We start from the raw sequence: 56,621 nt of genomic DNA on the forward strand, positions 1-56,621 counted from the left end.
TCCACCCCGGCCCCGGCCGCCCCAAAGGCACACCACGAGGCCCCGCACCACGACACCCCGTGATCAAAAAACCCCACACACGTTAAAACGCAAGTGAATATGACTCTGCGGTATACCGCTCACGACCGCGTCCGCCCCCACGAAGGTGACCGACGGTCACCGCCGCCTCCGGCTGCGCCCACCGCCCCCCAGCCAGGGCCAGGAATTGCCCTCAGTACGGATAGCCCGGGACGTTGAGCCGCACGCTGTAGAGGCCGGAGTCGCCCCACGGACCCGAGGTGATGTAGAGCGTCTGCCGGTCGGGCCCGCCGAAGGCCACGTTCGTCGTACCGGAGAAGCCGGGCCGGATCGTGCCGAGCTGGGTGCCCGTGGGGGAGTAGACGTGGACCAGGGAGTCCCCGCCCGCGGCCCAGTACACGTTGCCGGCGCAGTCGATCGTCACACCGTCCGGACCGCCGATGTAGTTCACGAAGACGCTGCGCGCGCCGATGCTGCCGTCGGGCTGGACGACGTACTTGTAGATCTTGTTCTCGGAGTAGGCGCCCACGTACAGCGTGGCGCCGTCCGGCGAGAGCGCGATGCCGTTGGGCTGGCGCAGCTGGTTGTCCACAACTGACACCTGACCGTTGACGACGCGGAAGACGCTGGTACGCCCGTTCATCTGGTCCGGTCGGTTGCCGCGCTGGAAGTTGGGGTCGGTGAAGTAGGTGACGCCATCGGAGCGGACCGCGACGTCGTTGGGCGAGTTGAACGCCCGGCCCTGGTAGTTCGCCGCGACGGTGCTGCGGCTGCGGTCGCTCAACCGGTACGCGGACACGCTCCGCTGGTCGTGGGTCGCCGCGATGATCTGCTGGCCGTCGGCGCTGAGCGCCAGACCGTTGCTGCCGGCGTTGGCGATGAACGTGTCGAAGGTCGACGGCGGAGTGAACCGGCGGATCGTGGACGGCTGGACGTTGTAGGGCCCGGTGCCGTTGGCCATGTCGGAGAAGAGCAGGTAGCCGCCGTCGGCGACCCAGACAGGCCCTTCGAGGAAGTTGAATCCACTCCGGATCTTCGTCGCGGTCAGGGAGCCCGACGGCAGCGGCGAGCCGTAAACGGCGCCCGTCGGGCAGGCGCCGGGCGGTGTGCCGGGCGGGCCGGCGAGCGCGGCGGCGGCCGTGGTGTGAGCGCTCACAGAACCGGCGGCGGCACCGGCGGGCAGCGGGGCGGCGGCGGTCGCGAGGCACAGACCGGCCAGTACGGCAATGGTGGGTCGCCAGGTCATCGGATGCTCCAATCGGCGTCGGCGGGTCGCGATGACCGGCGGCCGACGGTGTCGGGGTGGGGGACGGACCGACCACGTGCCGGTCCGCGATGGGCGGCTATTCCAGGTGGAAGGTGGCCGAGGCGCGCTCTGCGCTCGTACCGACCGCTTCCAGGTAGAGCAGGCCGTCGCGGTGGCGCACGTACCGGCCCGGGTAGTTCTGCGACTCCAGGGAGAGTCCGGCGCTGTCGGCCAGGCCCGTTCGGCGCTGGAAGCTCGCGTCGCTGGAGAAGACCGACGAGCCGTCGTTGCGCGCGATGGACAGGGCGAAGCCGTAGTGACGTAGGTAGTAGCCCGGGAAGTTGGTCGACTCCAGCGACACCGATCCTGCGCCGGCGAGGCCGCCGACGATGCGGAACTGGGAGTCGGCGAGGTTCGTGACGTTCGGCTCGACCCGGGCCCGGTAGTCGTAGTGCCGGACGTAGCTGGTGGTCAGGTCGTGCGACCGCAGCCGGACCGGGGTTGCCCCGTCGGGCACCGGGATGCCGAAGTTGGGCGTGCCGTCGGCGTTCCAGTACAGCTTCTGCACTCTGGTCCGGCGGTTCGGATCGTTGAGTGGATCACCGCTGATGTCGCGGTAGTTGCGGTCGTGGTAGACGAGGATGTCGCTCTGCCCGTCCTCGGAGACGGTGAACGAGTTGTGGCCGGGGCCGTACTGGCCGGTGGACGCGTTGCTGGTGAACACCGGGTTGGGGCTCTTGCTCCAGGCGGCGGCGTCGAGCAGGTTCGCGCTGGCGGAGGCGCTCAACATCCCGAGGCAGTAGTTGGCGTCCGTGGCGCTGGCCGAGTAGGTCAGGAAGAGACGGCCGTCGCGCTGGATGACGGCGGGCCCCTCGGCGACGCGGTAGCCGCGGGTCTCCCAGTCGTACGTCGGCACGACGAGCCGGGTCACCGTGCCCGTGATCTGCCACGGGTTGGCGCCCATCCGGGCGAGGTAGACGTTCGAGTTGGTGGAGATCCCCGGCTCCTGCTGCGCCCAGGTCAGGTAGCGCACCCCGTTGGCCACGAAGGTCGAGGCGTCCAGGCTGAAGGTGTCCCAGGGCGTCGTGATCCGGCCGCGTTCGGTCCAGCCACCGGTAAGCGGATTGGCGTTGGCGTTCTCCACCACGTACATCCGGATGCGCCACACGTCGTCGGTCCGGCCCGCCGCGAAGTAGACGTACCACCTGTTGTTTATGAAGTGGATCTCCGGCGCCCAGATGTGGGCGCCCATCTCTCCGCTGGTGTGCCTGCTCCAGATCGTCGTCTCCGACGCCGTCGCCAACCCCTGCAGGGTGGTCGCCCGACGCAGCACGATCCGGTCGTACTGCGGCACCGTCGCGGTCAGGTAGTAGTAGCCGTCGGTGTGCCGGAAGATGTGCGGGTCGGCCCGCTGGTTCGCCAGTGGATTGGTATAGGTGACGGCGGGCGCGGCGTGCGCAGGCCCGGCCATCGGCAGGCCCGCCGCCACGGCGAACACCATCAGCACCGCCGCCAGGGCCGCTCGTGGGCCTCGGGAGCCTCCGCGACCGGTACGCCAGGCGCCGGTGGGTAGGCGGGTGGCTGACTCGGTGCGGTGGAGTCGCAGCGGCATCTGTCCTCCGTGACGTCTGTGCGCGAGAGTCGACCGGCCGCGGAAGCGGCGATCGACCCGCGGCACCCGCTGGGAAGCAGCGCCCGCGGGTCGGGATTGTGACGAGGGCGTTGCGCCCAGGTAACGGCCCTAAGTGTTGGCGCTAACATCGACGGGTGTCAAGATGTTCCGGTCGTCGAGGGTCCCGTCGGCCGGTGCGGCACAGCGGAGGAGGAGGGCCGAGCTACCGCGTCCGAGTCGGTCGCCCGGTCGCGTCGAGGAGTACCTCGTACCGGTGGAGGTCGCCGCTGGTGCCGAGGCGGCGGAACCCGGCGCGTTCGAGCGTCCGCTGGGAGGCGACGTTGTCCGCGGTGGTGTCGGCGACCACGCGGGACAGCCCGTGACCGGCCGCGACGTCCAGCAGGGCCGCGAGTGCCTCCGCCGCGTAGCCGTGACCACGTGCGGACGGGGAGAGGCCGTAGCCGACCTCGGCGCATCCGTCGTCCGGCTGACCCTTGAAGCCGATGCCACCGACGGCCCTCCCGTCGGTGGCCCGGGTGATCCGGTAGTGCCCGAAGGGACGCTGGTCCCCGTGAGCTGCCGTGGCGTCGAGGAAGGCCCGGACCCCGTGGATGTCGCCGTCGAACGGATAGTCGTCGGCCCAGGCGTCGTCGGCCTCGGGACGCCGGGCGACGATGCGTTGGCCCTCCGCCGCGTCGATGGCGTGCAGGCGCAGTCGGGTCGTTCGAAGTTCGGTCACGGGCGACAGGGAAGCAGCCCTCGACACCGGGCACAAGCCGATTACGGCACACCAGAGGGCCCGCGCGGTGGGACCTGACGTTTCACGGCCGCGGAACGGGTAATCAGCCCCGTCGGCGCGGCCGGCGGATGAACACTGTCACGGAGCAAGGGAGTGCGTGTCATGCCCGATCCGGAGCCCACCATCGTCCTCGTGCACGGCGCGTTCGCCGACTCGTCGAGTTGGAACGGCGTGATCGAGCGGCTGGGCGCCGCGTACAACGTGGTGGCCGCCGCCAATCCGCTGCGCAGCGTCGCGGGCGACGCCGCGTACGTGCGGGATGTGGCACGCGGGACCGGCGGCCCCGTCGTCCTCGTCGGTCATTCCTACGGAGGCATGGTCATCACGCAGGCCGCGGCGGGCGAGACCTCGGTGCGGGCCCTCGTGTACGTCAACGCCTTCGCCCCGGACACCGGTGAGTCGGGGTTGTCGCTGTCCGGGAAGTTCCCCGGCAGCACGCTCGCCGACACCCTGGTGCAGTATCCGCTGTCGTCCGGCGGCAACGAGATGGCGATCGGCCAGGACGCCTATCACGCGCAGTTCGCCGCGGACTCGTCGGCCGACGTCGCCGCGCTGATGGCCCGGACCCAGCGGCCGATCACCGAGCAGGCCCTGAGCGACGGGCTCGCCGGCGATCCTGCCTGGCGATCCCTGCCGAGCTGGTTCGTCTTCGGCGACGCCGACAAGAACATCCCGGCCGCCGTGCACCGGTTCATGGCCGAGCGGGCTGCCCCGCGCGGCCAGCGCGAGGTCGTCGGCGGCTCGCACGCGATGACGGTGGCCCGGCCGGGCGAGGTCGCCGAGTCGATCATCGAGGCGGTCCGGGCCACCAGCTGACGCGACGCCGGCGGGCAGGCAGGCCCGGCGTAGCCTGGCGATCATGGGGGACTGGACGGTTCGGCAGGCGTCGGCGGCGGACGCCGAGGCCGTGGCCGAGCTGCGGGCCGTGGTGCTGCGGGCGGATCTGGAACGGCTCGGGCGCTACGACGAGCAGCGGGTGCGCCAACGGCTGCGGGACGGCTTCGCGCCCGCGCACACCTGGCTGATCGAGGTGGGCGGCGCGTTCGCCGGCTGCGTGTCGCTGCGGCCGGCCGACGACGCCCACTGGCTGGAGCACTTCTACCTGGCACCCCATGTGCAGGGCGGCGGGATCGGTGCGGCAGTGCTGCGCGGGCTGCTGGAGCGGTGCGACCGCGACGGCGCCCGGGTCCGGTTGAACGTGCTGCGGGGCAGTGCGGCCCGGCGGTTCTACGAGCGGCACGGCTTCACCGTCGAGACCGAGGACCCGATCGACGTGTTCATGGTGCGCGAGCCGACCCGGCCGGGCGCAACCACTGATCAACCGCCGCGGCCGGTCGTCTCCCGGTACGCCGCCGCGATCCCGCCCAGACCCCGGACCAGCTCGGGGCCGCGTACCCCGGAGTAGCCGACGACCAGCGCCGGCGGCCTGCCGTCCGCGCGCAGGGCGTAGAAGCGGCCACCGCGGACCAGCACCGACCGACGGCGGGCCGCCTGCACCAACGGCTCCTCGGCGCACCGCGCGGGCAGCACCAGGTACGCCTGGAGCCCGCCGTGCTGGCCGAGGACGCTGACGTCGGGCAGGTGGCGGGTGACGAACTGCTGCACCGCCTGACGACGTTTCTGCACGTCGGCGCCGAGTCGGCGCAGGTGCCTGTCGAAGGCGCCCGTGTCGATCAGCCGGGCGAAGGCGAGTTGCTCCAGACCGGAGCAGCCGATGTCCCAGCCGGCGCGGACCCGCTCCACGCCCGCGGTGAGGTCGGGTGGTGTGGCCAGCCAGCCGAGGCGCAGCGCCGGGGCGAGGACCTTGCTGGCGCTGCCGGCGTAGATGACCCGGTCCGGCGCGAGGCTCTGTAGCGCCGGCATCCGCTGCGCCGGGGCGACGAGGGCGGCGTCGAAGTCGTCCTCGACGAGGTAGCCGTCCACTTCCTCGGCCCAGGCGACGAGGTGCGCCCGGCGTTGCGCGCTGAGCGTGGCCCCGGTCGGGAACTGGCTCGCCGGGGTGACCAGCGCGGCGCGGACCCCGCTCGCGGCCAGCGCGTCGACCCGGATGCCGTCGCCGTCCACCGGGATGCCCACCGGACGCAGTCCGGCCTCGGCGATGAACTCCCACTCGCCAGGGTGCCCCGGGTCCTCCACCCCCACGGTGTCGTGGCCCCGGTCGCGTAGCTCTCGGCAGAGCAGCGCGAGCCCCTGCGCGAAGCCTGAAGTGATCATGAGGTGCTCGGGTCGGGTGCGTACGCCACGTACCCGGCCGAGGTAACCGGCGAGGGTGTGCCGGACGACCGGCAGGCCCGACGGTGGGGCGTACCCCAGCTCGCGGCGGCCGGCCGAGGTGACCACCGCGCTGACCGCGCGGATCCAGTCCTGGCGGGGAAAGGTGGAGTCGTGCAGGCCGCCGGTGCGCAGGTCGCAGACGGGTGCGGCGGGTGTGCGGTCGTCCGGGGTGAGTGCCGAGCCGACATCGGTACGCGCCGCCGCGGCCACGGACGTGCCCGAGCCGTGCTGGGAGACGAGGTAGCCCTCGGCGCAGAGCTGTTCGTACGCCTCGACGACCACACTGCGGGACACCCCGAGATCGGCGGCGAGCTGCCGGCTCGACGGCACGCGGGTGCCGGGACGCAGCGCCCCCTCCTCGATCTGCGTACGGAATGCGTTACGGAGCTGCACCGCCAGCGTTTCACGTGATTGAGCGTCAATTGACAGGCTTAGATTCAGGGACAAGTGGTCCGCTCCGAGATAGTCGAAGTGGTATGGACAGCATGATCTGTGCCTGTGGAAAGTGTTGGCCGGGCGCGCAACCACTCACTGACCGGCGAATCAGGGCGTACGTTCCGAGAATGTCCAATGCGGACGTCTCCACTGCCGGTGTCAGCGTGGTCGTGCGAGTCCTTCGTCTGGGGGGAAGGGTCCGACCTGCCGCGTCGTCGGCGGGGTCCGCGCCAACGATGGCGCCGAAATCGGGCTGTTCAGAGGGGGTTCCGCAAGTGTCCCTATTGTCAACCGAGCTCGTCACGTGGCCCGTCAGGTCGCATTCGGTGGCGGCCACCCGTACACCATTGGCCGACTCAATTCCCATCGAGGTGACATCTCTCACACTGCCGTCGATCGATCCATTGTCGCTCTATACGGCACTCGCGGAAAGTTGCGCCGACAACGATCTGTATCTCTTCGAAAGTCTGGACGGTCCCGCTCAGGACCGTTATGCCGCAGCCGTCGGCTGGGGCCTTCTCGCCGAGGTGCGGTTCATCGCCGACCGGCTGGAGGTGACCGCCGACGGCGCGCTCGGCGACGCCCTGGCCGCCGTCCTGACCGCCGTCCTGGGCGAGCCGGTCGGGCACCTCGGCACCCAGCGGGTCTGGCCGGTCGCCGGGCCGCCCGAGGTGTGGGCCGCCGTCCGGGCCGTGCAGCGGGCGTTCGCGGTACGCACCAGCGTCTCCGCCGACAGCTTCGCCTTCGGTTTCCTCACCACCCTCGCGTACGAGGCCGCGCGGGACATGGACGAGCTCTCCGTCGACCGGGTGGTCGACGACATCCCCCGCTGCACGCTCGCGCTGTTCCGGCACACCGTCTGGTGGGACCTGCGCAGCGGCACGGTCCGACAGCTCTCCGCCAGCGGCCCGCACCTGCCACGAAACGACGGTGCGCTCCGGCTGCCGGAGTCGCCGGTGAATGATTCGGAGATCCCGGCCGCCCCTGTGCCCAGCCTCGTCCGGGACACCGTCGACGAGGAGACGTTCGCCGCCCGGGTGAAGCAGTGCCTGCGCCACATCGAGGTCGGGGACAGCTACCAGATCCAGATCGGCCACCGGATCGACGTGGAGACCACGCTCACGCCGCTGGAGGTCTACCGGCGGCTGCGCCACCGCAACCCGTCGCCGTACATGTACCTGACCCCGTGGGCCGGCCGGACCGTCATCGGTGCGAGCCCGGAACTGTTCCTGCGCATCGAACAGGGCCGGCTGTCGATGCGGCCGATCGCCGGCACCGCGCCCCGGGCCACCGATCCGGAGACCGACCGCCGGCGGGTGGCCGAGCTGGCCGCCAGCGAGAAGGAACGCGCCGAGCACGTCATGCTCGTCGACCTGTGCCGCAACGACATCGGCCGGGTCTGCGTGCCAGGCACGCTCAGCGTCGACGCCATGTTCGACGTCGAGCCGTTCGCGTACGTGCACCACCTGGTCTCCACCGTCTCCGGCCAGCTCGCCGACGACGCCGACGTGTGGGCGGCGATCTGCGCCACCTTCCCGGCCGGCACCATGACCGGCGCGCCGAAGCTGCGGGCGATGGAGATCATCGACGGCCTGGAGGACGAGCCCCGGGGCGTCTACGCGGGCGCCGTCGGGCTGGTGGACGTCCGCGGGTACGCGGTCCTCGCGCTCTGCATCCGCACCGCCGTGCACGACGGCCGGCGCTACCGCACCCAGGCGTCCGCCGGTGTGGTGGCCGACTCCACACCCGGCGACGAGTGGCGGGAGACGCTGGCCAAGATGAGCGCCACCTACTGGGCCCTGACCGGTGCGGAGCTGCTGTCGTGAAGGTCCTGCTCGTCGACGCGTACGACAGTTTCACCCACATCATCGACCAGTACCTGCGGACGCTCGGCGCGCGGACCATTGTGGTCCGCTCCCGGACGCGGACCAGCGACGAGCTCGCGGCCCTGCGGCCGGACGCGGTGGTACTCGGCCCGGGGCCGGGTCATCCCGCCGAGTCCGGGCACGTGGAGCTGGTGCGCGCCTTCGCCGGCCACGTCCCGCTGCTCGGCGTCTGCCTCGGCCACCAGGCCATCGGTCTCGCCTACGGGGGGACGATCGCGGTAGCCAAGCACCTGATGCACGGCAAGACAAGCGTCGTCACGCACGACGGTCGGGGGGTCTTCGACGGAGCGCCCGCCCCGCTCACCGTGACCCGCTACCACTCGCTCATCGTCGCGGACCCGGCGCCGCTGGCCCTGCACGTCACCGCGCGGTCGTCCGACGACGGCTACGTGATGGGGGTACGACACCGGGCCCTCGCGGTCGAGGGGGTGCAGTTCCACCCGGAGAGTGTGCTCACCGAGGACGGGCTGCGGCTGTTCGACAACTTCCTGCGCGGCGCGTCGGCGGCGCTGACGGCGGGAGCGTCGTGACCGACGAATCGTCGCCCCTCGCCGTGGTCACCGGCGCGGCGGGCGGCATCGGTCGGGCCATCACGGCGGCCCTGACCGCGTCCGGGCACCGGGTGCTCGGCGTGGACGTCGACCCTGCCGGGGATCCGACGGCGTACGCCTCGCTGGTCGCCGACGTGGCCGTGCCGGAGCAGGTGGAGCAGCTCTTCGCGGGCATCCGCGAGCGGTACGGGCTGCCCACGGTGCTGGTGAACAACGCCGGCGTCTACCACGCCCGAGCGTTCCTCGACTACGACCCGAAGACGTACGCGCAGGTGTTCGACGTCAACGTGGGCGCGGCGTTCTTCTGCACACAGGCGTTCGCCCGCGCCCTGATCGGCGCCGACCGGCCGGGCACGGTGGTGAACGTCGCCTCGATCAGCGGGCAGTCCGGCAGCCCGGACGCGGCGTACGGGGCGTCGAAGGGCGCGTGCATCGCGCTCACCCACAGCCTCGGCCGGGCGCTCGCCGAGCACCGGATCCGGGTCAACGCGGTCGCTCCCGGCCTGGTCGAGACCCCGATGGCCGCTCGGATCCCGGCGCGGCGTCGAGACGACTACCGGGCCCGGATCCCCGTCGGCCGGTTCGGCACACCTGCCGAGATCGCCGCGGCCGTCGCCTGGCTCGCCGAGCCGGCCAGCAGCTACGTCACCGCCACGGTGCTGGACGTCAACGGCGGCCTGCACTGAGGTCGCGTCACCGCCCGCCCGCCGATTCGCACCGCGGCCGGCTCACCCTGGAGAGGATCCCGACCATGTGGCTTCCGACCACCGGACCGGCGGCTGACTTCGCCGTCGACTACCTGGCCCTGCACAAGTCCTTCTACGACCGCACCCTCGCTCCCGCCGACCTGGACGCGTGGCGGGAACGCCAACTGCGGACGGTGCTCGACCAGGTGACCACGGGCTCGCCGTTCTACGCCCGGCACCTGGCCGACGTCGACCTCACCACGATCACACCGGCGACCCTCGACCGGCTGCCCTTCACGACGAAGACGCACCTGCGCGAGGAGATGCTCGACGTGCTCAGCCGCCCGCTGGCCGACGGGGTCTTCTTCTACGAGACGACGGGCACGACGGGCCGTGCGACCCCGTGCCCGCGCGACGGCCGGGAGGTGGTGGCCAGCAACGCCCACGTCACCGAGTCCTGGGCGTCGATCTTCCGTCACCACTTCGGCGACCACGCGCCACGGATCGGGCTGATGGGGCCGACCGAGGTGCACTCGTTCGGCGACACCCTCGGTGACATCGCGCGCAACGTCGGCTCGCTCAACGCGAAGATCTGGCCGTACTCGCCGGTGATCGGCTTCGCCAAGGCGTTGCAGCTCATGAAGGACCTGGAGCTGGAGGTCGTCTGCTGCACGCCGGGCGTGGCCATGATGCTCGCCAAGGCGGCCGAGCACTACGGCTACCGGCTGCGCGAGGACTTCGCCGTCAAGCTGCTCTTCGTCACCGGCGAGATGTGCACCCCGGCGCTGGCTCGCAACCTGGAGTCCGTCTGGGGCGCGGACGTCTACAACATCCTGTACGGCTCGCAGGAGGCGTTCGTCATCGCCACCGCCTGCCGGAACAAGCGGATGCACCTCTCCCAGACCAACTACCTGATCGAGGTGGTGGACCCGGAGACGGGCGCGTCGCACGGTCCGCGCGGCAGCGGGGAACTCACCGTCACCATGCTTGTCGACGGGGTGAAGCCGCTCGTTCGCTACCGCACCGGCGACGCGGTGATCGTCGAGGCCTCCGACTGCGACTGCGAGATGGCCGGCGACCTCGTGCAGATCGTCGGTCGCACCCTGGACCGCATCGAGCTGGGCGGGCGGCGCTTCACCGCCGGCCAGATCGAGATGGCGGTCCTCTCCGGGGTCACCGGCTCGGGCGGCTACCAGGTGGTGATCGACCACGACCCGGCCGCCGGCGGTGACCGGCTGACCGTCCGCCTGGAACTGCTCAAGGAACTTGTCGACGACCCCGCCGGGGTGACCGACGGCGTCCGGGAGCGGGCCGCCGCCGCGCTCGGCGTGCCCGTCGAGGTGGAGCTGACCGACGGGCTCGACCCGATCGTCAGCACCGGCGCCTTCGTGAGCTGGAAGGCCGCCCGGATCGTCGACCGACGGGTCGAGGCCGACCACGAGACCCAGGTGGCGCAGCGGATGGCGGGCAACCGTGGCTACACCACCTGAGACCGTCGCCGACGAGCGGGTGCCGGCGCTGCCCGGGCCGCTCGCCGAGGCGTACGGGCGGCGCTGGCGCAGTGTGGTGGACGGCTGGGCGAGCCGGCCCGGCACCACGCTGGCCACGCTCGGCCCGCCCGGAACGTCCAGCCACCTGACCGCTGTGTTCCTCGCCGAGCGGCACGGGCTGCGCGTCGAGCTGTCCGACACCTTCGACGCGGTGCTCGCGGCGCTCGTGGACCGGCGGGTCGACCAGGCCCTCGTGCCGAGCGCCTATCAGGGGCTCACCCGCTTCCACTGGCACCGCGACCTGCGGTTGGAGGCCTACTTCGCGCAGGCCACCCCGGAGTACGGCATCGCGGCCCACCCGGACCGCGGGCCGGACCTGTCCGGTGGCCAGCTCGCCGTGGCCGCCCTCTGGGAGGTCCGGCGGATCTTCACCGACCTCGCGCCACCGGGCCTGCGGGACCGGGAGGTCCGGTGGGTCGACGCAGACTCCACCCAGCGCGCCGCCGAGATCCTCGCGGCCGGCGGCGCCGACCTCGCCGTGACCAACGCGCCCGGGGTCGACGGCCACGGCCTGCGCTGGGTGGCCCGCCGCCCGGGCGCCGAGATCGTGTGGACCCTGTTCGGCCGCCGCTGACACCAGACACCGAGAGAACCGGAGAGACACCTCGTGCCCCGACGAATGCTGCTGCACCGCGCCACGGTCCAGGAAGGACTGGGCGTGGCCTCCCGACCGCACCACAGCGTGCTGCTCGACGGCGAGCGCATCGTGGCCGTCCTGCCCGAGGCGCAGGCGCCCGTGCACGACCCGGACATCGACGTCCTGGACCTCGACGGCCGGACGGTCATGCCAGGAATGACGCTCGGCCACACCCACATCGCGTACCTGAACGTGCTCGACGGCCGGGAGATGCTCTTCAAGTACACGATCCCGGAGGTCACCCTCGGCGCCGCCGCCAACGCGGCGGCGATGCTGCGGCTGGGCTACACCGCGTTCGTCGGCGCCGGCTCGGTGTCCGGCATCGACATGGCGCTGCGCCGGGCGATCGACGCCGGGCAGCTGCCCGGTCCGCGCATCACCCCGTGCAGCCGGGACCTGATGGTGTCCGGTCCGCCGGAGCGCCGCAACCCGGCGGTCAAGCAACGCATCCCGAGCGATCTCATGCGGCTGGCCGACACCCCGGAAGAGCTGATCGAGTACGTCGACACCGAGGTCAAACAGGGCGCGGAGATCATCAAGGTCTTCTCCACGGGCGACGACACGTTCCCCAACGGGCGCTCGCACGAGCTGCTGTTCACGGCCGAGGAGCTGGTGATCGCGGCGCGGGCGGCACACGAGCGGGGAGTCCGGATCCGCGCCCACTCGCGCGGGCTGGGTGGCATCCGCAACGCCATCGCCGCCGGGGTCGACGTGATCGACCACGCCACGTACGCCGACGACGCGGCCCTGGAGGCGATCGCCGAGCGGGGCATCTTCGTGGTGCCGAGCCTGCACCAGCCGTACCGGCTGCTCACCACCGGCACGCAGCACGGCAAGACCCCGGAGTACCTGGAGACGCTCGAGTTCCAGGCCGAGGTGGAGAACACCCTGCGCATCCTGCCGCTGATGGTGGACATGGGCATCCCGATCGTGGCCGGTGACGACTTCGGGTTCGCGTGGACCCCGCACGGCCGGTACGCCGAGGAGCTGGAGACGTACGTGACGATGGCCGGTATCCCGGCGCCTGTGGTGCTGACCTGGGCCACGGCCAACGGCGCGCGGCTGGCCGGGCGCGGCGACGAGGCGGGCACGGTGCAGCCGGGCCGGCTGGCCGACCTGGTGGTCACCGACGGCGACCCGGCCGAGGACATCACGGTGCTGGGCCGGCCGGAGGCGATCGAGCTGGTGCTGCTGGGCGGCCAGGTCGTCGCCGGGGACGCCGTCCGCTACCGCGCCGGGCAGCCGGCGGGGGTGGCGTGATGCGGCGGTCCGTGCCTGTCGTTCCGCTGCTCGCCGTCGGGGCGTTCGCCATCGGCACCGACACCTTCGTCGTCGCGGGGGTGCTGCCCGAGGTGGCCCGTACGCTGCGGGTGAGCGTCGCCTCGGCCGGCTGGGTGAGCACCGTCTTCGCCCTCGCGTACGCCGTCGCCGCCCCGGTGCTCGGCGCGCTGACCGGCCGGGTGCCGCGACGTACCGTGCTGGTGGTCTCGCTTGTCGGGTTCACAGTGGGCAACGTCGCCTCCGCGCTCGCGCCGGACCTGCCGCTGCTGCTGCTGGCCCGCGTCCTCACGGCGGTCAGCGCGGCGCTCTACGTGCCGGCCGCCACCGCGTCGGCGGCCGCCTCGGCGCCACCCGAGCGGCGTGGCCGTGCCATGGCGGTGGTGCTCGGCGGCCTCTCCGCGGCCACCGTGGTCGGGGTGCCGTTCGGCACCTGGCTCGCCGCCGACCTCCAGTGGCGGGCCACCTTCTGGCTGCTCGCCGCCCTCGGCGCCGCCTGCGCGCTGGCGGTGCTTCTCGGCCTGCCGAGGCTGGCGCTGCCGCCCGGCCCGTCGCTTGCCGCCCGGCTCGCCCCGGCGCGCGAGAGCCGCGTCGGGTTGGCGGTACTCACCACCGCGCTGTTCATGACCGGCGGCTACCTCGCCCTGACGTACGTCGGGGCGCTGCTCGCGCCGGCCACCGACGGCGACGGAACCCTGCTCGCGGTGCTGCTGCTCGTCTTCGGTGTGCCGGCGGTCGCCGGGACGGTGCTCGGCGGGCGGGCCACCGACCGCTGGGGTGGCCTGCCGGTGCTCGTGGTCTCGATCACCGGGCTCGCCCTGGTGCTTGTCACACTGCCGCTGACCCGGCAGGCGCTGCTGCCGGCCGCGCTGGCCATGGCCGCGTGGGGCGTCACCGCGATGGCCACGCAGCCGGCCCAGCAGCACCGGCTCTTCAGTGTCGCGCCGACCTCCGGGCCGCTGCTGCTGTCCCTCAACTCCTCGGCCACGTTCGTGGGCATCGCCCTCGGCGGCTTCCTGGGCAACCGGCTGCTGCGCCACGGCGGCGCGGACGCCCTCGACCTGCTCGGGCCGGTCGGCGCCGCGCTCTGCGTGCTGGCGGTGGGCACCACGCTGCTCGGCGCGCGGGCCCGTGCCGACAGTCGCGACGACCCGCCGGCGACCGCCGGATTGGCCTCACCGGATCACCCCGGATTGGCCACACCCGGTGGTCGTCGCGCTGCGTACGGTCGGACCGACAATCGGACCCGAACCTCACGAGGATCACGATGACCCAGCTCAGCGACGGTGCGGACACCCTCACCGTCCGCATCGACGACCGGGTGCTGACCGCAGTGCCGGACTACGTGCTCGGCGTGCTCGCCGTGTCGGCGGTCGAGGTCGCTCCGGCGCCACCCACCGTGTCGGCGCTGCTGACCGCCGCGGAGGACACGCTGCACGCGGCCGGCCTGGACAGGGCGGGGGTGGCCGAGTTGCCGGGCATCGCCGCGTGGCGGGAGGCGTACCGGACGGTCGGGGTGAACCCGAACCGGTTCCCCTGCGCCGCCGAGTCGATCGCCCGACGGGTCGCCAAGGGTGACCGGCTGCCCCGGATCAACGCCCTGGTCGACCTCTGCAACGCCGTCTCGCTCGACGCGGCGCTGCCGGTGGCCTCGTGCGCGGTCGACGGCATCACCGACCTGGTCGTCCGCCCGGCCGACGGCACCGAGACGTTCCTGCCCCTCGGCGCGCCCGACGCGCCGGAGCGGCCCGAACCGGGCGAGGTCGTCTACGCCGACGCGGACGGGCGAGCCCACTCCCGGCGCTGGAACTGGCGGCAGGGGCACCTGGTCCGCACCGACGCGGGCCGGCACCGGCTGCTGCTCACCGTCGAGTCGGCCCACCCCGGCGGCCGCGCGGAGGTGGTCGACGCGCTGGCCCGGCTCGCCGCCGCCCTCGACGACCTGTCCGACGGCACACGGCAGGAGGCGGTGCTCGACGGCGCGACGACAAGCGCCGTCCTGCGCACCGCGGGCCCGGTCGGCAGCGACAGTGGGAGCCGGTCGTGAACCGCGCGATCCTGGTCATCTACCGACCTGCGGCCGGCCGGTACGCGGCCCAGTTCCGCAGCGTGGTGGCCGCCGCCGCCGAGCGGGGCGTGGCCACCGTGGCGCTGCTGCCGACCGGGCAGCCGGCCGCCGAGGCCGCCGACCTGCCCTGCTACCACGCCGACCTCGACGACACCGCTGCCGTCCGTTCGGTCGTCGCGACGATCGTCGCCACGCACCCGGTGCGGCGCATCTTCCCGCTCTTCGAGGGTGACGTGCTGACCGCGGCGCACTGCCGCCGCGACCACGGCATCGAAGGGCTCGACCCGGAGGAGGCCCTGACCTTCCGGGACAAGAACGTGATGCACCGCCGGGCCACCGAGCTGGGCGTGCCGGTGGCCCGCTCCTGTCGCCCCGAGACGGTCGGCGCGGTCGCCGAGTTCGCCGCCGAGGTGGGCTGGCCGGTGGTGATCAAGCCGTACGCCGGTTGGGCCTGCGGCGACACCCACCGGGTGGACTCCGCCGAGGACCTGGCCCGGGTGTGGCCGCTGATCGCCGACGACCGGCACGACTACCGGGTGGAGGAGTACGTCCGGGGGGCCGAGTACCACGTGGACTCGCTGCTGCGCGACGGCGAGGTCGTCTTCGAGCAGCTTTCCCGCTACACGTACTCCGTCCTGGAGTTCCGCGACGAGCCCGGCGGCACGGTCTCCCGCAAGCACGACCTGACCCCTGCGGAGCGGCGCATCCTGGCCGCCAGCGCCACGGTCCTGCGCGGCTTCGGGATGCGTACCGGCGTGGCGCACGTGGAGTTCTTCCTCCGCGACGACGGCGAGGTGGTCTTCGGCGAGGCGGCCGCACGGGCCGGCGGCGGCTCGATCGTCCCCGCCATCCAGGCCGGCCGGGGCATCAACCTGGCGGGGGAGTGGTGCCGCCTGGAACTGGACCCGCAGCACGTGCCGACGACCACCCTCGGCCCGGAGATCGGCACCGAATACCTGTGCTCGGACAGGTACGGCCGGATCACCGCGATCACCACTGCCGACGAGCTGCGGGCGCTCGACTCGGTGCGCGACGCGGACGTGTGGAAGGCCGTGGGCGACGTGCTCGCCGTGCCGACCGCCTCCAACGACGTGCTCGGCTGGTACGTCTGCGAGGGCCGGGACTTCGACGACGTCCGCGCCCGGTTCAAGGTCATCCGGGACTCCTTCGAGGTGCACACCGAGCCGGTGGGGGAGCCGTCATGTGGCTGACCCGGTTCCGGGCACTGCCGCGTCCGCTGCGGATGCTCGTCTACGCCTCGTTCATCAACCGGGCCGGCATGTTCGTGTTCCCGCTGCTCGCGGTCTACCTCGTGCAGAGCCGGCACCTCAGCACCGGCGAGGCGGGCGTGCTGATCTCCGTGGGCAGCACCGGCCTGCTCGCCGGCAGTCTGCTCAGCGGCCCGATCTGCGCCCGCGCCGGGCGACGCGCCGCGCTGGTGACGAGCCTGCTGCTCAACGCGGTCGGTTACCTGGGCCTCGCCCTGCTCGACGGCCCCACCTGGACGTACGCGGCGCTGCTCTTCGTCGCGCTGGTCGGGATGGGGATGTTCTCCCCGGCCGCGAACACGCTCATCGCCGACCTGACCGAGCCCGGTGAGCGGCCCTTCGCGTACACGGTCAGCTACCTCGCCAACAACCTCGGCATGGGGGTGGGCCCGCTGCTCGGCGGGTTCGCGGCGGCGTTCTCCTACCAGTTGATGTTCGCCGGGAACATCCTGCTCGGACTGCTCGCGGCGGCCACCATCTGGCTCTTCGTACCGGCGGACACCAGGCGTGCCCCGACGGCGTCGACGACCGCGAGCACCGGCCGTGCCGGACTGCTGCGCGACATCGACGTGGCGGTGCTGGTGCTCGTCTCGTTCTGCTACGTCGCGCCGCTGATCGGCCTGGAGTACACGCTGCCCCTCGCGGTCACCACGGTGCTGCACTCGTCGGTGGCGCTGGTCGGCGCGGTCTACACCATCAACAGCGTCGTCGTGGTCAGCGCCAGCCTGCTGATCGAGAAGCGGATCAAGGCGTACTCGACCCGGGTCCTGCTGATCGTGGCGGGTCTGCTCTGGTCGACCGGGATGGCCGTCCTGGTGTTCGCGTTCTCGCTGCCCGCCGTGCTGCTCTCCACAGTGGTCTGGACCCTCGGCGAGATCATCGCGTCGGTGGTGGTGCCCACCTACATCGCCGACCACGTGGCGGAGCACCGGGTCAGCGGCTTCATGGCCCTGAACGCCTTCGTGCTCAGCTCGGCCCGGCTCGTCGTGCCGATGGGTCTCGGCTTCGTCTGGCAGACCCAGGGACACCACCCCGTCCTCCTGCTGCTCCTGCTGACCCCGGTGGTCGGCATGGTCGCGTTCGCAGTGCTGCGGATCCGACCGGCCGTCCGGCCCGCGCCGGCACTCGCCGAACCGGCCACCGCAAGTCCCTGACACCCCACCCCGCATCGGAAGAGGCCATGACCGCGACGAAGTTCGTGCTGCCCGAGAGTGACATCCCGACGACCTGGTACAACGTGGTTCCCGACCTGCCCAAGGGGCTGCCCCCGATGCTGCACCCCGGCACCCGGGAACCCATCACCGCGGCGGACCTCGAACCCCTCTTCGCCACCGGCATGATCGAGCAGGAGTTCACCACCGAGCGGGACGTGGACATCCCCGGCCCGGTGCTCGACATCTACCGGCAGTGGCGGCCCAGTCCGCTCGTGCGCGCCCGTCGCCTGGAGCAGGCCCTCGACACGCCGGCCCGGATCTACTTCAAGTACGAGGGGGTCAGCCCCGCCGGCAGCCACAAGCCGAACACCGCCGTGCCGCAGGCGTACTACAGCAAGCTCGACGGCGTGCAGCGGCTCACCACCGAGACCGGCGCCGGCCAGTGGGGCAGCTCGCTCTCGATGGCCTGCGCTTACTTCGGCCTCGACTGCGAGGTCTTCATGGTGCGGATCAGCTACGACCAGAAGCCGTACCGCCGGGGGCTGATGGAGACGTTCGGCGCGTCGGTCACCGCGAGCCCGAGCGACCGTACCGAGGCGGGCCGGGCGGCCCTCGCCGCCGACCCGGACTCCACCGGCAGCCTCGGCCTGGCCATCTCCGAGGCGGTGGAGGCGGCGATGTCCAGCGGTGGCGCCGCCAAGTACGCCCTCGGCTCGGTGCTCAACCTGGTGCTGATGCACCAGACGATCATCGGGCAGGAGGCGCTGCTCCAGCTCGCGATGGCCGACGACTACCCGGACATCGTCGTCGGCGCGGCCGGCGGCGGCTCGAACTTCGCCGGACTGGCCCTGCCGTTCGTGCGACGCCAGTTGGGCGGTGGCCCGACGGTGCGGTTCATCGCGGCAGAGCCGGCCTCCTGCCCGTCGCTGACCCAGGGCAGCTACGACTACGACTTCGGCGACACCGCCGGGCTCACCCCGCTGGCCAAGATGCACACCCTGGGCCACGACTTCCACCCGCCGGCGATCCACGCCGGTGGGCTGCGCTACCACGGCATGGCCCCGATCGTCAGCGCGCTGCGGGACATCGACCTCATCGAGGCGCGGGCCGTGCCGCAGACCGCCTGCTTCGAGGCGGGCGTGCTGTTCGCCCGCAGCGAGGGGATCGTGCCGGCGCCCGAGTCCACCCACGCCGTCCGGGTGGCGGTGGACGAGGCGCTGCGCTGCCGGGAGACGGGCGAGTCGAAGGCGATCGTCTTCTCCCTCTCCGGGCACGGCCACTTCGACATGCAGGCCTACATCGACTACTTCGCCGGAAAACTGACTGACTGACCTCGCCGGGGGTGGGTGCCGCTCCGGCGTCCACCCCCTGCGGAGACGAGCACCGGGGGTGCCATTGCACAGCGAAGCAGCGACCATCCTCGCCATCAACGGATCGGAGCGGGCCGGTGGCAACACCGACCACGCCGTCGCGTACGCGGGCAAGCTGATCGCCGAGCGCGGCGCGATCCTGCGCACCATCGCCCTACGGGAGCACCGCATCTCGCCGTGCAGCCCGTGCGGCGACTGCAACAGCCGTACGCTGCCCTGCCAGGTGGACGACGACGTCCCCGCCCTGGTGGAGCAGATGGCCGGCGCCGACGGGCTGATCTACGCGGCCCCGGTGCACGGCTTCGGCCTCGCCCACCTCATGCAGGTATTCATCGAGCGGGCGGGCGTCGGCTACCTGCGTTTCACCCGGCCGCTGGCCGACAAGGTCGGCGGCATCATCGTGACCGGGCGTCGGTACAGCGACTCCTCGGTGCACAACCAGATCGTCAACAACCTGCTGCTCAACCGGATGATCCTGGTGGGCAGCGGGTTCCCCGTCCTGTTGCGCAACACCACGGGCGCTCCCGGCCTGACCGACGTCGAGGGCGTCGACGCGCTGGAGCGGATGGTGCACCGGATGCTCGACATGGTGCAGCTGCTCAAGCAGCACCAGCGGGTCGACGGTGGGCCGGTCCTCCCGCGCCGCGACCGCAACGAACGCGTTCCGCGGCCCCGCCGCGCCGAAACCGCCCACACCAGAGGAGATATCGAGAATGTCCACTGAGCAGGTCGCCGCGCCGGTCGGCATCGACTTCCCGGCCACCGAGTGGGAGAGGTGGGACAAGCCGGGCGCCGAGGGGCGCGTCAAGATCTCGTACGTCGGGGGTCAGCGCCTGCGCCTGCTGGAGTTGCCGCCGGGCTTCGACGAGCACCACTGGTGCCTGCGCGGGCACACCGGCTACGTCCTGCAGGGCGAGTTCACCATCCACTTCCGGGACCGGTCGGTGCCGTGCCGACCCGGCATGGGCTTCGTCATCCCCGACGACGAGGAGCACCGGTCCCAGGGCAGCGACGCCGAGCCCACTGTCGTCTTCGTCGTCGACGAGGTCCCGCAGCCGTGAGCGACGAGCACCTGATCGCGCCGCAGGCCGGCTCTCCGCCGGCCGGCGGCGTCGACGGCCCGGCCCGGATCGCCGAGCTGCGGGTCGCCATCGACGCGCTCGACAAGCGCATCGTCGCCCTGCTGGCCGAGCGGACCCGGGTGGTGCAGGAGTTGACCGCCCACAAGACGGACGAGGCGACCGTCCGGTCACCCGAGCGGGCACGGCAGGTGCTCGGCCGGGTGCACGACCTGGCGTCCCGGCAGGGCATTCCGCCCGAGGTCGCGGTCGGCACCTACCGTGCGCTCATCGACGAGCTGACCCGGATGCAGCTCGACATGCTGCGGGCCCGCCGCGCCGCCGGGCCAGTGGCGGAGAAGTGATGAGCCACCGCCCGCCCGTGGACCTGCGGCACGCCCTGGCCAGCCTCGACCCGCTACCGGGCGAGCTGGTCCGCGTCGCCACGGAGCTGCCCGCCCGCTACGGCGTCTCCGCGCACTACGCCCGCTGGGCGGGCGCGCCGGCCGCCCCGCCCACCGGCGCCGGCCCGGCGGTGCTGTTCGACCGGGTACGCCCCGTCCACGGCCCGACCCGGGCGGTGCTGATGGGCCTCTACGGCACCCGCCGACGCGCCGCCGGCCTGCTCGGCTGCACGCCGGCCGAGCTGCCGCACCGGCTGCTCGACGCGGTGGCCGCCCCCCGCCCGCCGGTGCCCGCCCCCGACGCGTCCCGCTGGCCGCGCGAGACGCTGCCGGTGGACCTGACGGCGCTGCCGGTGCCGGTGCTCACCGACGAGGACGCCGGGCCCTACCTGACCCTCGGCGCGGTGCTCGCCACCGACCCGGACACCGGGGTCCGCAACCTGTCCGTGCACCGGATGTGCGTGCAGGGGCCTGACACGCTGACCATCTGGATGGTGCCCGGACGGGACCTGGAGCTCGCGCACCAGGCCGCTCTGCGCCGGGGGCGCCCGCTGCCGATCGCGATCCACCTCGGGCTGAGCCCGGCGGTGCTGCTGTCCTCCTGCTGCCCCACCTCGCTGGTCCCGCCCGAGGTCGACGAGCTGGCGGTGGCCGGCGCGCTCGCCGGTCAGCCGGTGGAACTGCTGCCCTGCGCCACAGTGGACGCCGAGTTCATCGCGCACGCCGAGTACGTCATCGAGGGCGAGTTGCGGGCCGACCGGGTGCCGGAGAGCGCGCACGGCTCGGTGGCCACGCCGGAGTTCCTCGGCTACCAGGGTCGGGCGCACCCCTCGTTACCGCTGATCCGCATCACCGCGATCACCGCCCGGGAGAGCCCGATCCTGCAGGCCGTCTCCGGGCCCGGGCACGAACAGTCGGTGCTGCTCGGCTTCGGGATGGAGGCCGCGGTGCTGGACCTGCTGCGTCGTCGGGGGACGCCGGCCCTGGCCGCGCACTGCCACACCGCGGGCGGCGGCCAGCTCATGGTGGTGCTCCAGTGGCCGGCCAAGCGCGGCCCGGAGGACGACCTCGCGGTACGCGCCGCCGCCGAGGCGGTGCTGGAGCGGTTCCGGATGGCCAAGCTGGTGCTGTGCGTGGGCGAGGACGTCGACATCGAGTCCGACCAGGACCTGTGGTGGGCGATGGTCACCCGCTTCCAGGCCGACCAGGACCTGCTGGTGCTGCCGGACCGGGAGGGCTTCCCACTCGACCCGAGCCAGCACACCGGCTACTCCCCGTCGCTGTCGGCCGACGGGCGCACGGCGAAGGCGGTCTTCGACTGCACCGTCCCGTACGCCCAGCATGCCCGGTTCCACAGGCCTCGCTTCACCGAGCCGTCACGTCCCGCACCGCCGCGGCCAGCAGCGCCACTCCCTCGGTGATCCGGGCGGTGGGCAGCGCCGCGTACCCGATCAGGAACGTCGGCTCGGTCGGCGGGCGGGTGACGAAGTAGCCCGAGGCCGGATAGACCCGTACGCCCCGCGCGGCGGCGGCGCGCACGATCTCGGCCTCGCCGACGTCGGGCGCGCCGCCCAGGGTCACCAGCACGTGCAGCCCGGCCGCCGTGCCGGAGATCCGCACCCCCGCGCCGAAGTGCTCGTACAGCGCCTCCAGCAGCCGGGCACGCCGCTGCCGGTAGAGGCGGTCCATCCGGCCGATGTGCCGGGCGTACGCGCCGGAGGAGATGAACTCGGCCAGCGCCTCCTGGGTCAGCGTCGGGGTCAGCCGGTCGGTGATCCACTTGACGCCCAAGAACGACCGGACGAGGTGCGGCGGCAACACCGCGTACCCGATGCGCAGCGAGGGGAAGAGCGTCTTGCTGAAGCTGCCGACGTAGACCACGTCCGCGTCCTGCGGGTCGGCGGCCAGCGACGGCAACCGCTCCTGCGCGAAGGTGAACTCGTTGTGGTAGTCGTCCTCCAGCACCGTGGCGCCGTGTTCGCGGGCCCAGCGCAGCAGCGCTCGCCGCCGCCGCTCGGACATGATGAACCCGGTCGGGAACTGGTGCGACGGGGTGACGTAGACCAGGCGTACCCGGGCCGGGTCGAGGCCGTGCGCGCGGACCCGGCACTCGATCTCGTCGACCCGCAAACCCTCCTCGTCGACGCCGACCGGCACCACCGCGGCCCGCGAGTAGCCGAAGATCTGCCGCAGCACGGTGTGGCTCGGGTCCTCGATGACCACCACGTCGTCGGGGCCGACGAGCAGCCGGACCAGGATGTCCATGGCCTGGGTGGCACCGCTGGTCACCACCGTGTTCTCCCGGGTGGCGTCCAGCGCGCGACTGCGCCGCAGCAGCGCGGTGATCTGGGCACGCAACGCCGGCGCCCCCTCGGCCGGCCCGTAGCCCAGGGCCACCGCGTCGGCCCGGCTCACGGCGTCGGCGAGCGACTGCCGCCACCGGGCCACCGGGAAGCTGGCCAGCGCCGGGGTGCCGTGCCGGAAGTCGTACGTCCCGTCCGGCCGGTTCATCGGGGCCGGTTCCCACGGCTTCCACAGCGGACTGCCGGCGTCGGTGGGCAGCGGGGGTTCGGGCCGCAGGTGCGCGCGGGCGGCGCGCTGGGCCGGCGGCGGCGCGTCGGTGAGGGCGGCGCTGACCCGCGTGCCGGAGCCGCGTCGCGAGGTGAGCACCCCGTTGGCCCGCAGCAGCTCGTACGCCCGGGTGACCACCGTCCGGGAGACCCCGAGCTGGTGCGCCAGCTCGCGGCTGGGCGGCACCGTGTCGCCTGGGCGCAGCCGGCCGGCCCGCACGGACCCGCTGATCTGGTCGCAGAGCTGCTGCTGCAACGGCACCGAACTGTCCCGGTCCAGTGTGACGAGGAGCTGGTCCGAACTCACCTGGACATGCTCCCCCGCTCGACGCCACCTGCGAGTCTAGTCGCGCCGGCGGGCCGAGCCGGACGGTCGGCGCAGCGGGGGTCAGGCTGCCCGGGAGGACCGCCGACGGGCCGGACGGTCGGTCTGCACGAACGTCGACAGCCGGCCGTCGACGAGTCGGCCGAGCACGTCCAGGAAGATCCTCCGGTCGCGCGACGGGACCGCGTCGAGGATGTCGCCCTGCAGCCGCGCGACGATCCGCCGGGCCTCGGCGACCAGCCGCTCGCCGTCGGGCGTGACGGTGACGATGCGGGCACGTCTGTCGGTCGTCGAGGTGCGGCGTTCGACCAGGCCGGCACGTTCGAGCTCGTCGAGGGTGACGACCATCGTCGTCTTGTCGATGCCGCACATGTCGCCGAGCTGGCTCTGGGTGAACTCGCCGGTGCGGCCGCGATCGAGCACGCAGTAGGCCCGCGTCGAGATGCCCAGGTCGGAGAGGGCGGCGGCGTGCTCCTGCGCCAGCGCGTGGGTGGCCCAGGACATCAGGAACATCAGGTCGGGCGTCGCGTCATCGGGGCCGGAGGTGCCGGTCGTCATGACGGCAGCCTAGCAACTAGTCCGTGACTCGAACTATCTCGCAGCGGAGTATCTCTCCGCCTGTCAGGAAGTTAAGAACGAGATAGTAAAGATCAGAACCTTCTGATACGGTTCGATCTCGACGCCCCCCTCCACAAAGGAGTCCTCTCATGTCCACGGAAGCCTCCACCCCCCGCGCCGACGTCGGTGCGTCGCGGGTGCGCAACCGGTCCATCGCCCTCGTGGTCGCCGTGCTCGCCGCCGTGGTCGTGTGGCTGATCGCCACCGTCGCCGGCGCGCCGCTCACCGTCGACCAGGGCGCCGGCCCCCAGGACGTCACGGTGCTCGCCGTGATCGTGACGTCCGCGCTCGCCGCCCTGCTCGGTTGGGGCCTGCTCGCGGTGCTCGAGCGGGTCTCGGCACGCGCCACGACCATCTGGACCGGAATCGCCGTCGCCGTGCTCGCGCTGTCGCTCGTGCCGGCATCCCTGGTCGACGCGGCGGCCGGCACCACTGTCGCCCTCGTGCTGATGCACCTGGCGGTCGGTACGGTCGTGATCCTGGGCTTCCGCCGGGCGGGTGCGCGGCGCGGCTGACGACGAGCGGCTGCCGCAGGTCAGGGTTCATGGGCTCTGACCTGCGGCTTTGTCGGATTTCAGCAGGTGATTTCTCGCCCGGCGAATGGTACGACTAGGTGCACGGAGGCGACGGCGGAGACAAACCCGGGAGTCCGCCGAGTGGGAGCCGTGGCGCCGTCGACAGTGGGGGCAGGCGATCAGGTCGGCGTTGTCCTGTCCAGTAGGAGGTACCGACCGTGCATCGCAGAGGCAGCACGACTCCGTACCGGCCGACTCGGATTCCGGGCGTCCCACTACCGCTTGGGACGGGACGACCATGACCGAGAGCAGCGAGAGCGCGTCCGCCGCGTACGAACGCGGTGTGGGGGCGGGGCGGATCGAGCAGCGTCTGCAGGGCCACGACGAGCACCTACGCCACATCAACGGTTCGATCGACTCGATGACGCAGGCGTTGCAGGCTCTCACCGAGGAGCTTCGCGCCAACGCCGCCCTCCTGAGCGCCAACGTGGCCTCGGGGCGTCGGGACGCCGTGGAGCGGGACAGGATCGCGGCGGTCCGCATAGAGGAGGCGGGCATCTTCGATTCCCGCAGTACGGTCCGGTGGACGAGGTGGCAGCGCTGGGTCGCCGTCGTCGGTGCCATAGTCCTGGTCGTGAACTTCGGTCTGGGGCTCTACCTGGCGTTCGGCCGCTGACCCCGCCTCATCTGCGGGTGCGGCTCAGCCCCAGCCCTCCGAGGCCCAGGGCGGCCAACCCCACCACGAGGGCCACGTACGCCCCGCCGAGCCCGTTGCCGGTGCCGATGCCGCCGTCGGAGGTCGCCACCACCAGCGCGCCGAGGGCCACGCCGAGCAGCCCCGCCGCCAACGCCACGGTCGCACCGAACAGCCCGCGGCCGGTGCCGACGCGGCTGGCGGGGCGGGCCAGGGCCAGCGCGCCGACGATCACCCCGGCCAGGCCCAGCAGGGCAGCAACGCTCGCCCCGAGTCGCCCGGCGCTCATGGTGGTCACGCTTGCCGCCAACGGCGCGGACGAGGTGTACGCGGCGGCCGGCGCGGCGAGACCGAATCCTCCCAGCAGGGCGGACGCGGCAGCGGTGCACAGCAGACGGGCCGGCTTCAGGTTTCTCGACGCGAACATGTACTTCTCCTTCGTCGTACGTCTCGGTGGTTGTGCTCGATCCTGTCGCCGGTTCGACCGCCGGTCGTCCGGCGGATGGAGGCTTTTCCCGCTGCCGCCACCGGCGTAGCCGACTGCCACGCACGGCGCAGGCGCCGCCGGCCTACCGCGGACGCGGTAGGCGCCTGTCGTTCGTGTGCAGGAGTCGCCCGCACCGCGCATCGGGCTAGGGTGCGCGCATGAGCACAGGGCGTGCCGGTGTGCGGGACTGGGCGATCGCCGTCGGTGTGGCGGCGGTGCTGCTGGTCGCCGGGCTGTCCGCGGACCACTCCACGATCGACAGCGAGCTGCTGGGTTATCCGCTGCTGGCGGCCAGCGGTCTGGCGCTGGCGGCGCGTCGCCGGGCGCCCGTCGCCGTCCTGGCCGTCACCGGGCTGTGCGCGGTGGGCTACCAGGCGGTCGGGTTCGACATGCCGGCCGTCGCCTTCCTGTTCGCGGTGTACACAGGCGTGCGGGCGGGCCATCGCGTCGTCACCGTCGTCGCCGCCGTGCTGATGCTCGTCGCTCTTCCCCTCACCGCCCTCGCCCCGCCGCAGGACCTGCCCCCGGGGGAGGCGTTCGCCCGGGCCCGGGGCGCGCTCGAGGTGGCCTGGCTGATCGCCGCCGGCGCCGCGGGTGAGGCGTTGCGGCAGGCCGAGCGGCGGGCGGACGAGGCCGAGCGCACCCGGGAGGAGACCGCGCGACGCCGCGCCGACGAGGAGCGGCTGCACATCGCGCGGGAGCTGCACGACTCCCTCACCCACCAGATCTCGATCATCAAGGTGCAGGCCGAGGTGGCCGTCCACCTGGCCCGCCGGCGCGGCGAGGCGGTACCGGAGGCGCTGCTGGCGATCCGGGAGGCCGGCCGTGAGGCGAGCCGGGAGTTGCGCGCGACCCTGGAGGCCCTGCGCGACGACGGCAGGAACCCGCCGCGCGGCCTCGACCACCTGCCCGAGCTGGTGGAGCGGGCCCGGCTGGCCGGGCTGGACACGACGTTGACTGTCGAGGGCGAACGACAGGCCGTGCCCGTCGCCGTGGACCGGACTGCCTACCGGATCGTGCAGGAGTCCCTGACCAACGTGGCTCGGCACGCCGCCGCGGCCACGGCGTCGGTCCGCGTCGACTACCGGCCGGACGCCCTCGCGATCCGCGTCGACGACGACGGTACGGCCACGCTGGCCACCGCGCCGACGCCCGGAGTCGGGCTGCTCGGGATGCGCGAACGGGTCACCGCCCTGGGCGGCCGCCTCCACGCGGCGCCACGCGACGAGGGCGGCTTCACCGTCCACGCGGAACTCCCCGTCGGCCCGCCCGCGTGATCCGCGTCCTGCTGGTCGACGACCAGGCGCTCCTGCGCAGTGGCTTCCGCGCGCTCCTCGACATCGAGGACGACATCGAGGTGGTGGCCGAGGCCGCCGACGGTCGTGAGGGAGTGGCCCTCGCCCGGCGTCACCTGCCCGACATCGCACTCATCGACATCCAGATGCCGGTGCTGGACGGCATCGAGGCTACCCGACTGATCGCCGCCGACCCGGCCCTGGCCGGGGTGCACGTCGTCATCCTGACCAACTACGGCCTCGACGAACACGTCTTCCACGCGCTGCGCGCCGGCGCCGCCGGGTTCCTCGTGAAGGACATCGAGCCGGAGGACTTCCTGCACGCCGTACGCGTCGCCGCGCGAGGTGACGCGCTGCTCGCACCGTCGATCACCCGCCGGCTCATCGACAGGTACGTCGCCGAGCCGCGCCACCTGCGGGCCCCCACCGGCCTGCGGGAGTTGACCACCCGGGAACGCGAAGCCGTCATCCTCGTCGCCCAGGGCCTGTCGAACGACGAGATCGCCGCGCGCATGGTGATCAGCCCGCTGACCGCCAAGACCCACATCAACCGGGCCATGGCCAAGCTGCACGTCCGCGACCGCGCCCAACTCGTTGTCGTCGCGTACGAGTCGGGTCTGGTGGCCCCGCGCCCCGACTGAGCCGGCGGCGCGCGGACCAGGGGCGGCGCGGGCGCTCGCCGCGGGGGGCCCGATTCGCCACGTGCCATGATTGCGCCCATGGGCAAGCAGCAGCACGTCGGCGGGGCCGACCGGGACAACGGGTTGGAAACCACTGCCGACCGTCCGACCGGTGATGGGGCGGACGCGCGGCTCGCCGTCGCACACGACCCCACAACGCCACAGATGACCCTCATCGACCTGGCGTCCGACGCGTCGGTCGCGGTCCGCAAGGCGGTCGCGGCCCGGCCGGACGCGCCCGCGCAGGCGCTGCGGTCGTTGACCCGCGACCATGATCGTCACGTCCGGGAGGCCGTGGCGCGCAATCCCGCGACCTCGGTCGGCAATCTCCTGCGCCTGGTCAAGGACGCGGACCGGTGGGTCCGCTGGGCCGTCGCCGGCAACCCGGCCTGCGACGAGTCGGTCCGCCGGGTGATGGCGGCCGCACCCGACAAGGAGCTTCGGGGCCTGCTCGCCGAGAGCCGCGACCTGGAGCCCGAGCTGGCCGCCCGGTTGGTCGACGACGTCTCACCCGAGGTCCGCGAACGGCTCGCCACCCACACCCACGATCCCGACGTCATCGTCGCCCTGCTGGCCGACCGCACCGTCCGCGTCCGCAAGGGGCTCGCCCGCAATCCGCGGACCACCGCCGCGCAGCGCAGCGCCCTGGCCGCCGACCCGGCAGTCGACGTGCGGGCCGCGCTGGTCCGCACCCTGGAGCTGGGCGAGGAGGATCTCGCGGGCCTGGTCGACGATCGTTCGGTGCAGGTCCGGCTGGCGATGGCCACGTCCGAGATCATTCCGTCGTACGTCCGGCAGACGCTTGAAGGCGACCCCGACGAGATGGTGGCCGCCGCGGCACGGGACTTCCGCCCCGGGGCCGGCGGCTCCCCGGTGGTGCGGGCGCCCCGCATCGGTTCCCGACGCTCCGGCACCGGCCCGGGCCGGCCGGGCCGCGCCGCGCGCTGAGGCCTGTCGACGTCGCCGGGGTCGTGCCACACCTGAGGTCGGCGGGCCCTGTGACAAGCGGCCCGCTCGGGCTACCGGCGCGACGCTCCGGCCTGCGACGGGGAGGGCGAGGTGGCGCGGGAACCGGTCGTGGACGGCGACGCCGCCTCGACCGGTAGATCCCGGCCCGCGAGGCGGCGGAGAAGCTCCCGGATCTGCCGCTTGTCCGCGGCGGGGACCGTGTCGTCGAGCAACCGCCGGCGGATGGTGCCGATGTCCGCCTCGACCTCGGCCAGCGCCCGGGGCGTCACGGCGGCGTTCGGCATCGCGAGCGGCCGGATCGCGGCGGCGATGGAGAGGCCGAGGGTGGCGCAGAGGCTACGGACCTTCGCCAGCTCGGGGTAGCGCTGCCAGTCACCGGCGAGCCAGCGGAACAGCGTCGAGCGGCTGACGCCGGTGTGGTGCGCGATGTCGCCGACGGTCCAACCGTGCTCCTCGCGGGCATCGTCGACGGCCTGGCGAACGAACTGCGCGAAGGCCATCTGAGGTGTCATGGGGTAGGTGTCCATCCTCAGTCGTGCCCTCCCACCCGGGATCGCCTCGGTGTACCCGGCTCGATGGTCAGTTCTGATCACCCATTCCGAAGACGGCGGTACCACTGATCGTCTACCAGCTTCTGTGGTGGCGCAGCGACGGCCGAGCCGACGGCCTACTCGTTCGAGGTGCGCCGGATACTCAAATGCCGTTCGCCCCCGTTGGTGGCCGGCTGTCGGGTTCACGGACTGTGACGGTCGCCGCAGCACTGCCGCTACGCCAGGTGATCTGGGTACCGTTCGTCGAATCAGGTACCGTCCCCTGTCACACCGTCTTCGCACCAACCTGGCTGCCCGTCACGGCGGGAGCCGCACCGGAGGGACACACTCGTGAGAGTCCGTAGCGCAGTCCGTCAGGCCGGCCTCGTCGCGGCGGTCGCCGCCCTGGCGTTGAGCGCGGGATGCGCCAAGAAGGATGACAGCGAGGTCCAGGCGAGCGGGGTCAAGCTGGTCCAGGCCGGCAAGCTGACGGTCTGCACCCACCTGCCGTACCCGCCGTTCCAGTCGAAGGACGCCAGCGGCAAGGTCACCGGGTTCGACGTCGACGTGATGGACCTCGTGGCCAAGGAGTTGGGCGTCGAGCAGACGATCATCGACACGCCGTTCGAGGGGATCAAGTCCGGTCAGGACCTGAACACCGGCAAGTGCGACGCGGCCGCCGCCGGCATGACCATCACCGCCGAACGGCAGAAGGTGATGAACTTCTCCGACCCGTACTTCGACGCCACCCAGGCGATGCTGGTCAAGAGCGGCAAGACCTACAAGACGCTCGACGACCTGCGGGGCAAGAAGGTGGGCGTGCAGGCGGCCACCACCGGCCGTGACTACGCCAAGAAGTTCGAGAAGGAGAAGGGCCTGCAGCTCGTCGAGTTCGAGGACCTCGCCGCCGAGCAGCAGGCGCTCGCCAACGGCCAGGTCGAGGCCGCCATCAACGACCTGCCGGTGTGGAGCGAGTACCTGAAGAAGAACCCGGGCGGGTTCCAGGTGACCGCCGAGTTCGACACCGGTGAGCAGTACGGGTTCTCGGTGAAGAAGGACGGCAACCCGGAACTGCTCAAGAAGATCAACGAGACGCTGGCGAAGGCCAAGCAGGACGGCTCGTACGACAAGATCTACGAGAAGTGGATCGGCAAGCGGCCGACCGCCTGATCGAAGCTCAGTGGGGGAGGGCGCGCGTGCTGTGCGCCCTCCCCGTCGACACACTCCGGGAAGGCAACGAGCCGACGTGAAGCTGCGACGCCGCCAGCGGGAACGACTGTCCCTCGGCATCCAGTACCTGGTCTTCGTCGCGATCATCGTCGCGGTGCTCGCCGCCGCGGACTGGGGCCGGTTGGCCGACGCGTTCTTCCGCGTCGACATCATCGAGTCGATGTTCCCGACGATCATCACCGTGGCGCTGCGCAACACGATCCTCTACACGGTGGGCGCGTTCGCCTTCGGCCTCGTGTTCGGCACCATCCTCGCGCTGATGCGGCTGTCCCGGGTGGCGCCGTACCGCTGGCTGGCGACCGCGTACATCGAGCTGTTCCGGGGCCTGCCGGCGCTGCTGGTGCTGTTCCTCGTCGGGTACGGCATCCCCATCGCCTTCCCGGAGCGGGAGATTCCCGGCGGCGTGTTCGGCTCGATCGCCATCGGTCTCGGCCTGACGGCGGCCGCGTACATGGCCGAGACCATCCGGGCCGGCATCCAGGCCGTGCCGAAGGGGCAGATGGAGGCGGCCCGCACCCTCGGCATGTCGCACGTCACCGCCATGCGGACCATCGTCATCCCGCAGGCGTTTCGGATCGTCATCCCGCCGCTGACGAACGAGCTCATCCTGCTCACCAAGGACTCGTCGCTGGCCTACGTGCTGGGCGTGACGGCATCGACCATCGAGGTCACCAAGTTCGGCCGGGACATGCTCAACGACCGGGTGAACGCCACGCCGCTGCTGGTGGCCGGCCTCGCGTACCTGGTCATCACCCTGCCCCTGTCCCAGGTGGTGCGCCGCCTCGAACTCCGCTACGCCAAGGCCCGGTGACCCGCATGACGACCACGCCGTCCCCTCCCGCCGTCGAGATCCGCGATCTGCACAAGTCCTTCGGGGCGCTCGAGGTGCTCAAGGGCATCGACTTCGAGGTCGGCCAGGGTGAGGTCGTCTGCGTGATCGGGCCGTCCGGCTCCGGCAAGTCGACGTTGCTGCGCTGCGTCGACCTTCTCGAGGAGCCGACCGCCGGCACGATCCGGGTGAACGGCGTCGAGATGACCGACCCGGACGTCGAGATCGACACCGTACGCCGGGGCATCGGCATGGTGTTCCAGTCGTTCAACCTGTTTCCGCACCTGACCGTGCTGAACAATCTCACCGTGGCCCAGCGGCGGGTGCTGCGGCGCCCTCGCGCCGAGGCCGAGCGGATCGCGCGGGCCAACCTGGAGCGTGTCGGCCTGAGCGACAAGGCCGACGCGTTCCCGGCGCAGCTCTCCGGCGGGCAGCAGCAGCGGGCCGCGATCGCCCGGTCGTTGTCGATGGAGCCGAAGCTGATGCTCTTCGACGAGCCGACCTCGGCGCTCGACCCGGAGCTCGTCGGCGACGTGCTCACCGTCATGCGCAAGCTGGCCGAGGACGGCATGACGATGATGGTGGTCACCCACGAGATGGCGTTCGCCCGGGACGTCGCGGACCGGGTCGTGTTCATGGACGGTGGCGTCGTGGTCGAGCAGGGGCCGCCGCAGGAGGTGCTGGGCGCGCCGAAGCACGAACGGACCCGCGCGTTCCTCGCCCGGGTCCTCGACCCGACCCGGGTGGAGCGGCTCGGTCAGCCCGACCAGTCGCCCGAGCCGCCCGAGACCCCCGGCCTGCCGGCCGACGACCGCCACACCGTCTGACCACGCCACAACGCCTGGTCAATCGACGTACGTTGTGATCTCGCGGTAATCTTCCTGCAACCAGACCTGTACTTTCGTCGATGGATTACATAAGTTGGGTTCATCCATCGAAAGTTCTGAGTCTTCCGAGCGAAGTCCGCGACGATCCTCACCGCAGTCGTGCTGCCGCCTTGTGCTCGGCGGTCGATGCATCCTGCCCTCGTCGTGTCTTCGCCCGGTCGGGAACGGAGACCCATGGACGATCACGCCGTTGGCTCCCAGCGCCACCTGTCCCGCCGATCACTGATCGCGACCGGGGCGCTCGCCGCCGGAGCGTTGGGCGCGTCCGCCCCCACGCTCGGTGGCGCGTTCGGAGGCAGCCCGGCCCGGGCCGCCGCCGGAGTGACCAAGAAGGTCACCATCTACGCCGAGCAGTTGCCCGGCGGGCTGTTCGGGTACGGCCTCGCCCCCGGCCAGGCCACCGTGCCGGGGCCGGTGCTGGAGATCTACGAGGGTGACACCCTGGAGATCACCCTGGTCAACACCACCGACCAGCGGCTGTCCATCCACCCGCACGGGGTGGACTACAGCACCGACTCGGACGGCAGCCCGCTCAACGCCTCCTTCAACAACCCCGGCGAGACCCGGACGTACGTCTGGCGCTCCCACGAGATGGTGGCCGCGGCCGGTCGCCGGTACATGCCGGGCAGCGCCGGCTACTGGCACTACCACGATCACGCGATGGGCACCGACCACGGCACCGCCGGAGTCGCGAAGGGCCTGTACGGGGCTCTGATCGTCCGCCGCCGTGGCGACATCCTGCCGGAGAAGCAGTTCACAGTCGTGTTCCACGACATGACGATCAACAACCGGATGGCCCCGGACACGCCGATGTTCGAGGCCAACCTGGGCCAGCGGGTGGAGTGGCTCGCCATCGGCCACGGCAACCTGTTCCACACCTTCCACCTGCACGCGCACCGTTGGGCGGACAACCGCACCGGAATGCTGGAGGGGCCGGCCGACCCGAGCCTGGTCATCGACAACAAGGACCTCAACCCGGGCAGCTCGTTCGGGTTCCAGGTGCTGGCCGGCGAGGGCGTCGGCCCCGGCGCGTGGATGTACCACTGCCACGTGCAGAACCACTCCGACGGCGGCATGGCCGGGATCTTCCTGGTGCGCAACGCCGACGGCAGCATGCCCCCCGGCGCCGAGGAGGCGATCCACCGGTTCCAGGGCCACACCCACACGCATGGAAGCTGACCGAAAGTGGGGACGGGGATGACCAGAGACGTACGACGAGCCCTCGCCGCGGTAGCGGCCTTCGCCACACTGATTCCGGGCGCGGCAACCGCCACGGCGGCGACCGCCGCGCCGCGACCCGTGGCCGCCCCGGCGGCACAGGCGTCCAGGACCGCCGTGCTCGTGTTCCACGGGCCGGTGGCCGATCAGCAGGACCCGGTGTCGCGCGCCGTCGACACCATCCGACAGCTTGCGGTCAGTCATGACATCGATGTCACAGCCACCACGGATCCGGGCGTATTCACGCAGACCGGGCTGTCCGCGTACCGCAGCGTGGTGTTTCTCTCCGCGACGGGCGCCGCGCTCAACCGCGACCAGGAGTCGGCGCTGCAGGGCTACATGAAGGCCGGCGGCGGCTTCGTCGGCATCGCCGACGCCGCCCGCGCGCAGGTCGACTCCACCTGGTTCACAGGCCTGATCGGCGCCCGTCCGGCGGGTGCCATCCCGCTCGCCGAGCCGGTGGCCGCGGTGACCGCCAGCGGCGAGAACCCGCCGACCGAGAGCAAGGAGAAGCTGACCGACGGCGACGCCAACACCAAGTGGCTGGTCCGCACCCCGACGGCGTGGGTGGCGTACCAGCTGGCCGCGCCCAAGCGGATCACCGGGTACGCGCTGACGTCGGCAAACGACTTCGTCGGACGGGACCCGAAGGACTGGACCCTGCAGGGCTCCACCGACGGCCAGAACTGGTCCGATCTGGACCGGCGCACCAACCAGACCTTCGCGGAGCGGTTCCAGACCCGCCGGTTCGACATCGCCACCCCGCAGGAGTTCACCCGCTACCGGCTGAACATCACCGCCAACAGCGGTGAGCCGCTGATCCAGCTCGCCGACCTGCGCCTGTTCACCGGCACGGCCACCGCGCCGCCGCCGACCCCCGTGAATCGCGCGGTGGTCGACATCCTGGACCGGAAGCACCCGGCCACGGCGTCGCTGCCCCTGACGATCACCCGGTCCGACCGCTGGGACAACTGGGACCCGAACCCGATCGGCAGCGTGCACACGCTCGCCCAGGTCGAGGAGCGGCACTACGACCCGGGGCCGGGAGCCAACGGCCCGTTCCACCCGGTGTCCTGGTGCCGGGACTACGACGGAGGCCGCTCGTTCTACACCGGCATGGGTCACACCGAGGGCAGTTACGGCGAGGAGGCGTTCCGCACGCACCTGGCCGGGGCGCTGAACTGGACCACAGGTCGCGTACGCGGCGACTGCCAGGCGACGATCGCCGCGAACTACAAGGTGGAGCGACTCACCGCCGCGAACCAGACCGGGCAGCTGGACCAGATCGGCGAGCCGCACGGGCTCACCATCGCGCCGGACGGCACCGTCTTCTACGTCGGCAAGGCGGCCTGCCCGAGCGGCCCGATCGCGGACTGGAACGACCCGAAGGTTGGCCTGGGCTGCGGCACCATCCACTCCTGGGACCCACGGACCAGGCAGGTCAAGCTGCTCACCACCCTGGAGGTGATGGGCAACCGGGGCAGCGGCTCCGAGTTGGTGAAGAACGAGGAGGGTCTGCTCGGCATCGTGCCCGACCCGAAGTTCGCCGACAACGGCTGGCTCTACGTCTACTGGATGCCGCACGAGTCGATCGACCGGGTCAAGCGGGTCGGGCAGCGCACCGTCTCCCGGTTCACCTACGACCGGGAGAAGCAGACCATCGACCAGGCCACCCGCAAGGACCTGCTGAAGTTCCCGGTGCAGATCCACAGTTGCTGCCACGCCGGCGGCGGCATGGCGTTCGACGCGAAGGGCAACCTCTACGTCGGCTCCGGCGACAACAACTCCTCCGAGGGGTCGCAGGGCTACTCCGGCAACAACTGGACGCAGGAGTACCAGGGCATCTCGTTCCAGGACGCCCGCCGCACGGCGGGCAACACCAACGACCTCGCCGGCAAGATCATCCGGATCCACCCGGAGGCCGACGGCACGTACACCATCCCGGAGGGCAACCTCTTCCCGCCGGGCACCGAGAAGACCCGCCCGGAGATCTACGTGATGGGCGTGCGCAACATCGCCCGCCTCCAGATCGACCCGGAGCACCAGTGGCTGACCGCCGGCTGGGTCGGCCCGGACGCCTCGTCGCCCAGCCCCACCCTGGGCCCGGCCAAGTACGAGACCGCCACCATCATCACCTCGGCCGGCAACCAGGGCTGGCCGTACTGCATGGGCAACCGGCAGCCGTACCGCGACCGCAGCAGTACCGACGCGACGGTGCTGACCGGCTGGTACGACTGCGGCGACCTGAAGAACACCTCGCCGCGTAACACCGGACTGGTGGACATCCCGGCGGCGCGGGACAACATGATCTGGTACTCACCGGACGGCGGCGGGCCGGTCTTCCCGAAGCGCACCGACGGCAGCGGCCTCCCGACGTACGTCGCGGCGGACGCCACCTACACGCAGCCGTACCTGCGCGGCGGCGGGCAGGCCATCATGTCCGGCCCCACCTACCACCGTGACCGGGTCGACCCGAACAGCACCGTCGCGTGGCCGGCGTACTGGGACGAGAAGTGGTTCATCGGCGACCAGTCGAACGCCGCTAACCGGGTCGCGGTCACCGTCGACCCCGCCGGCGTGCCGACGGCCACTCCGCCGGTGTACGCCGAGTCGCTGCGCGCCATCATCCCCAGCGGCAACGGCGACACCCGGCTGCAGAGCTGGATGGACGCCAAATTCGGCCCGGACGGTGCGCTCTACCTGCTCGACTACGGAGGCGGGTTCTTCAGCCTGAACCCCAACCAGAAGCTCATCCGGATCACCTACACCGGCGGGGCGCCCACCCCCGCACCCGCGGCGACCTCGGTGGCCGTGCAGAACAAGCCGTTGACTGTCGCCTTCACCGGCTCCCGGTCCGGCGGCGTGAGCCACCGGTGGGAGTTCGGCGACGGCGCCACGTCCACCGAGGCGGACCCCCGCCACACGTACGCCAAGGTCGGCGTCTACACCGCGAAGCTCACCGTCACGTACGCCGACGGCGAGACGGCGACCGTGCAGACCACCGTCACGGTCGGCTGCGCGGTGCCGGACTCCCGGGACACGGTGGGGCTCGGCGACACGGACACCGCGGTGCCCAGCCGTACGGTCGGGCAGGGGTGCACGATCAACGACCTGATCGACGACGAGAGCACCTGGCCCGACCACAACGCCTTCGTCCGGCACGTGAGCGCGGTGACCGGCGGGTTGCAGGACGACGGCCTGCTCAACGCCCGCGAGGCGGGCACGCTCACCCGCCTGGCCGCCGCGTCCGACATCGGCCGGGACGGGCGCACCGGGTACGAGCCGCTCTACGACGGCACCGCCGAGTCGCTGCGCGGTTGGCAGCAGGCGCCGACGGGATCGTTCAGCATCCAGCCGGACGGGGCGCTGCGCTCCAGCGGCGGCCTGGGCATGCTCTGGCACACCAGGGAGCTTGCCGACTTCTCGCTGAGGGTGCAGTTCCGCGACATCGCGCCGGGCACCGGCCGCGCCAACACCGGCGTCTTCATCCGATTCCCGGACCTGCGTACGCCGCTGGAGCAGCGGCCTCCGGGCAGCTGCGGCACTGTCGGGTCGGCCCGCACCTCGCCGGCCTGGATGGCGATCTACTGCGGACACGAGATCCAGATCTACGACGGGGAGACCGGCGAGCCGCAGAAGACCGGCTCGGTCTACAACTTCGACCCGGTGCCGCTCGCCCAGGCCGGCGTCACGCCGAAGAACGTGTGGAACGACTACGAGATCCGCGTGGTCGGGCAGCACTACACGATGATCCGCAACGGCGTGGTGATCAACGAGTTCGACAACACGCCGGGCAAGGAGTCCTCCCGGGCCGGCGACCCGCCGACCGACCTGCGGCAGTTCCTGAGCGGCTTCATCGGCCTGCAGAACCACGGTGACAACGACCTGACCGAGTTCCGCAACATCCGCGTGCGGGAACTCTAGGAGAGACCATGATCCGACGACTCACGGCCGCCGTGGCGGCGCTCCTGCTCACGCTCACGCCGCTGGCCGCGCCACAGGCCTCCGCCGCCCCGCGCGCCGCCGCGGACCAGGTGTTGACCTGGACGGCCGACGACAACACCACCCGCTACAAGTCCGTGCCCACCACGGCGGTGGCCGGCGCGGCGACGATCATCTGGGAGAACAGCGCGGCCACCGGCAACACCACGGGGATGCCGCACACGCTCACCTTCGACACCAGCACCGAGGGCTACAACCACGACGTCACGATCAACATCCTGGCCAGCCCGTTCGACGCCAACGACGGCCGCCACCAGGCGACGGTCACCCTGACCCCGGGTCGGTACCGCTACTTCTGTTCGATCCCCGGCCACAGCCAGATGGTCGGCGAACTGGTCGTCACCGACGGCGGGGGAGGCGACGACACCACGCCGCCGACGGTCACCGCCGCCGTGTCGGGCGACCAGGACCAGGACGGCAACTACGTCGGTACGGCAGCGGTGACAGTCACGGCCACCGACGCCGGCTCGGGCGTGGAGACCATCGAGTACCAGGTCGACGACACCAGCTTCCAGCCGTACACCCAGCCGGTGCAGGTAAGCGCGGTCGGCGACCACTCGGTGCAGTTCCGCGCCACCGACCAGGCCGGCAACACCAGCTCGGTCGGCTCGGTGTCGTTCCGGATCGTCGAGCCGACCGAGGAGGACACCACCGCGCCGGTGGTCACGGCCGCGCTGGCCGGCGACCGCGACGGCGACGGCAACTACGTGGGTACGGCCACCGCCACGCTCACCGCCACCGACGCCGGGTCCGGGGTCGCCACCATCGAGTACGCGCTGGACGGCGACGCCTTCACCGCGTACACGAGCCCGGTCGTGGTGACGGCGGTCGGGATGCACATGCTGCACTACCGGGCGACCGACGTCGCCGGCAACACCTCGGCCGAGCAGATGGCCCACTTCACCGTCGTCGCCCCGCCGGAGGAGGACGACACCCCGCCCACCGTGGCCGCCACGGTCACCGGCGAGCGGGACGCCGACGGTGCGTACGTCGGCGTCGCGACAGTCACCGTCACCGCGACCGACACCGGGTCGGGCGTGGCGTCGGTCGAGTACGCGCTCGACACCGGCGGCTGGACCGCGTACGCCGGCCCGGTCAGCGTCCGCACCGTCGGCGCGCACACCCTGCGGTACCGGGCGACCGACAGCGCGGGGAACGCCGCCGCCGAGCAGTCGGCGACGTTCACAGTGGTTGCCGACGGCACCGACGCCTGCCCCGCGTCCGACACGAGGGGCACTGTGGTCATCGACGGTGACGACACAGGCGTGGCCAACGTCGACACCGGAGACGGCTGCACGATCAACGATCTGATCGACGAACACGCCGACTACCCCGGCCACGCCGACTTCGTCCGGCACGTCGAGGCGGTCACCGCCGCGCTGGTGAGCGGCGGAACGCTCAACAAGCGGCAGCAGGGCGCCATCGTCCGGGCCGCGGCCCGATCGGACGTCGGCGCATGAGCACCCGAATCTCATCGACAGGGAGTACCACGATGCCCGGACGTACCGTCGCCAAGCTGGCCACCGTGACCGCCGTCATCGCCGCCTCGGTGCTGGCCGTGGCGCCCACCGCCCACGCCGACCTGGTCACCCACTGCATCGGCACCGGCGGTGCGGTGACAGTGCCCAACGACCTGCTCGTCCCGGCCGGTGAGTCCTGCGCGCTGACCGGCACCACGATCACCGGCAACGTCACGGTCGCCGCCGGCGCCAACCTGGTGGTCACCGGTGGCCGGGTCAGCGGTGAGGTACGCGTCGCCGCCGACGGCTACCTCGACGCCACCGAGACGAGCGTCGACGGCCAGGTGGTGCTGGCCGCCGGCGGGTACGGCGTCTACCTCTCCGACGCCCGGACCGGCGCCGTGACCGTGCGGCCGAAGGGTACGGCGACCATCGACAGCTTCCTGTTCGCGGAGGCGGCGACGATCGCCGGAAACGTCACGGTCGGCGCCGGCGAGGTCCGGCTCGACCGGGGCACCCAGGTGGAACGCAACCTCAGCAGCACCGGCACCTACTACACCGACGTGCACGACTCGTTCGTCGACGGCACCCTCTCGGTGCTCAACAGCGCCACCGGCAGTGTCGTGTGCGGCAGCGCGGTCCGGGGTCGGGCCACGTTCGCCGGCAACCTCGGCGGCGTCCAGCTCGGCCCGAACGGCGCGCTCGACAGCTGCGCCTCCGGCGGCTACTGGGGCGCGGACGTCAGCGTCACCAGCACCACCGGCGGTGTCACAGTCGACGACAACATCATCAACGGTGGGTTGACGGTGACGGGCAACAACCCGGCCGCCCAGGTGGCCGCGAACAACCGGATCCGCGGCGGCGTGACGGGTGACCAGGCCGCGCCGAGCGCCAACCGGGCGGCCCGGATGGCCGACGCCGACCGGGACGACGCCGGCGACCAGCGGGCGGAGACCCGTCGTACATCGGCGGTTCAGGAGGCCACGGCGGCCGGCGCCGCGAAGCTCTAGAGGAGTAGGTCCTGACCCTTGCCGGGGCGGTGGGCACAGCCGGCGGCCGGCGGTGACCGTCGGTTACCTCGGTCGGGACGGCTGCGGTGGTGAGCGGTATACCTCGGAGGTGTGAATTTGCCTCTGAGGTATACCGCTCAAGAGCACCTCGGCATGGCGGGTCGGGGGAGAGCCTCTCGCTCCTGGCGGGAGGGCAGGACTGGCCGCGGAGCCTCTCGACGCCGGGGATGTCGATCCGTTCGGGGTCGCGGGCCGTGGCGTACACCTTGGCCGCGCCGCGTTCGAGCAGTTGTCGGGTGAAGTGCCGGCCGATGCCACGGTTGGCGCCGCTGACCAGCGCGATCGAGCCCGAGATCTGCATGGTGTCCTCCGCTGTGATTCGACGCAACTCCGTACGCGACCTACGCTGGAACCTGACGTCGACGTGAGAGACAAGGTCGTGTGGCAGGGGTCACGGGCCATGGGGGAGGGGTCGTGCGGATCGGAGAACTCGCGAGCAGTACGGGTGTGTCGGTGCGCGCCCTGCGCTACTACGAGGAGCAGGCGCTGCTGATCCCCGGCCGGAGCGGCGGTGGTCAGCGCCACTACGACGAGGCGGCGGTCGACCGCGTCCAGCTCATCCAGACGCTGTACGCCGCGGGTCTGTCCAGCAGGACGATCCACGATCTGCTGCCCTGCGTCGACGCGAAGGTCAACACCCCGCAGTCCCGTGCCCTGCTGAACGCCGAACGCGACCGCATCGACCGGCAGATCGACCAGCTTGTCCAGGTCAGGGCCCGACTCGACGCGGTGATCAGCTCCAGCGAGGCCCCGGCCAACGGCTGCGTCTATGCGGACGCCACCCCGCGGTGATCGCCTCCGTGCTCAGTGTGCCCCGGCGACGGGCTGTCGGACGATCGCGGGCGGGGTGCCGGGGGTGAGGTCCGGGATGCCGTAGAGCTGGTCGAGAACCTGCATCGCGGCGCCGGCAGCGATGACGTCCGCGCCCAGGCGGGACAGGGTCACCATCGGGGCCAGCCAGTCCGCGCGCGGCACGTCGGTGCGGACGGCCCGCTCGACCGCAGGAAGGTAGACGTCCGCGTGGCGCAGCAGATCCGCACCGGCCAGCACCACGTGGGCGAGGTCGAGGGTCTGGAGCAGGTTGACGACGCCGACGGCCAGGACGCGGGCCGCGCGGGGGACGTCTCCCGCCTCGATGGCACGCAGGTGCACCACCTCCAGGCAGCCGAGACGTCCGCAGACGCAGCGGGGCCCGTCCAGGTCCACCACGGTGTGCCCGAACTCCCCGGCGTTGGTGTGCGCGCCCCGGTGGGCGGTGCCGCCCAGCCAGAAGCCACCGCCGATGCCGGACTCGACCATGATGAGCGCCGCGTCGCCGAACGTGGCGCCGTGCCGCCATGCCTCGGCGGTGATCCCGGCGGTGACGTCCTTGTCGAGGTGCACCGGCAGGCCCAGGTGCGCCTCGGCCAGCTCCCGTAGCGGGACGTCGTGCCAGTGCCGCAGCCCGTGCGCGTCCCGGACCAGCCCGTGCGCGTGGTCCAGTGGGCCGATCATGCCGATGCCCACGCCGGTCAGCCGGCTTCGCAGCTCGGTGCCGGCGATGATCGCCTCGATGCCGACGGACAGGGCGTCGAGGAGCTGCTCGGGGGTGAAGTCGGCGGGCAGGGGGCTGACCGTGGAGTGGTGCACGTTGCCGGCCAGGTCGACCAGGACCAGCCGCAGGGTGCGCCGGGCGACGTGCGCGCCGATCGCGTACCGGCTGTCGGGGACCAGCTCGTAGACGACGGCGGGCTTGCCGATACCCGGGCGGCGGACGCCAGCGGAACGGATCAGCCCGTCGGCGGTCAGGCGGGCGATGACCTTGGAGACCGCCTGCGGTGTCAGGCCGGTGGCGTGAACGACCGTGGAGCGCTCGAACGTCCGTACGGTGCGCCCCACGGCCATGACCAGCGCCTGGTTGTAGCCGCGCAGGAACGTCACGTCGGCTGTGGTGCGCGTCATCTCACCACCCTATTACGCAACGCTGTTGCTAAATTCGCTCGGTGAACGGACTGAGCAGAGGCCAGCGCCTGGCGGCGTTGGCGGCCCTGGCCCTGGGCGGCGTGGCGGTCGGCCTGACGGAGTTCGTGGCGATGGGTCTGCTGCCCGAGATGGCACGCGGCCTGCTCCCGCAGGAGTACGCCCGATCGTCGTCGGACGCGGTAGCCCACGCCGGTTGGATGATCACCGCGTACGCCCTGGGTGTGGTCGTGGGCGCCCCGCTGATCGCCGCCCTCAGCGCGCGCCTGCCCCGCCGCAGGCTCGTCCTGGGGCTGCTCGTCCTCTTCGCCGTCGGCACGGTCGCGTCCGCCACGGCCCCGACGTTCGAACTGGTGCTGGTGGCGCGGTTCGTCGCGGCGCTGCCGCACGGCGCGTACTTCGGCGCGGCCGGCCTGCTCGCGGCGACCCTGATGGGCCCCGGCAACGAGGCCCGGGGCTTCGCCACCGTGCTCGGCGGGCTGACCGTGAGCAACGTGGTGGGCGTACCGCTGATCACCCGGCTCGGGCAGGCGGTCGGCTGGCGTGCGGCGTACCTGGTGATCGCCGGGGTTTTCCTGCTCACGCTGCTGGCGGTGCTGGCGGTCGTCCCGGAGGTCGCCGCGGCGGCGGACGGCTCGCCGGCCGCCGAACTGCGAGCGCTGCGGACCTCGCAGGTGTGGCTGGTCGCGGCCACCGGGGCGATCGGCTTCGCCGGGTTCTTCGCTGTCGACTCCTACATCGCGCCGGTCACCACCGACGTCGCCGGCCTCTCCGCCGCGACCGTGCCGTGGGTGCTGGTCGCGGTGGGTCTCGGCATGACCGTCGGCAACGCCCTGGGCGGTTGGCTCGCCGACCGGGACCTGCGCCGCAGCATGATGATCGGCTTCGTCGCGATGATCGTCAGCATCGGTGTGTTCAGCCTCGTCGCGTCGAACCGGGTGGGCCTGTTCGTCGGCGCGTTCCTGGTCGGCGCGACGAGCCTCTACCTCGGTCCGGTCCTGCAGGCACGCCTGATCACGGTCGCGCCCGGGGCCCAGCTGATGGGCGCGGCGCTCAACCAGTCCGCCATGAACATCGCCAACAGCCTCGGCGCGGCGCTGGGCAGCGTCACCATCGCCGCCGGGCTCGGCTATCTCGCGCCGGCCCGGGTGGGCCTGATCCTGGCGGTCGTGGGGCTGGGCCTGGGAATCGTCAGCTTCGCCGCCGGACGTCGCCGCGACCGGGAACCGGCAGTCGTCGCGGGCTGACGGTCAGGAGACCGCGGCGGCCAGGAGGTCCCCGACGGCGGCACGGACGGGATCAGGATTCGCCCAGGACCAGTTGGGGTGGGCCCGGTTGGTGAGCAGGGCGAGCACGAGCCTGCGGTCCGGGTCGACGAGGAACGAAGGGCCGGCGAACCCGGTGTGGCCGAAGGTGCGCGCGGACGCGAGCCGGCCCATGAACCAGGGCTGGTTGAGCACCACGCCGAGACCGTGGGCGGCCGTACGGTGGGGGCGCTCGGGGTCGACGGCCGACTTACCCGCGTTGTGGTTGGTGAGCATCCTGCGCACGGTGCCGGCGGCGAGAACCCGTCTGCCCTGGTAGGTGCCGCCGTCCAGGAGCATCTGGCCGATCGCGGCGAGGTCGGTGGCGCTGGCGAAGACCCCCGCGTGGCCGGCGACACCGCCGAGGTGGTTCGCGACGTCGTCGTGCACGGTGCCCCGCAGCAGGCCCCGGGACGACCGGGCGTCGGTCGCGACCATCCGGGTGGCCCGTGCGTTGCCGGACAGCCAGGTGCTGGGTGTGAAGCCGGTGTCGTGCAGGCCGAGCGGGCCGGTGAGGTTGGCCTTGAGCGCCTGGTCGAGGCGTCTGCCGGTGGCCTTCTCGACGATCTTGCCGGCGACCATGAGCCCCACGCTGGAATAGCGGAACGTCTTCCCGGGCACGGCGCCGGAGACCAGCGGGGTGGTGAGGACGGCGTTCCAGCGCGCGGTGTTGTCGGGCAGCCCGGTGACCTTGGCGCCCACCGGGAGACCGCTGGTGTGGGTGAGCAGCATCTCGACGGTGACGCCCTCCTTGCCGGCGCCGGTGAAGCCGGGCAGGTAGTCGCGGACCGGCGCGCCCAGCTCGACGCGACCCTTCTCGACCTGCTGAAGCAGCAGGATCGCGGTGTAGACCTTCGTGACCGAGGCGAGGTCGAAGACGGAGTCGGGGCGCATCGCGACGCGTTGGCTCGCCGCGAGGAGTTTCGGGCCGGCCGCGTAGCGCAGCGCCTCCCCGACTGCGGTGTGCACAGTCGTCTTTCCGTCGACACGCACGACGGCGACGGCGCCGGGGAAGCCGCGATGCTGGACGGTCTGCGGCGAGGCGGGCAGGTGACGCCGCAGCAGGGCCGTCAACTGCGGGGCGTACCGGGCCTGGTAGGCCGCCGTCGCTCCGCCGCCGGGCGACGGGGAGGCGCTCGGAGTGCCCGACGCCTGGGTGTTCCCGGCCGCGCCGAACCCCACCCGGTTTCCCGCGGCGTCGGTGGCGGTCGCCGCGGCGCCGGAGTCGGCCCCGCCCGGCCCCGTGCCGCCGCCGTCACCGCACCCGGTGAGGGCGCCGGTCGCGGCGGCCAGGCCAGCTCCGAGCAGGGTGCGACGTGCGACAGGCATGCCGGTGATGCTGACAGGACGGAGGCGGGCGCGCCAGCCTCGCTCAGCCGAACGTCGACCGCGTCCAGCGCCATGGTTGGTGTCTGACACCCGGGCGGACGTGCCGGGTCGACGGTCGCCGCTGTGCAACGATCGGTGCCACACCTCGTACCCCTTGGAGAGCACGATGTCCCTCTCCCCGGTTCGGGTCTTCGCCGCGCTGAACGCCGTGCGACCCCCCGACCAGCCGACCCCACGCCTGGGTAAGGCGGTGGTGGTCGGCGGCAGTGTCGCCGGCCTTCTGGCCGCCCGGGTCCTGTCCGACCACGCGCAGAGCGTGGTCCTCCTCGACCGGGACGACCCAAACCTGAGCGGCGCCCGGCCCGGCGTGCCACAGGGGACGCAACTGCACGCGCTGCTGCCCGGCGGCCTGCTCCAGCTCGAGCAGCTGTTCCCCGGCTTCCGTCAGCAGGCGTTGGCCCACGGGGCGATCGAGGCGCCGCCCGCCGCACGGCGCAGCTACCTCGACGGCCGGCGGAAGGTTGTCGTACCGGACGACGACGACAGCCTGGCGGGCAGCCGGCCCCTCCTGGAGGGGCTGATCCGCCAGCAGGTGCTCCGACTGCCAAACGTCAAGACGGTCACCGGCCGTGCCACGGGTCTCGTGTTCGACGGCGACGCGGTCACCGGCGTTCGGTGTGACGTCGACGAGGTGCCCGGCGTCGAGGTCGCCGACCTGGTGGTGGACGCCATGGGCCGGTCCAGCCGGCTCTCCGACTGGCTCGAGCAGGCCGGCTGGGAACGGCCCACCACCCGTCGGATGGCCGTACACCTCAACTACGCGACGGCCCTCTTCCGCCGCCCCGAGCAGACTCCGGAGGCGACGGTCGTCCTGGCTCTGCACACTCCGCGGACCATGACGGACATCGCCGGCGCCGCCTTCTTCGCCATCGAGGACGGCCGGTGGATGGCCATGATGGCCGGCTACGGGAAGGACCGGCCGGGACGTACCGCCGAGGACTTCGTCCGACGGCTGCGGGAGCAGTTCCCGCCGGAGTTCGGCGAGGTCGCCGGGCAGGAGATGCTCGGCGACGTCCAGACCTACCATCACGCCGACAGCCGCCGGCGGGACTTCCACGCGCTGCGGCGGTTCCCGGCGCGGCTCGTCAGCGTCGGTGACGCCGTCGCGTCGTTCAACCCGGTGTACGGGCAGGGGATGACGGCGGCGGCCCTGCACGCGGCCTGCCTGTCGGCGTACCTGCTCTCCGATCCGGACCTGAGCGTTCCCGCCCGCCACTTCCTCGACCTGCAGAAGGTCGTGGTCGACGCCGCCTGGTCGACCTCGACCTCCGCCGACCTGGCGCTGCCGCACGTCGACGGGCCCTACCCGCGCGGCTACCGGGTCTCCAGCTGGGTCAGCCGGCAGATCCTCACGGCGACCGTCACGGACGTGGCGATCGCCCGCCGGTTCAACGAGGTCGTCTCCCTGCGGGAGCATCCGCTGTCGCTGGCCACACCCGGCGTGATCCTGGGCGCCCTGCGCGCGAACCGGCGAGCCGGCTAGCCCGCTGTCCCGCGCAGGATGTCGACGACGAAGCGGTGGTCGTCCAGCTGCGGGAGCCCGGAGACGCCCATCCAGCCCACGACGCCGGTGCCACGAACGCGTAGTGGCACGGCGCCTCCGGCCGCGGCGTAGCGTGCGGCCGGTAGGCCGAACTTCTCGGTGAGCGTCGTCTGCTTGTCCTGGCAGAGCCGGGCCATGTAGAGCGACGAGTGCTCGAACCGCATCACCACGCGCCCCTTGCGGCGCAGCCACCCGTCGTTGTCCGCAGTCGAGCCGGGCAGGCCACAGTGGAACAACTGCCGTCCGGTCCGCCAGACGCCTACGGAGATCGGGAGCCTCCGTTCCGCGGCGGCGGTGACGGCCCGCACGCCCAACTCGTACGCGTCGGTCTCGGTCAGGCCCGCGAGCTCCAACGCGTTCTCCTCGCTCTGGAGCTCGTCCAGCGTCGGCCACTGGTCAGATGACATGCGTTTCTCCTCGTCGAGCGTCGTTCACCAGGCGCAGGGCGCGTAGTCCTTCAGGAAGCAGCCGTACAGGTCCTCGCCCAGCTCGCCGCGGACGATCGGGTCGTACACCCGGGCCGCGCCGTCGACGAGGTCGAGTGGGGCGTGGAACCCCTCGTCGGCCAGCCGCATCTTCGTCGGGTGGGGCCGCTCGTCGGTGATCCAACCGGTGTCGACGCTCGTCATCAGGATGCCGTCGGTAAGCATCTCCTGGGCGCTGGTGCGGGTGAGCATGTTCAGCGCGGCCTTGGCCATGTTGGTGTGCGGGTGCCCGGGCCCCTTGTAACCACGACCGAACTGGCCCTCCATCGCCGAGACGTTCACCACGTACTTGCGGCGGGCCGGCGCGGCGGCCATCGCCGGTCGTAGCCGGCTGACCAGCACGAACGGCGCGGTGACGTTGCACAGCTGCACCTCGAGCAGCTCGACCGGGTCGACCTCCTGCACCCGCTGCACCCAGCTGTTGACCGAGTCGAGGTCCGGCACCAGGCCGCCGGCGTCGATGGCGGTGGACGCCGCGATCCGCTCCGGCGAGGCGGAGCCGCTCGTCAACGCCAACGCGGTGAGCGCGTGCGGGGTGAGGGCTGTCGACTCCGTGCCGGCGGTCAGGCTCCCCGCCGGGCCACCCGGAGCGGTCGGCTTGGCGAACGTGATCAGCTCCGGCAGGGGACCGTCCGGCAGCGCCGCGGCCTCCGCGGCGACGAGCTGGGCGTACGCCCCGGGCGAGCGGCGGACGGTCTGCGCCGCGTTGTTGATCAGGATGTCGAGGGGGCCCTGGCTGCTCACCGAGTCGGCGAGGGCGATCACCTGGGCGGGGTCGCGCAGGTCGATCCCGACGATCCGCAGGCGATGCAGCCAGTCCCCACTGTCGGGCATCGCGGCGAAGCGGCGGACCGCGTCGTGCGGGAACCGCGTGGTCACCGTCGTGTGCGCGCCGTCGCGCAGCAGTCGCAGCGCGATGTACATGCCGATCTTGGCCCGGCCGCCGGTGAGCAGCGCGCGCCGGCCGGTCAGGTCGGTACGCGCGTCGCGGCGCTCCCGGTTCAGCGCGGCGCAGGACGGGCAGAGCTGGTGGTAGAAGGCGTCCACCTCGCGGTAGCGCTGCTTGCAGACGTAGCAGCCGCGCGGGTTGTGCAGGAATCCCGCAGTCGTACCGGTGGTGGAGGAGGCGAGCGGGATGCCCTGGGTCTCGTCGTCGATCCGGCCGGGCGCGCCGGTGGCCGTGGCCTCCGTCACCGCCCGGTCGGCAGCCAGGACGGCGTCGCGCCGCTCCTCGCGTCGCCGCTGCTTGATCACCTTGTAGAGCTTCGCGGTGGCACGCTGCACCCGCACCACGTCGGGGTGGTCGGGAGGAAGGGCCTCCAACGCCTCGAAGACGCTGAGACAGGTCTCCAGCCGGTTCCGGTCAATGCCGTCTAGACCGTTTTGGGCAATCTTGTCCACTGTCATGCGTCGTTGTCTCGTCCCATGTCCTGTGCCGGATTCCGCCGGCCCACCCCACGTCCGACCCGAAACTGTACGCACCGCGCCGTCCCGGACGCATCCCGCGCCGCGCCGCCCGCCCGGGTGACCCTCGCGCCGTCGGACACCCTGCTCGGTGCCGTGGTCGGCGTGGGGGATGCTGGTCGTGTGCAGATCACCATCCTCGGCCCCCTCGCCGTCGACGGCCGGCCGGTCCGGGGCGAGCGGTTGGCGGCGGTGCTCCGCGCGCTCGTCGACGCGCGTGGCCGGGCGGTCTCCACCAGCCTGCTCGTGGACGCGGTGTGGGACGGGACGCCGCCCGACGACGCGACAGGCGCCGTGCAGGCGCTCGTGTCCCGCGTACGCCGTCTCGGGCTGCCCGTTGTGGCGGTGCCGGGGGGATACCGCCTGCCCGCCGACGAGGTCAGCGTTGACGCCGTCGAGGCGCGGGCGCTCGTCGATCGGGGGCGTGCCGCCCTGCGGGCCGGCGACGCGCGGGCGGCCCGCGACGCGGCCGACGGGGCCCGTGCCCTGTTCCCCGAGGTCCCGGAGATCGTCACCACCGAGGACACCCGCCTGTTCACCGACGTCACCGCGCTGCGCGCCGAGGCGGCGCTCGCCGGCGCCGGGCCGTACGACGAGAGCGACCTGCGCCGGCTCGTCGCCCGGACGCCCCCGGACGAGCCGTCCGCAGCCCTGCTCGTGCGGGTGCTCGCCGCGCAGGGGCGGGAGGCCGAGGCGTTGGAGGTGGTCGAACGCCTCCGTGACGACCTGGCCGAGCGCTACGGCACCGACCCGTCACCCGTGCTCACCCAGGTGCACCTGGCGCTGCTGCGCGGCGAGCTCACCGCGCCGGCCGTCGTCGCGCCACCCCGCCCGCCGGCGCGGATCGCCCTGCCCGCCGCGTGGCGTCGGCCGATGACCGCCCTCGTCGGCCGCGAGCGCGACGTCGAGGCCCTGGACGCGGCGCTCGACGAGTCCCCCCTCGTGACGATCGTGGCATCCGGTGGCGCGGGCAAGACCCGCCTCGCGGCCGAGGTCACGCGGCGTACGGCGGCGGCCGGGCAGGCGGTACGCGTGGTCGAGCTGGCCGGGCTCCGCTCGCCCGACGAGGTGCTGCCCACGGTGCTCGCGGCGCTCGGTGGCGCGGACACCTCGACGACCGGCGGCAACCTGGGCCTGGAACGGCGGGTGCTCAGCCCCGAGGAGCGGTTACGGGCCCTGGCGCCGGACCTCGACGGGCTGGTCGTGCTGGACAACTGCGAACACGTCCTCGACGCGGTGGCCGCAGTCGTCGCCGACCTGCTCGCGGTGATCTCCCCGGAGGTCGCGGTGCTCGCGACAAGCCGTGCGCCGCTGGGCCTGGCCGGCGAGTGGGTGCACCGACTGACCGCCCTGCCGGACTCGGACGCGCTCGGTCTGATCGAGTCCCGCGCGCGGGCCGGTGGCGCGGTGCCGACCTGGGACACGACCCGGGTTCTCACGCTGTGCAACCGGCTCGACAACCTGCCACTGGCCCTCGAACTGGCCGCCGCGCGACTGCGGCACATGCCGATCGACGACGTGCTCGCCGGCCTGACCGACCGGTTCGCGCTGCTCGACGACGCGCTGCGGGGCCTGCCGGAACGTCACGCGAGCCTGTGGGCGATGGTCGACTGGAGCCGCGAACTGCTCGCCCCCGACGACCGCACGCTGCTCGCGCGGGTCGCGGTCATCCCCGCGCCGTTCACCGCGGACCTCGCCGCCGCGGTCGCGCAGACCCCGGACGTACGGCGAGGGCTGGCGCGGCTCGTCGAACAGTCCCTGCTGACCCTTGTCGAGGGGGACGGTCCGCCCCGCTATCGGATGCTGGAGACCGTCCGCGAGTACGGCGAGGCCCGCCTGGACGCGTCCGGTGACCGGGCCGCCGCGATGACCGGTCTGGTCGGCTGGGCCCGGGACGAGGCGGTCGGCCTGGCCGGTCGCCTCGTGGGCCCCGGCCAGGTCGAGGCGCTCGACCGCTGCGCCGCCGAGCAGGACAACCTGGTCGCCGGTCTGCGGTGGGCGCTCGAGCAGGACGACGAGCCCGCCGTCATCGACGTCGCCACCGCGCTGCTGCACCTCTGGACGGTGCGCGGCCTGCACCTGGAGGTCCTCGTATGGGCGCGCGGGCTGTTGCACGTCGACGAGCCGCAGCGGCGTCGACGCTCGGCGATCCTGCGGGGCCGGGCCAGCGGCCGGCCGCTGCCGCACGGCGACCGACTCGCCTGGACGTGTGTGTTGATCAGCGTGAACAGCGGCATCAGCGCCGACCTTCGACCCGCCGTGCTCGCCCGACGTGCCCTGCGGACGCTGCTCGCGGAACGGCCCGCCGAGGTGTCGCCGCGGTTGACCGCGTTCGTGGTGGCGTTGCCCGGCTTCGACAAGTCCGACCTGGACCAGAGCCTGAAGAGCGCGACCGAGATGATCGCGCACCCGGACCCGTACGTGCAGGCGCTCGGCCTGATCGCCCGCGCGGCGGTACGGGAGAACAGCGGCCTGCCGGAGTCGTCGATCGACGACGCCGAGCAGGCGTACCACCGCTTCGAGATCGCGGGCGACCACTGGGGCATGGCGATGGCCGCGGGTGCCGTCGGGCAGTTCCTGCTGCCCGGCAGGGAGGGGCGGTCGGCCGAGTGGTTGGCGCGCAGCGTCCGGCACATGGAGATGGTCGGCGCCCAGCAGGACGCGCGGTCGATCCGGGTGCGGCTGGACGTGCAGCTCGCCCTGGCCGGCGACGCGGACGCGGAGCGGCGACTCGGTGAGACGGCGACGCCCGGCCAGGCCGAGCAGATGGACGTCGCGCAGGCGCTGCTCGGCCTGGCGCACCTCGCCTGGCAGCGCGAACGCTACGACGACGTGCTCGCCCACGCCGACGCGGTGAACCGTGCCCTCGCCGGCTGGACCGGACCGCCACCGCAGCCGCGGGTGATGCTCCGGACCTCGGTGGCGGTCCTCTACCTGCGGGTGGCCGACGCGCGGCCGGCGTCGGGCATCGACGCCGCCGCCCAGGCGGCCGCGTTGCTGGCGCTCGCCCGCGACGACGCGCTCACCTCGAAGGACCTGCCGGTCATCGGGGCGTGGGCGTCGGGCGGCGCGGAACTCGCCGCGTACCGGGACGACATCGAGACCACCCGCGAGCTGTCCGCGCTCGCGAAGCGACTCGGCGCGCACATGGAGCTCTTCTTCCCGACCCGGCGCAGCGAACGACTCGACGCCGCCCTCGGGAACGAGGAGCAGCGTGAGTCGTTCCTGGCGCCCTGGCGTGCCCGGCCGGTGGCCGCGGCAGTCACCCGGATCCGCGAGCTGATGGAGGACCTGCTGGTCTAGGTCAGATCTTCTTGCGGTACGCGCGCAGCGCCAGTGGCATGAACACCGCCACGAAGCCGGCGCACCAGGCGAGGGTCCACCACACGTGCGTGTCGAGCGGGGTGCCGAGGAACAGCCCGCGCACCGACGCCACCAGGTGGGTCATCGGGTTGACGTCCACGAAGGCCTGCATCCAGCCGGGCAGGGTGTCCGCGCCGACGAACACGTTGGACGCGAAGCTCAGCGGCATGATCAGCGCGAACATCAGGCCCTGCACGGCACCGGGGGTGCGGACCTTCATCGAGACATAGACGGGCAGCCAGCTCAGACAGAGCGCGAACAGCACCGCGAGCAGGCACCCGGCGATCGCCCGGAACGGGTCGGTGTCGATCCGGAAACCCATCAGGTACCCGATCGCGAGGGTCGAGACCGTGACGATCACGTACCGGACGACGTCGCCCAGGACCGCGCCCACCAGTGGCGCGGAGCGGGGGATCGGCAGCGACCGGAACCGGTCGAAGATGCCCTTGGCGATGTCGGTGTTGAGGTTGACGCCGATCGCGATGGCCCCGGTGGCGATGGTCTGCGCCAGGATTCCGGGAAGCAGGAACTGCAGGTAGTCGTGGGTCGATCCGGCGACCGCGCCGCCGAAGATGTAGACGAAGATGATGAGGAACAGCACCGGTTGCAGCGTGACGTCGATAAGTGCCTCGGGCGTCCGCCAGGTCTTGATGAGACTGCGCTTGGCGAGCGCCAACGAGTGCCGTACGAGCCGGAACGGTCGCGGGTTCACCGCGGCTGTGGACAGGACAGGGTTCGTGGTGGGTTTTGTGCCGACCAGGGTGCTCATGCCGCTACCTCCACGCGTGAAGTGGTGTCGTCCTCGGATGCCGTACGCCCGGTGAGGGTGAAGAACACCTCGTCGAGGCTCGGCAGGTGCAGGGAGAGTTCGGTGACGGAGATGCCGGCGGCGGCGAACCGCGCGACGCTCTCGGTCAGGGCCGTGTCGTCGGTGACCGGCACCGCGAGCACGCCCTTGCGGATCTCGTCGGCCTGCGCGCCGGAGCTGACCTCGGACAGGATCGTCGCGATCCGGGGCAGGTCGGCGAGGTCGGACGGCCGGACCTCCAGCGTCTGCCCGCCGACCACGCGCTTGAGCCCTTCGGGGGTGTCGTGGGCGATGACCCGCCCGTGGTCGATCACCGTGATCGCGTCGGCGAGCGCGTCGGCCTCCTCCAGGTACTGGGTGGTGAGCAGCACGGTCGAGCCGTTGGTGACAAGCGTCCGGACCACGTCCCACATGTCCTCGCGCTTGGCCGGGTCCAGCCCGGTCGTCGGCTCGTCCAGGAAGATCACGTCGGGGGAGCCGACGAGGCTGGCGGCCAGGTCCAGCCGCCGCCGCATGCCGCCGGAGTAGGTCTTGGCCTGCCGGTTCGCGGCGTCGGTCAGGTCGAACCAGTCCAGCAGTTCGGCGGCCCGTCGGCGGGCGCCGGCGCGGCCGAGCTCCAGCAGCGTGCCGAACAGCTCCAGGTTCTGCCGCCCGGTCAGGTCCTCGTCGACCGAGGCGTACTGGCCGGTGAGGCCGATGCTCTGCCGGACCCGCTCGGCGTCGCGGACGACGTCGAAGCCGCCGATGCGGGCGCTGCCAGCGTCCGGGGTGAGCAGCGTGGAGAGGATGCGGACGGCGGTGGTCTTGCCCGCGCCGTTGGGACCGAGCACGCCGAGCACGGTCCCCCGGGGTACGGCGAGGTCCACGCCCTGCAGCGCCCTCGTCTTCCCGAATGTCTTGACGAGGCCCTCGGCCTCGATCACCAGGTCGGTTGTCATGACGCAGAGCGTGCGCCGGTCGCCTGACACCGCGCCGACACGCCACCGACACCCCCGTCGACACGGGCTGACACCGGGACCGGGGCTGCCGGCAGGGCGACCGACGGCCCGGGGTGGCGATATGCTGGCCGTGGCAGAGCGCCTGCCCGAGCCCGATGTGGTGGCCCACGCCCGACCACATGTTGGGGGCCAAGAGTCGCCGACTCCGCGCCGTCGTGTCGACCATCGGTGTGTCCGTCACGCCGCCCGTTCGGTGACGCGCGTGGGGCTGCACCGGAGGCGCCATGTCTGAGCACCATCCCCACCGCACCCCGACCCCGGGACGTGCCCGTAAGCGCGCCATCCGGGAACAGGCGGCCCGTGCCGGCGTCGCCTACTCGGTGGCCGCCCGGCACCTCGAGTCGCTCGGGCTGCGACCCGGCGAGACCCTCGCCACATTCGGTCGGACGATCTATCCGATCGGCTCCGACCCGCACCGCCAGCTGCTCGTCGAACGCCGTGAGCGGCGCTCGTTCGAGGATCGGGTGACGGACACGCGGCGGGCCGCGGCCCTGCCGACCGGCCGTGCCCAGCACCTTGTCGACCGTTTCCCGCCCAGTCGGGGACGTACGGGCACCGGGGTGGGCGCGCTCTATCACGGCGACGGGCGCACCGAACTGCTCGCGATGCTCTACCTCGTGGTCGCGGCCGAGTCGCCGGGGCTGCTGCCCGACCTGGGGGATCTGGTCTGGATCGCGGAACTGGGCGAGGACACCGCCCTGGACACGGCCTGCGCCGAGGTCGACCGCGAGGCCCGCCGCCTGCTCGACAGGGAGCCGGTGTCGCTCTGGTCGATGATCGAGAAGGCGCTGGTCCGCGCCGAGCGCGGCCCGGACTGGCCGGTCCGCGAGGAGGCGATCCGGTACGCGGCGCTCCTGCGGGCGATGATGACCCCGCGGGTGGGGCCGGCGGGCGAGCCGTACGTGGCGGGGTTGCCCGTCACCGGGGTGCGCCAGATCCTCGACGCGCTGCTCATCGTGGCCGACGACGGGCATGCTCCGGGCACCCGGGTACGCCTGCTCGACCGGTCGAACGGAACGGGGACGGCCACGATCGTCGGTGCCCGTTGGGGTTCGTCCGGTCCGCCGGTGGGCTATCTCGTGTGGCCCGACGGTGCGAAGGCGCCGCTGGCGGCCCGCGCCGACGAGCTGGTCGTCCTGGCTGCCCAGGAGTCCGTCCCACGGTGAGGCGGGACGTCGGGCGGCGGGATGTCCGCGCCCGGGACTTGAAATCCTACCTGTCTGATAGGAAAATCGATTCATGCTGCTTGTTCGGCTGTTCACCTCCCGCCGAGTCGTCGACCTGATGAGGGTCGCGGCGCAGCTCTGTCCGGCGGCGCCCGGCCCGGCCTGAGCGGGCCGCCCCTGCCGCCTGGACCCATCCCTCGGGAGGAACGCCATGACGTCGTCCACCGACGACCCGACCGACGCCGACGCCGACGCGCTGCGGACGTTGCTGCGCCACCAGGCCAGCACCGTCACGGTGGTCACCGCCCCCGGCGCACCGCCGGTCGGCTTCACCGCGACCTCGTTCACCTCGGTGTCGCTGACGCCACCGATCGTCTCGTTCTGTCTGAACCTCGGCTCGTCGAGCTGGCCGACGCTGGCGCGGGCCCGACACGTGGCGGTGCACCTGCTCTCCCACGACCAGCCCGAGCTGGCCCGGACCTTCGCCACCAGCGGCATCGACAGGTTCGCCGCGCCCACCCGATGGCGGCCGGGTCCGCAGGGGGTGCCGATTCTCGACGGCACCCTGGCCTGGCTCCTGTGCCGGGTCGTCGATCGGGTGCCCGTCGGCGACCACGTCGTGGTGTTGGCCGAACCGGAACTGCTCCGCCACGCCGACGTGGGCTCGCCGTTGCTCTATCACCGAGGCCGCTACGCCGGTCTCGCCGGCGCCCCGGACCCGACCGGCCGTCGCGTCGCCGCCTGATCGGCAGGTGATGCCATGCCGCCATCGTCGTGGCGCCGGACACCGTCGAGGACTCCGGCCGACTGAGCTTCCGACCCCGCCAACGGGCCGGCCCACGCGAGGGTGTCCCGGTGCAGCCCTACGCGAGGTCAGTAGTCGGGGGTCACAGCGTCTCGGCGCGTCGGTGTCGGCGGGTTACTGACAGCCACCCGAGGAAGCGGGCGTGCAGCGCCGGCAGATCAGGGTGCACGCCGAGTGCGCGCAAGTCGTCGATGGCGTCGTGCAGGTTCGACGCGAGATAGAACGCGAGGGCGATCGAATGGCCGTAGAACTCGGTGGCGAGGTGGAGTTGCGCCGGGGAGCACGGCCAAGGCGCGGCGCAGTTGCGGCACAGCCACGCGGGGCGCATCGGGTGGTGCGGGCGGGCCGGCACTACCCAACCCGCTGCGGAGTGCGCCGGATCGGGCGGCGGGGGTCGTTGGCGCGGCGTGGGGCCTGAACCTGTAGGCGTAACCCCTCGCGATTCACGTACAGCTCCCGCCGGGCTACCGCGTCACCTGCCGCGTTCAGCTCGTAACCGTCGATCCACACCCACCCCTCGTACGTATACCGCTCGGGGAACTCGCGAATGACGCGCACGAAGATCGGGCGCAGGAACTGCACACTCGCGGCGGTGGTCAAAAGGACCATGTCGCCGGCCTTCAACTTCCCGATCGGCTTGTCCGGCAAGGCGCTCCCCCTGATCGTCGCTTTTGGAGGGGCCGTGCGTGCTTACCCGCCAAGGGCTGCCCCGGTACGAACGCGTCTGCCGGGTTCGGTTCCCTGGCGGTCGCGCCTTCTACAGAGCACCTTGCCCCTTGGAGCTGGACGGCTACACCACGTAGCTATACGTTCTATAGACGTTGAAGACGTTCGCTCGGAGGTGGGCATGAATCAGGCGCTACGAGCGGCGTTGGCCGACACGGGTGAGACCGTCGAAAGTCTTGCCGAGCAGGTAGGCGTAGACCCGAAGACGGTCGCGCGCTGGGTGAACCCAGGCCGAGTTCCACACCCGCGCCACCGCGCGGCCGCAGCGGCTGTCCTCGGCCGTGAGCCTGAGGACATTTGGCCGGACGTCTTGAAGCGGCGTGAACCGGCGTGGCTACGCCCGTGGGTCGAGACCGAACTTCAGGCGTCTGCCCTGCGTGCCTTTCAGGTGGCGGTCATCCCGGGCTTGCTGCAAACCCCCGATTACGCTTCGGCGGTGCTAGCCAGTGGGGTGCTCGACCCGGACGATGTCGCGGACTACGTCGAGACCCGGCTACGCAGGCAAACAGCGGTGCTCGACCGACGCAAGCCCCCGCTCTTCGTCGCGGTGATTGACGAATTCGCCCTTCGTCGTGGCGACCCCGAGATCATGAACCCGCAGCTAGATCACCTGGTAAAGATGGCTCGGCGGCCGAACGTGCTTCTACACGTGCTGCCGCTGGACGCCGGCCTCCACCCTGGGCAAGCAGGGCCGTTCGTCATTGCCACCACTGAAGACGGCGATGTCGCCTATCTCGATGATCAGGCTGCGGGACGGCTGACGAATGACACCGCTACCCTTTGGGCCACCTGGGATACGCTGCGTTCGGTGGCTCTCTCGCGCCGTCAAACCATCGACTACCTTGAGGCAAGATCATGGCTGACCTGACTGGCGCCCTATGGCGTAAGAGCACCCGTAGTAGCTCCAACGGCGGCGACTGCGTCGAGGTTGCCGACAA

The 56,621-nt window shown here is 72.0% G+C and carries 51 protein-coding genes and 2 pseudogenes (1 of these 53 running past the window's edge); 37 read left to right on the forward strand and 16 right to left on the reverse strand.

The annotated features are described in order from the left end of the window. Positions 1-211 precede the first annotated feature (211 nt). The 3 genes from ACGFIE_RS24010 to ACGFIE_RS24020 form a co-directional block, all read right to left on the reverse strand. Positions 212-1,264: an SMP-30/gluconolactonase/LRE family protein gene (locus tag ACGFIE_RS24010; protein ID WP_393298127.1), complete on the reverse strand. Its 1,053-nt coding sequence runs from the start codon at positions 1,262-1,264 to the stop codon at positions 212-214. Between the two features lie 97 nt (positions 1,265-1,361). Further along, on the reverse strand, positions 1,362-2,876 hold the full coding sequence (locus tag ACGFIE_RS24015; protein WP_393298130.1) for a family 43 glycosylhydrolase: 1,515 nt from the start codon (positions 2,874-2,876) through the stop codon (positions 1,362-1,364). A gap of 223 nt (positions 2,877-3,099) precedes the next feature. Then, complete coding sequence (locus tag ACGFIE_RS24020) at positions 3,100-3,615, reverse strand: GNAT family N-acetyltransferase (RefSeq protein ID WP_393298133.1); 516 nt, start codon at positions 3,613-3,615, stop codon at positions 3,100-3,102. Between the two features lie 162 nt (positions 3,616-3,777). On the opposite strand from ACGFIE_RS24020, the gene ACGFIE_RS24025 reads away from it, so the two are divergent. Both ACGFIE_RS24025 and ACGFIE_RS24030 read left to right on the forward strand, forming a co-directional pair. Further along, positions 3,778-4,491: an alpha/beta fold hydrolase gene (locus ACGFIE_RS24025; RefSeq protein WP_393298136.1), complete on the forward strand. Its 714-nt coding sequence runs from the start codon at positions 3,778-3,780 to the stop codon at positions 4,489-4,491. Positions 4,492-4,534: 43 nt separating this feature from the next. Continuing rightward, on the forward strand, positions 4,535-5,080 hold the full coding sequence (locus ACGFIE_RS24030) for a GNAT family N-acetyltransferase (protein ID WP_393298139.1): 546 nt from the start codon (positions 4,535-4,537) through the stop codon (positions 5,078-5,080). Here the strand turns inward: ACGFIE_RS24030 and ACGFIE_RS24035 are convergent. Then, complete coding sequence (locus ACGFIE_RS24035) at positions 4,993-6,342, reverse strand: PLP-dependent aminotransferase family protein (RefSeq protein ID WP_393298142.1); 1,350 nt, start codon at positions 6,340-6,342, stop codon at positions 4,993-4,995. The genes ACGFIE_RS24030 and ACGFIE_RS24035 overlap by 88 nt on opposite strands. A 413-nt stretch (positions 6,343-6,755) precedes the next feature. On the opposite strand from ACGFIE_RS24035, the gene ACGFIE_RS24040 reads away from it, so the two are divergent. The 15 genes from ACGFIE_RS24040 (at position 6,756) to ACGFIE_RS24110 (ending at position 21,715) form a co-directional block, all read left to right on the forward strand. Then, a complete protein-coding gene (locus ACGFIE_RS24040; protein ID WP_393298145.1) occupies positions 6,756-8,210 on the forward strand; it encodes an anthranilate synthase component I family protein in 1,455 nt (484 codons plus the stop codon). Further along, entirely contained in the window at positions 8,207-8,800 is a 594-nt protein-coding gene (locus ACGFIE_RS24045; protein WP_393298148.1) for an anthranilate synthase component II, read from the forward strand. Before ACGFIE_RS24040 ends, ACGFIE_RS24045 begins: the two co-directional genes overlap by 4 nt. Next, positions 8,797-9,507, forward strand: coding sequence for an SDR family NAD(P)-dependent oxidoreductase (locus tag ACGFIE_RS24050; protein WP_393298151.1), 711 nt, complete (start codon positions 8,797-8,799; stop codon positions 9,505-9,507). The genes ACGFIE_RS24045 and ACGFIE_RS24050 overlap by 4 nt, the downstream gene beginning before the upstream one ends. A gap of 65 nt (positions 9,508-9,572) precedes the next feature. Continuing rightward, entirely contained in the window at positions 9,573-10,997 is a 1,425-nt protein-coding gene (locus tag ACGFIE_RS24055) for a phenylacetate--CoA ligase family protein (RefSeq protein ID WP_393298155.1), read from the forward strand. Next, the gene (locus ACGFIE_RS24060; RefSeq protein ID WP_393298158.1) at positions 10,981-11,631 is read left to right on the forward strand and encodes a prephenate dehydratase; all 651 of its coding nucleotides are present in this window, start codon (positions 10,981-10,983) and stop codon (positions 11,629-11,631) included. The genes ACGFIE_RS24055 and ACGFIE_RS24060 overlap by 17 nt, the downstream gene beginning before the upstream one ends. A 33-nt stretch (positions 11,632-11,664) precedes the next feature. Beyond that, complete coding sequence (locus tag ACGFIE_RS24065) at positions 11,665-12,954, forward strand: amidohydrolase family protein (RefSeq protein WP_393298161.1); 1,290 nt, start codon at positions 11,665-11,667, stop codon at positions 12,952-12,954. Next, the gene (locus ACGFIE_RS24070) at positions 12,954-14,243 is read left to right on the forward strand and encodes an MFS transporter (RefSeq protein ID WP_393298164.1); all 1,290 of its coding nucleotides are present in this window, start codon (positions 12,954-12,956) and stop codon (positions 14,241-14,243) included. The genes ACGFIE_RS24065 and ACGFIE_RS24070 overlap by 1 nt, the downstream gene beginning before the upstream one ends. Next, complete coding sequence (locus ACGFIE_RS24075) at positions 14,240-15,019, forward strand: B3/4 domain-containing protein (RefSeq protein ID WP_393298167.1); 780 nt, start codon at positions 14,240-14,242, stop codon at positions 15,017-15,019. The genes ACGFIE_RS24070 and ACGFIE_RS24075 overlap by 4 nt, the downstream gene beginning before the upstream one ends. Continuing rightward, positions 15,016-16,251 carry an ATP-grasp domain-containing protein gene (locus ACGFIE_RS24080; RefSeq protein WP_393298170.1) on the forward strand — a complete coding sequence of 412 codons (1,236 nt, stop codon included), beginning with the start codon at positions 15,016-15,018 and terminating at the stop codon, positions 16,249-16,251. Before ACGFIE_RS24075 ends, ACGFIE_RS24080 begins: the two co-directional genes overlap by 4 nt. After that, positions 16,242-17,462, forward strand: a complete 1,221-nt coding sequence (locus ACGFIE_RS24085; protein WP_363687309.1) for an MFS transporter — start codon at positions 16,242-16,244, stop codon at positions 17,460-17,462. The genes ACGFIE_RS24080 and ACGFIE_RS24085 overlap by 10 nt, the downstream gene beginning before the upstream one ends. A 26-nt stretch (positions 17,463-17,488) precedes the next feature. Then, positions 17,489-18,793 carry a TrpB-like pyridoxal phosphate-dependent enzyme gene (locus ACGFIE_RS24090; protein ID WP_393298173.1) on the forward strand — a complete coding sequence of 435 codons (1,305 nt, stop codon included), beginning with the start codon at positions 17,489-17,491 and terminating at the stop codon, positions 18,791-18,793. A gap of 58 nt (positions 18,794-18,851) precedes the next feature. Further along, a complete protein-coding gene (locus ACGFIE_RS24095; protein WP_393298176.1) occupies positions 18,852-19,556 on the forward strand; it encodes a flavodoxin family protein in 705 nt (234 codons plus the stop codon). After that, complete coding sequence (locus ACGFIE_RS24100; RefSeq protein ID WP_007459010.1) at positions 19,546-19,893, forward strand: cupin domain-containing protein; 348 nt, start codon at positions 19,546-19,548, stop codon at positions 19,891-19,893. The genes ACGFIE_RS24095 and ACGFIE_RS24100 overlap by 11 nt, the downstream gene beginning before the upstream one ends. Then, a complete protein-coding gene (locus ACGFIE_RS24105; RefSeq protein ID WP_393298179.1) occupies positions 19,890-20,255 on the forward strand; it encodes a chorismate mutase in 366 nt (121 codons plus the stop codon). Before ACGFIE_RS24100 ends, ACGFIE_RS24105 begins: the two co-directional genes overlap by 4 nt. Continuing rightward, positions 20,255-21,715, forward strand: a complete 1,461-nt coding sequence (locus ACGFIE_RS24110; RefSeq protein WP_393298182.1) for a UbiD family decarboxylase — start codon at positions 20,255-20,257, stop codon at positions 21,713-21,715. Before ACGFIE_RS24105 ends, ACGFIE_RS24110 begins: the two co-directional genes overlap by 1 nt. Here ACGFIE_RS24110 and ACGFIE_RS24115 read toward each other — a convergent pair. Continuing rightward, the gene (locus tag ACGFIE_RS24115) at positions 21,660-23,171 is read right to left on the reverse strand and encodes a PLP-dependent aminotransferase family protein (RefSeq protein WP_393298185.1); all 1,512 of its coding nucleotides are present in this window, start codon (positions 23,169-23,171) and stop codon (positions 21,660-21,662) included. The two genes, ACGFIE_RS24110 and ACGFIE_RS24115, sit on opposite strands and share 56 nt — an antisense overlap. Positions 23,172-23,252: 81 nt before the next feature. After that, a complete protein-coding gene (locus tag ACGFIE_RS24120; RefSeq protein ID WP_393298188.1) occupies positions 23,253-23,747 on the reverse strand; it encodes a MarR family winged helix-turn-helix transcriptional regulator in 495 nt (164 codons plus the stop codon). A gap of 149 nt (positions 23,748-23,896) precedes the next feature. Between ACGFIE_RS24120 and ACGFIE_RS24125 the strand changes: the two genes are divergently transcribed. Both ACGFIE_RS24125 and ACGFIE_RS24130 read left to right on the forward strand, forming a co-directional pair. Then, positions 23,897-24,322, forward strand: a complete 426-nt coding sequence (locus tag ACGFIE_RS24125; RefSeq protein WP_393298191.1) for a DUF6069 family protein — start codon at positions 23,897-23,899, stop codon at positions 24,320-24,322. A gap of 298 nt (positions 24,323-24,620) precedes the next feature. Beyond that, complete coding sequence (locus tag ACGFIE_RS24130) at positions 24,621-24,998, forward strand: hypothetical protein (protein WP_393298194.1); 378 nt, start codon at positions 24,621-24,623, stop codon at positions 24,996-24,998. A 7-nt stretch (positions 24,999-25,005) separates the two neighbouring features. On the opposite strand, the gene ACGFIE_RS24135 is transcribed toward ACGFIE_RS24130, so the two are convergent. After that, complete coding sequence (locus ACGFIE_RS24135) at positions 25,006-25,443, reverse strand: DUF6223 family protein (RefSeq protein ID WP_393298197.1); 438 nt, start codon at positions 25,441-25,443, stop codon at positions 25,006-25,008. A gap of 218 nt (positions 25,444-25,661) precedes the next feature. Here ACGFIE_RS24135 and ACGFIE_RS24140 point away from each other — a divergent pair, with 218 nt between their 5' ends. The 3 genes from ACGFIE_RS24140 to ACGFIE_RS24150 all read left to right on the forward strand — a co-directional run bounded on the left by ACGFIE_RS24140 (position 25,662) and on the right by ACGFIE_RS24150 (position 28,426). After that, complete coding sequence (locus ACGFIE_RS24140) at positions 25,662-26,780, forward strand: sensor histidine kinase (protein WP_393298200.1); 1,119 nt, start codon at positions 25,662-25,664, stop codon at positions 26,778-26,780. Further along, positions 26,777-27,439 (forward strand): response regulator, encoded by a 663-nt coding sequence (locus ACGFIE_RS24145; protein ID WP_393298203.1) that lies wholly within the window; start codon positions 26,777-26,779, stop codon positions 27,437-27,439. The genes ACGFIE_RS24140 and ACGFIE_RS24145 overlap by 4 nt, the downstream gene beginning before the upstream one ends. 78 nt (positions 27,440-27,517) lie before the next feature. Beyond that, positions 27,518-28,426, forward strand: a complete 909-nt coding sequence (locus ACGFIE_RS24150) for a hypothetical protein (protein ID WP_393298206.1) — start codon at positions 27,518-27,520, stop codon at positions 28,424-28,426. Between the two features lie 155 nt (positions 28,427-28,581). Here ACGFIE_RS24150 and ACGFIE_RS24155 read toward each other — a convergent pair. After that, positions 28,582-28,974 (reverse strand): annotated as a pseudogene (locus tag ACGFIE_RS24155) (multiprotein-bridging factor 1 family protein); the annotation flags it as partial. Between the two features lie 354 nt (positions 28,975-29,328). Between ACGFIE_RS24155 and ACGFIE_RS24160 the strand changes: the two are divergent. From ACGFIE_RS24160 to ACGFIE_RS24195, 8 genes and pseudogenes are all read left to right on the forward strand, one after another. Continuing rightward, complete coding sequence (locus ACGFIE_RS24160; RefSeq protein ID WP_363687282.1) at positions 29,329-30,147, forward strand: basic amino acid ABC transporter substrate-binding protein; 819 nt, start codon at positions 29,329-29,331, stop codon at positions 30,145-30,147. A 76-nt stretch (positions 30,148-30,223) separates the two neighbouring features. After that, the gene (locus ACGFIE_RS24165) at positions 30,224-31,018 is read left to right on the forward strand and encodes an amino acid ABC transporter permease (RefSeq protein WP_266241319.1); all 795 of its coding nucleotides are present in this window, start codon (positions 30,224-30,226) and stop codon (positions 31,016-31,018) included. 5 nt (positions 31,019-31,023) lie between these two features. Next, positions 31,024-31,863, forward strand: a complete 840-nt coding sequence (locus tag ACGFIE_RS24170; RefSeq protein ID WP_393298209.1) for an amino acid ABC transporter ATP-binding protein — start codon at positions 31,024-31,026, stop codon at positions 31,861-31,863. 234 nt (positions 31,864-32,097) lie between these two features. Beyond that, entirely contained in the window at positions 32,098-33,102 is a 1,005-nt protein-coding gene (locus tag ACGFIE_RS24175) for a multicopper oxidase domain-containing protein (protein WP_363687278.1), read from the forward strand. Between the two features lie 18 nt (positions 33,103-33,120). Then, positions 33,121-37,065 (forward strand): ThuA domain-containing protein, encoded by a 3,945-nt coding sequence (locus ACGFIE_RS24180; protein ID WP_393298212.1) that lies wholly within the window; start codon positions 33,121-33,123, stop codon positions 37,063-37,065. A gap of 8 nt (positions 37,066-37,073) precedes the next feature. Further along, a pseudogene (locus tag ACGFIE_RS24185) lies at positions 37,074-38,336 on the forward strand (OmpL47-type beta-barrel domain-containing protein); the annotation flags it as partial. A gap of 299 nt (positions 38,337-38,635) precedes the next feature. Further along, the gene (locus tag ACGFIE_RS24190; RefSeq protein WP_393298215.1) at positions 38,636-39,613 is read left to right on the forward strand and encodes a hypothetical protein; all 978 of its coding nucleotides are present in this window, start codon (positions 38,636-38,638) and stop codon (positions 39,611-39,613) included. Positions 39,614-40,087: 474 nt separating this feature from the next. After that, positions 40,088-40,465, forward strand: a complete 378-nt coding sequence (locus ACGFIE_RS24195; RefSeq protein ID WP_393298217.1) for a MerR family transcriptional regulator — start codon at positions 40,088-40,090, stop codon at positions 40,463-40,465. Between the two features lie 12 nt (positions 40,466-40,477). Here ACGFIE_RS24195 and ACGFIE_RS24200 read toward each other — a convergent pair whose 3' ends face one another. Then, entirely contained in the window at positions 40,478-41,614 is a 1,137-nt protein-coding gene (locus ACGFIE_RS24200) for an ROK family protein (protein ID WP_393298219.1), read from the reverse strand. A 41-nt stretch (positions 41,615-41,655) separates the two neighbouring features. Here ACGFIE_RS24200 and ACGFIE_RS24205 point away from each other — a divergent pair, with 41 nt between their 5' ends. Then, positions 41,656-42,879, forward strand: a complete 1,224-nt coding sequence (locus ACGFIE_RS24205; protein ID WP_393298222.1) for an MFS transporter — start codon at positions 41,656-41,658, stop codon at positions 42,877-42,879. Positions 42,880-42,882: 3 nt separating this feature from the next. Here ACGFIE_RS24205 and ACGFIE_RS24210 read toward each other — a convergent pair whose 3' ends face one another. After that, the gene (locus ACGFIE_RS24210) at positions 42,883-44,265 is read right to left on the reverse strand and encodes a serine hydrolase domain-containing protein (protein WP_393298225.1); all 1,383 of its coding nucleotides are present in this window, start codon (positions 44,263-44,265) and stop codon (positions 42,883-42,885) included. Positions 44,266-44,431: 166 nt separating this feature from the next. On the opposite strand from ACGFIE_RS24210, the gene ACGFIE_RS24215 reads away from it, so the two are divergent. After that, positions 44,432-45,808: an FAD-dependent oxidoreductase gene (locus ACGFIE_RS24215; protein ID WP_393298228.1), complete on the forward strand. Its 1,377-nt coding sequence runs from the start codon at positions 44,432-44,434 to the stop codon at positions 45,806-45,808. On the opposite strand, the gene ACGFIE_RS24220 is transcribed toward ACGFIE_RS24215, so the two are convergent. Next, complete coding sequence (locus ACGFIE_RS24220) at positions 45,805-46,275, reverse strand: heme-degrading domain-containing protein (protein WP_393298231.1); 471 nt, start codon at positions 46,273-46,275, stop codon at positions 45,805-45,807. The two genes, ACGFIE_RS24215 and ACGFIE_RS24220, sit on opposite strands and share 4 nt — an antisense overlap. Before the next feature lie 24 nt (positions 46,276-46,299). Beyond that, positions 46,300-47,760 (reverse strand): SDR family NAD(P)-dependent oxidoreductase, encoded by a 1,461-nt coding sequence (locus ACGFIE_RS24225; RefSeq protein WP_393298234.1) that lies wholly within the window; start codon positions 47,758-47,760, stop codon positions 46,300-46,302. Positions 47,761-47,940: 180 nt separating this feature from the next. Here ACGFIE_RS24225 and ACGFIE_RS24230 point away from each other — a divergent pair, with 180 nt between their 5' ends. Further along, entirely contained in the window at positions 47,941-51,120 is a 3,180-nt protein-coding gene (locus tag ACGFIE_RS24230) for a BTAD domain-containing putative transcriptional regulator (RefSeq protein WP_393298237.1), read from the forward strand. Position 51,121: 1 nt separating this feature from the next. Here ACGFIE_RS24230 and ACGFIE_RS24235 read toward each other — a convergent pair whose 3' ends face one another. Beyond that, positions 51,122-51,949 (reverse strand): ABC transporter permease, encoded by an 828-nt coding sequence (locus tag ACGFIE_RS24235; RefSeq protein WP_393298240.1) that lies wholly within the window; start codon positions 51,947-51,949, stop codon positions 51,122-51,124. Beyond that, positions 51,946-52,926: an ATP-binding cassette domain-containing protein gene (locus ACGFIE_RS24240; RefSeq protein WP_393298243.1), complete on the reverse strand. Its 981-nt coding sequence runs from the start codon at positions 52,924-52,926 to the stop codon at positions 51,946-51,948. Before ACGFIE_RS24240 ends, ACGFIE_RS24235 begins: the two co-directional genes overlap by 4 nt. Positions 52,927-53,210: 284 nt before the next feature. On the opposite strand from ACGFIE_RS24240, the gene ACGFIE_RS24245 reads away from it, so the two are divergent. After that, complete coding sequence (locus ACGFIE_RS24245; protein ID WP_393298246.1) at positions 53,211-54,152, forward strand: hypothetical protein; 942 nt, start codon at positions 53,211-53,213, stop codon at positions 54,150-54,152. Between the two features lie 211 nt (positions 54,153-54,363). Next, positions 54,364-54,897, forward strand: coding sequence for a flavin reductase family protein (locus ACGFIE_RS24250; protein ID WP_393298249.1), 534 nt, complete (start codon positions 54,364-54,366; stop codon positions 54,895-54,897). Positions 54,898-55,039: 142 nt separating this feature from the next. On the opposite strand, the gene ACGFIE_RS24255 is transcribed toward ACGFIE_RS24250, so the two are convergent. Both ACGFIE_RS24255 and ACGFIE_RS24260 read right to left on the reverse strand, forming a co-directional pair. Continuing rightward, positions 55,040-55,285, reverse strand: coding sequence for a hypothetical protein (locus ACGFIE_RS24255; protein ID WP_393298252.1), 246 nt, complete (start codon positions 55,283-55,285; stop codon positions 55,040-55,042). Positions 55,286-55,308: 23 nt separating this feature from the next. Then, a complete protein-coding gene (locus tag ACGFIE_RS24260; RefSeq protein WP_393298255.1) occupies positions 55,309-55,566 on the reverse strand; it encodes a hypothetical protein in 258 nt (85 codons plus the stop codon). Positions 55,567-55,804: 238 nt separating this feature from the next. Between ACGFIE_RS24260 and ACGFIE_RS24265 the strand changes: the two genes are divergently transcribed. Both ACGFIE_RS24265 and ACGFIE_RS24270 read left to right on the forward strand, forming a co-directional pair. Next, complete coding sequence (locus ACGFIE_RS24265; protein WP_393298258.1) at positions 55,805-56,551, forward strand: DUF5753 domain-containing protein; 747 nt, start codon at positions 55,805-55,807, stop codon at positions 56,549-56,551. Further along, positions 56,539-56,621 carry the 5' portion of a DUF397 domain-containing protein gene (locus tag ACGFIE_RS24270; protein WP_393298261.1) on the forward strand. 112 nt of this gene lie beyond the right edge of the window, so the window shows 83 of its 195 coding nt (coding positions 1-83); the start codon lies at positions 56,539-56,541; its stop codon lies beyond the right edge, outside the window. The genes ACGFIE_RS24265 and ACGFIE_RS24270 overlap by 13 nt, the downstream gene beginning before the upstream one ends.

Origin of the sequence: Micromonospora sp. NPDC049275, assembly GCF_043197115.1 — a bacterium.
GTDB lineage: Bacteria > Actinomycetota > Actinomycetes > Mycobacteriales > Micromonosporaceae > Micromonospora.

What these genes read in the sequence shown, in the direction of transcription:
- ACGFIE_RS24210 (WP_393298225.1), bottom strand. Translation starts at nt 44,265, where the DNA reads ATGCCTGTCGCACGTCGCACCCTGCTCGGAGCTGGCCTGGCCGCCGCG.
- ACGFIE_RS24225 (WP_393298234.1), bottom strand. Translation starts at nt 47,760, where the DNA reads ATGACAGTGGACAAGATTGCCCAAAACGGTCTAGACGGCATTGACCGG.
- ACGFIE_RS24175 (WP_363687278.1), top strand. Translation starts at nt 32,098, where the DNA reads ATGGACGATCACGCCGTTGGCTCCCAGCGCCACCTGTCCCGCCGATCA.
- ACGFIE_RS24110 (WP_393298182.1), top strand. Translation starts at nt 20,255, where the DNA reads ATGAGCCACCGCCCGCCCGTGGACCTGCGGCACGCCCTGGCCAGCCTC.
- ACGFIE_RS24255 (WP_393298252.1), bottom strand. Translation starts at nt 55,285, where the DNA reads ATGCGCCCCGCGTGGCTGTGCCGCAACTGCGCCGCGCCTTGGCCGTGC.
- ACGFIE_RS24190 (WP_393298215.1), top strand. Translation starts at nt 38,636, where the DNA reads ATGCCCGGACGTACCGTCGCCAAGCTGGCCACCGTGACCGCCGTCATC.
- ACGFIE_RS24010 (WP_393298127.1), bottom strand. Translation starts at nt 1,264, where the DNA reads ATGACCTGGCGACCCACCATTGCCGTACTGGCCGGTCTGTGCCTCGCG.
- ACGFIE_RS24130 (WP_393298194.1), top strand. Translation starts at nt 24,621, where the DNA reads ATGACCGAGAGCAGCGAGAGCGCGTCCGCCGCGTACGAACGCGGTGTG.
- ACGFIE_RS24180 (WP_393298212.1), top strand. Translation starts at nt 33,121, where the DNA reads ATGACCAGAGACGTACGACGAGCCCTCGCCGCGGTAGCGGCCTTCGCC.
- ACGFIE_RS24220 (WP_393298231.1), bottom strand. Translation starts at nt 46,275, where the DNA reads ATGTCATCTGACCAGTGGCCGACGCTGGACGAGCTCCAGAGCGAGGAG.
- ACGFIE_RS24120 (WP_393298188.1), bottom strand. Translation starts at nt 23,747, where the DNA reads ATGACGACCGGCACCTCCGGCCCCGATGACGCGACGCCCGACCTGATG.
- ACGFIE_RS24245 (WP_393298246.1), top strand. Translation starts at nt 53,211, where the DNA reads ATGTCTGAGCACCATCCCCACCGCACCCCGACCCCGGGACGTGCCCGT.
- ACGFIE_RS24135 (WP_393298197.1), bottom strand. Translation starts at nt 25,443, where the DNA reads ATGTTCGCGTCGAGAAACCTGAAGCCGGCCCGTCTGCTGTGCACCGCT.
- ACGFIE_RS24170 (WP_393298209.1), top strand. Translation starts at nt 31,024, where the DNA reads ATGACGACCACGCCGTCCCCTCCCGCCGTCGAGATCCGCGATCTGCAC.
- ACGFIE_RS24150 (WP_393298206.1), top strand. Translation starts at nt 27,518, where the DNA reads ATGGGCAAGCAGCAGCACGTCGGCGGGGCCGACCGGGACAACGGGTTG.
- ACGFIE_RS24125 (WP_393298191.1), top strand. Translation starts at nt 23,897, where the DNA reads ATGTCCACGGAAGCCTCCACCCCCCGCGCCGACGTCGGTGCGTCGCGG.
- ACGFIE_RS24085 (WP_363687309.1), top strand. Translation starts at nt 16,242, where the DNA reads ATGTGGCTGACCCGGTTCCGGGCACTGCCGCGTCCGCTGCGGATGCTC.
- ACGFIE_RS24200 (WP_393298219.1), bottom strand. Translation starts at nt 41,614, where the DNA reads ATGACGCGCACCACAGCCGACGTGACGTTCCTGCGCGGCTACAACCAG.
- ACGFIE_RS24055 (WP_393298155.1), top strand. Translation starts at nt 9,573, where the DNA reads ATGTGGCTTCCGACCACCGGACCGGCGGCTGACTTCGCCGTCGACTAC.
- ACGFIE_RS24250 (WP_393298249.1), top strand. Translation starts at nt 54,364, where the DNA reads ATGACGTCGTCCACCGACGACCCGACCGACGCCGACGCCGACGCGCTG.
- ACGFIE_RS24235 (WP_393298240.1), bottom strand. Translation starts at nt 51,949, where the DNA reads ATGAGCACCCTGGTCGGCACAAAACCCACCACGAACCCTGTCCTGTCC.
- ACGFIE_RS24030 (WP_393298139.1), top strand. Translation starts at nt 4,535, where the DNA reads ATGGGGGACTGGACGGTTCGGCAGGCGTCGGCGGCGGACGCCGAGGCC.
- ACGFIE_RS24265 (WP_393298258.1), top strand. Translation starts at nt 55,805, where the DNA reads ATGAATCAGGCGCTACGAGCGGCGTTGGCCGACACGGGTGAGACCGTC.
- ACGFIE_RS24025 (WP_393298136.1), top strand. Translation starts at nt 3,778, where the DNA reads ATGCCCGATCCGGAGCCCACCATCGTCCTCGTGCACGGCGCGTTCGCC.
- ACGFIE_RS24240 (WP_393298243.1), bottom strand. Translation starts at nt 52,926, where the DNA reads ATGACAACCGACCTGGTGATCGAGGCCGAGGGCCTCGTCAAGACATTC.
- ACGFIE_RS24260 (WP_393298255.1), bottom strand. Translation starts at nt 55,566, where the DNA reads ATGGTCCTTTTGACCACCGCCGCGAGTGTGCAGTTCCTGCGCCCGATC.
- ACGFIE_RS24090 (WP_393298173.1), top strand. Translation starts at nt 17,489, where the DNA reads ATGACCGCGACGAAGTTCGTGCTGCCCGAGAGTGACATCCCGACGACC.
- ACGFIE_RS24015 (WP_393298130.1), bottom strand. Translation starts at nt 2,876, where the DNA reads ATGCCGCTGCGACTCCACCGCACCGAGTCAGCCACCCGCCTACCCACC.
- ACGFIE_RS24140 (WP_393298200.1), top strand. Translation starts at nt 25,662, where the DNA reads ATGAGCACAGGGCGTGCCGGTGTGCGGGACTGGGCGATCGCCGTCGGT.
- ACGFIE_RS24215 (WP_393298228.1), top strand. Translation starts at nt 44,432, where the DNA reads ATGTCCCTCTCCCCGGTTCGGGTCTTCGCCGCGCTGAACGCCGTGCGA.
- ACGFIE_RS24100 (WP_007459010.1), top strand. Translation starts at nt 19,546, where the DNA reads ATGTCCACTGAGCAGGTCGCCGCGCCGGTCGGCATCGACTTCCCGGCC.
- ACGFIE_RS24075 (WP_393298167.1), top strand. Translation starts at nt 14,240, where the DNA reads ATGACCCAGCTCAGCGACGGTGCGGACACCCTCACCGTCCGCATCGAC.
- ACGFIE_RS24070 (WP_393298164.1), top strand. Translation starts at nt 12,954, where the DNA reads ATGCGGCGGTCCGTGCCTGTCGTTCCGCTGCTCGCCGTCGGGGCGTTC.